This is a genomic window from Serratia sp. AS12, assembly GCF_000214195.1.
GTDB classification, from domain to species: Bacteria; Pseudomonadota; Gammaproteobacteria; order Enterobacterales; family Enterobacteriaceae; genus Serratia; species Serratia plymuthica.
The window spans coordinates 2,975,496-3,030,068 of sequence record NC_015566.1 but is presented as its reverse complement, the minus strand read 5'-3'; the positions used below and the strand labels follow the sequence as shown (position 1 = coordinate 3,030,068).

Annotated in this window: 67 protein-coding genes (2 of these 67 running past the window's edge); 51 read left to right on the top strand and 16 right to left on the bottom strand. The window is 54.0% G+C overall.

The genetic code is table 11. The features are described from left to right. On the bottom strand, positions 1 to 1,555 hold the 5' portion of the coding sequence (gene nhaB / locus SERAS12_RS14180; RefSeq protein ID WP_013813307.1) for a sodium/proton antiporter NhaB. The gene continues 17 nt to the left of window position 1, outside the view; the window shows 1,555 of its 1,572 coding nt (coding positions 1-1,555); the start codon lies at positions 1,553 to 1,555; the stop codon falls past the left edge of the window. Between the two features lie 243 nt (positions 1,556 to 1,798). Between nhaB and fadR the strand changes: the two genes are divergently transcribed. Continuing rightward, positions 1,799 to 2,518 carry a fatty acid metabolism transcriptional regulator FadR gene (fadR, locus tag SERAS12_RS14175; RefSeq protein WP_013813306.1) on the top strand — a complete coding sequence of 240 codons (720 nt, stop codon included), beginning with the start codon at positions 1,799 to 1,801 and terminating at the stop codon, positions 2,516 to 2,518. Between the two features lie 88 nt (positions 2,519 to 2,606). On the opposite strand, the gene SERAS12_RS14170 is transcribed toward fadR, so the two are convergent. From SERAS12_RS14170 to SERAS12_RS14130, 10 genes are all read right to left on the bottom strand, one after another. Beyond that, the gene (locus tag SERAS12_RS14170; RefSeq protein ID WP_013813305.1) at positions 2,607 to 4,142 is read right to left on the bottom strand and encodes a SpoVR family protein; all 1,536 of its coding nucleotides are present in this window, start codon (positions 4,140 to 4,142) and stop codon (positions 2,607 to 2,609) included. 137 nt (positions 4,143 to 4,279) lie between these two features. Further along, positions 4,280 to 5,335: a tyrosine-type recombinase/integrase gene (locus tag SERAS12_RS14165; protein WP_013813304.1), complete on the bottom strand. Its 1,056-nt coding sequence runs from the start codon at positions 5,333 to 5,335 to the stop codon at positions 4,280 to 4,282. After that, a complete protein-coding gene (locus tag SERAS12_RS25680) occupies positions 5,277 to 5,543 on the bottom strand; it encodes an excisionase (protein ID WP_013813303.1) in 267 nt (88 codons plus the stop codon). The genes SERAS12_RS14165 and SERAS12_RS25680 overlap by 59 nt, the downstream gene beginning before the upstream one ends. After that, positions 5,509 to 5,709: a hypothetical protein gene (locus SERAS12_RS26635; RefSeq protein WP_013813302.1), complete on the bottom strand. Its 201-nt coding sequence runs from the start codon at positions 5,707 to 5,709 to the stop codon at positions 5,509 to 5,511. Before SERAS12_RS26635 ends, SERAS12_RS25680 begins: the two co-directional genes overlap by 35 nt. A 49-nt stretch (positions 5,710 to 5,758) precedes the next feature. Next, positions 5,759 to 5,935, bottom strand: a complete 177-nt coding sequence (locus SERAS12_RS26470) for a hypothetical protein (RefSeq protein WP_013813301.1) — start codon at positions 5,933 to 5,935, stop codon at positions 5,759 to 5,761. Positions 5,936 to 5,976: 41 nt separating this feature from the next. Beyond that, the gene (locus SERAS12_RS14150; protein WP_013813300.1) at positions 5,977 to 6,534 is read right to left on the bottom strand and encodes a siphovirus Gp157 family protein; all 558 of its coding nucleotides are present in this window, start codon (positions 6,532 to 6,534) and stop codon (positions 5,977 to 5,979) included. Further along, the gene (locus SERAS12_RS14145; RefSeq protein ID WP_013813299.1) at positions 6,531 to 8,702 is read right to left on the bottom strand and encodes a hypothetical protein; all 2,172 of its coding nucleotides are present in this window, start codon (positions 8,700 to 8,702) and stop codon (positions 6,531 to 6,533) included. The genes SERAS12_RS14150 and SERAS12_RS14145 overlap by 4 nt, the downstream gene beginning before the upstream one ends. A gap of 50 nt (positions 8,703 to 8,752) precedes the next feature. Then, the gene (locus tag SERAS12_RS14140) at positions 8,753 to 9,031 is read right to left on the bottom strand and encodes a hypothetical protein (protein WP_013813298.1); all 279 of its coding nucleotides are present in this window, start codon (positions 9,029 to 9,031) and stop codon (positions 8,753 to 8,755) included. Positions 9,032 to 9,041: 10 nt separating this feature from the next. Then, positions 9,042 to 9,356: a hypothetical protein gene (locus SERAS12_RS14135; protein WP_013813297.1), complete on the bottom strand. Its 315-nt coding sequence runs from the start codon at positions 9,354 to 9,356 to the stop codon at positions 9,042 to 9,044. A 443-nt stretch (positions 9,357 to 9,799) separates the two neighbouring features. Then, the gene (locus tag SERAS12_RS14130) at positions 9,800 to 10,186 is read right to left on the bottom strand and encodes a helix-turn-helix domain-containing protein (RefSeq protein WP_013813295.1); all 387 of its coding nucleotides are present in this window, start codon (positions 10,184 to 10,186) and stop codon (positions 9,800 to 9,802) included. A gap of 80 nt (positions 10,187 to 10,266) precedes the next feature. Here SERAS12_RS14130 and SERAS12_RS14125 point away from each other — a divergent pair, with 80 nt between their 5' ends. The 20 genes from SERAS12_RS14125 to SERAS12_RS14025 all read left to right on the top strand — a co-directional run bounded on the left by SERAS12_RS14125 (position 10,267) and on the right by SERAS12_RS14025 (position 24,266). Further along, positions 10,267 to 10,473 (top strand): Cro/CI family transcriptional regulator, encoded by a 207-nt coding sequence (locus tag SERAS12_RS14125; RefSeq protein ID WP_041416161.1) that lies wholly within the window; start codon positions 10,267 to 10,269, stop codon positions 10,471 to 10,473. Between the two features lie 62 nt (positions 10,474 to 10,535). Beyond that, complete coding sequence (locus SERAS12_RS14120; RefSeq protein WP_013813294.1) at positions 10,536 to 10,988, top strand: toxin YdaT family protein; 453 nt, start codon at positions 10,536 to 10,538, stop codon at positions 10,986 to 10,988. A 26-nt stretch (positions 10,989 to 11,014) separates the two neighbouring features. Next, positions 11,015 to 11,233 (top strand): hypothetical protein, encoded by a 219-nt coding sequence (locus SERAS12_RS14115; protein WP_013813293.1) that lies wholly within the window; start codon positions 11,015 to 11,017, stop codon positions 11,231 to 11,233. Positions 11,234 to 11,235: 2 nt separating this feature from the next. Then, complete coding sequence (locus SERAS12_RS14110) at positions 11,236 to 11,595, top strand: HNH endonuclease (RefSeq protein WP_041416160.1); 360 nt, start codon at positions 11,236 to 11,238, stop codon at positions 11,593 to 11,595. After that, on the top strand, positions 11,592 to 12,398 hold the full coding sequence (locus tag SERAS12_RS14105; RefSeq protein WP_013813292.1) for a hypothetical protein: 807 nt from the start codon (positions 11,592 to 11,594) through the stop codon (positions 12,396 to 12,398). Before SERAS12_RS14110 ends, SERAS12_RS14105 begins: the two co-directional genes overlap by 4 nt. After that, entirely contained in the window at positions 12,395 to 13,768 is a 1,374-nt protein-coding gene (locus SERAS12_RS14100; RefSeq protein WP_013813291.1) for a replicative DNA helicase, read from the top strand. The genes SERAS12_RS14105 and SERAS12_RS14100 overlap by 4 nt, the downstream gene beginning before the upstream one ends. Positions 13,769 to 13,812: 44 nt before the next feature. Continuing rightward, positions 13,813 to 14,235, top strand: a complete 423-nt coding sequence (locus SERAS12_RS14095; RefSeq protein ID WP_013813290.1) for a hypothetical protein — start codon at positions 13,813 to 13,815, stop codon at positions 14,233 to 14,235. Positions 14,236 to 14,238: 3 nt separating this feature from the next. Continuing rightward, complete coding sequence (locus tag SERAS12_RS14090; protein ID WP_013813289.1) at positions 14,239 to 14,484, top strand: hypothetical protein; 246 nt, start codon at positions 14,239 to 14,241, stop codon at positions 14,482 to 14,484. 106 nt (positions 14,485 to 14,590) lie between these two features. Continuing rightward, complete coding sequence (locus SERAS12_RS14085) at positions 14,591 to 15,415, top strand: DNA adenine methylase (RefSeq protein ID WP_013813287.1); 825 nt, start codon at positions 14,591 to 14,593, stop codon at positions 15,413 to 15,415. After that, a complete protein-coding gene (locus SERAS12_RS14080) occupies positions 15,412 to 17,703 on the top strand; it encodes a DNA cytosine methyltransferase (protein ID WP_013813286.1) in 2,292 nt (763 codons plus the stop codon). Before SERAS12_RS14085 ends, SERAS12_RS14080 begins: the two co-directional genes overlap by 4 nt. A gap of 169 nt (positions 17,704 to 17,872) precedes the next feature. Next, positions 17,873 to 18,292 (top strand): DUF2513 domain-containing protein, encoded by a 420-nt coding sequence (locus SERAS12_RS14075; RefSeq protein WP_013813285.1) that lies wholly within the window; start codon positions 17,873 to 17,875, stop codon positions 18,290 to 18,292. A gap of 378 nt (positions 18,293 to 18,670) precedes the next feature. Next, positions 18,671 to 19,264 carry a DUF1367 family protein gene (locus SERAS12_RS14070; RefSeq protein ID WP_013813284.1) on the top strand — a complete coding sequence of 198 codons (594 nt, stop codon included), beginning with the start codon at positions 18,671 to 18,673 and terminating at the stop codon, positions 19,262 to 19,264. Further along, positions 19,261 to 19,548, top strand: a complete 288-nt coding sequence (locus SERAS12_RS25670; protein WP_013813283.1) for a DUF1364 domain-containing protein — start codon at positions 19,261 to 19,263, stop codon at positions 19,546 to 19,548. The genes SERAS12_RS14070 and SERAS12_RS25670 overlap by 4 nt, the downstream gene beginning before the upstream one ends. Continuing rightward, entirely contained in the window at positions 19,545 to 20,045 is a 501-nt protein-coding gene (locus tag SERAS12_RS14060) for an antiterminator Q family protein (RefSeq protein ID WP_013813282.1), read from the top strand. Before SERAS12_RS25670 ends, SERAS12_RS14060 begins: the two co-directional genes overlap by 4 nt. A gap of 155 nt (positions 20,046 to 20,200) precedes the next feature. Then, positions 20,201 to 21,043: a hypothetical protein gene (locus tag SERAS12_RS14055; RefSeq protein WP_013813281.1), complete on the top strand. Its 843-nt coding sequence runs from the start codon at positions 20,201 to 20,203 to the stop codon at positions 21,041 to 21,043. Positions 21,044 to 21,141: 98 nt separating this feature from the next. Then, positions 21,142 to 21,471 carry a phage holin, lambda family gene (locus tag SERAS12_RS14050; protein WP_013813280.1) on the top strand — a complete coding sequence of 110 codons (330 nt, stop codon included), beginning with the start codon at positions 21,142 to 21,144 and terminating at the stop codon, positions 21,469 to 21,471. A gap of 3 nt (positions 21,472 to 21,474) precedes the next feature. Further along, positions 21,475 to 22,113, top strand: a complete 639-nt coding sequence (locus SERAS12_RS14045; protein WP_013813279.1) for a glycoside hydrolase family 19 protein — start codon at positions 21,475 to 21,477, stop codon at positions 22,111 to 22,113. After that, the gene (locus SERAS12_RS14040) at positions 22,095 to 22,499 is read left to right on the top strand and encodes a DUF2570 domain-containing protein (protein WP_013813278.1); all 405 of its coding nucleotides are present in this window, start codon (positions 22,095 to 22,097) and stop codon (positions 22,497 to 22,499) included. Before SERAS12_RS14045 ends, SERAS12_RS14040 begins: the two co-directional genes overlap by 19 nt. Before the next feature lie 250 nt (positions 22,500 to 22,749). Further along, on the top strand, positions 22,750 to 23,115 hold the full coding sequence (locus SERAS12_RS14030) for a hypothetical protein (protein ID WP_239440935.1): 366 nt from the start codon (positions 22,750 to 22,752) through the stop codon (positions 23,113 to 23,115). A gap of 140 nt (positions 23,116 to 23,255) precedes the next feature. Next, positions 23,256 to 24,266 carry a terminase small subunit gene (locus SERAS12_RS14025; RefSeq protein ID WP_013813276.1) on the top strand — a complete coding sequence of 337 codons (1,011 nt, stop codon included), beginning with the start codon at positions 23,256 to 23,258 and terminating at the stop codon, positions 24,264 to 24,266. A 34-nt stretch (positions 24,267 to 24,300) separates the two neighbouring features. Here the strand turns inward: SERAS12_RS14025 and SERAS12_RS25660 are convergent, their stop codons facing one another. Beyond that, positions 24,301 to 24,528 (bottom strand): hypothetical protein, encoded by a 228-nt coding sequence (locus SERAS12_RS25660; protein ID WP_013813275.1) that lies wholly within the window; start codon positions 24,526 to 24,528, stop codon positions 24,301 to 24,303. A 123-nt stretch (positions 24,529 to 24,651) separates the two neighbouring features. Between SERAS12_RS25660 and SERAS12_RS14020 the strand changes: the two genes are divergently transcribed. The 30 genes from SERAS12_RS14020 (at position 24,652) to dadX (ending at position 50,576) form a co-directional block, all read left to right on the top strand. Next, a complete protein-coding gene (locus SERAS12_RS14020; protein WP_013813274.1) occupies positions 24,652 to 26,274 on the top strand; it encodes a hypothetical protein in 1,623 nt (540 codons plus the stop codon). Then, positions 26,274 to 27,740 (top strand): DUF1073 domain-containing protein, encoded by a 1,467-nt coding sequence (locus SERAS12_RS14015; RefSeq protein ID WP_013813273.1) that lies wholly within the window; start codon positions 26,274 to 26,276, stop codon positions 27,738 to 27,740. The genes SERAS12_RS14020 and SERAS12_RS14015 overlap by 1 nt, the downstream gene beginning before the upstream one ends. A 55-nt stretch (positions 27,741 to 27,795) precedes the next feature. After that, positions 27,796 to 28,344 (top strand): phage minor head protein, encoded by a 549-nt coding sequence (locus SERAS12_RS14010; RefSeq protein ID WP_041416155.1) that lies wholly within the window; start codon positions 27,796 to 27,798, stop codon positions 28,342 to 28,344. 50 nt (positions 28,345 to 28,394) lie between these two features. Then, complete coding sequence (locus tag SERAS12_RS14005; protein ID WP_013813271.1) at positions 28,395 to 29,627, top strand: DUF2213 domain-containing protein; 1,233 nt, start codon at positions 28,395 to 28,397, stop codon at positions 29,625 to 29,627. A gap of 4 nt (positions 29,628 to 29,631) precedes the next feature. After that, a complete protein-coding gene (locus SERAS12_RS14000) occupies positions 29,632 to 30,129 on the top strand; it encodes a hypothetical protein (protein ID WP_013813270.1) in 498 nt (165 codons plus the stop codon). A gap of 9 nt (positions 30,130 to 30,138) precedes the next feature. Next, on the top strand, positions 30,139 to 31,080 hold the full coding sequence (locus tag SERAS12_RS13995) for a DUF2184 domain-containing protein (protein WP_013813269.1): 942 nt from the start codon (positions 30,139 to 30,141) through the stop codon (positions 31,078 to 31,080). Positions 31,081 to 31,121: 41 nt separating this feature from the next. Then, positions 31,122 to 31,520: a hypothetical protein gene (locus SERAS12_RS13990; RefSeq protein WP_013813268.1), complete on the top strand. Its 399-nt coding sequence runs from the start codon at positions 31,122 to 31,124 to the stop codon at positions 31,518 to 31,520. After that, complete coding sequence (locus tag SERAS12_RS13985; RefSeq protein ID WP_013813267.1) at positions 31,501 to 31,914, top strand: DUF4054 domain-containing protein; 414 nt, start codon at positions 31,501 to 31,503, stop codon at positions 31,912 to 31,914. The genes SERAS12_RS13990 and SERAS12_RS13985 overlap by 20 nt, the downstream gene beginning before the upstream one ends. Further along, a complete protein-coding gene (locus SERAS12_RS13980) occupies positions 31,911 to 32,417 on the top strand; it encodes a hypothetical protein (protein WP_013813266.1) in 507 nt (168 codons plus the stop codon). Before SERAS12_RS13985 ends, SERAS12_RS13980 begins: the two co-directional genes overlap by 4 nt. A 3-nt stretch (positions 32,418 to 32,420) precedes the next feature. Further along, the gene (locus SERAS12_RS13975; RefSeq protein ID WP_013813265.1) at positions 32,421 to 32,813 is read left to right on the top strand and encodes a hypothetical protein; all 393 of its coding nucleotides are present in this window, start codon (positions 32,421 to 32,423) and stop codon (positions 32,811 to 32,813) included. Between the two features lie 99 nt (positions 32,814 to 32,912). After that, positions 32,913 to 33,353 carry a hypothetical protein gene (locus SERAS12_RS13970; RefSeq protein WP_041416596.1) on the top strand — a complete coding sequence of 147 codons (441 nt, stop codon included), beginning with the start codon at positions 32,913 to 32,915 and terminating at the stop codon, positions 33,351 to 33,353. Between the two features lie 3 nt (positions 33,354 to 33,356). Further along, complete coding sequence (locus SERAS12_RS13965; protein ID WP_013813263.1) at positions 33,357 to 34,838, top strand: DUF3383 domain-containing protein; 1,482 nt, start codon at positions 33,357 to 33,359, stop codon at positions 34,836 to 34,838. An 11-nt stretch (positions 34,839 to 34,849) separates the two neighbouring features. Beyond that, positions 34,850 to 35,290: a DUF3277 family protein gene (locus SERAS12_RS13960; RefSeq protein WP_013813262.1), complete on the top strand. Its 441-nt coding sequence runs from the start codon at positions 34,850 to 34,852 to the stop codon at positions 35,288 to 35,290. A 9-nt stretch (positions 35,291 to 35,299) separates the two neighbouring features. Next, positions 35,300 to 35,728, top strand: a complete 429-nt coding sequence (locus SERAS12_RS13955; protein WP_013813261.1) for a phage tail assembly chaperone — start codon at positions 35,300 to 35,302, stop codon at positions 35,726 to 35,728. An 11-nt stretch (positions 35,729 to 35,739) separates the two neighbouring features. Continuing rightward, positions 35,740 to 35,910, top strand: a complete 171-nt coding sequence (locus SERAS12_RS26630; RefSeq protein WP_239440934.1) for a hypothetical protein — start codon at positions 35,740 to 35,742, stop codon at positions 35,908 to 35,910. Beyond that, positions 35,907 to 37,952, top strand: coding sequence for a lytic transglycosylase domain-containing protein (locus tag SERAS12_RS13950; protein ID WP_013813260.1), 2,046 nt, complete (start codon positions 35,907 to 35,909; stop codon positions 37,950 to 37,952). Before SERAS12_RS26630 ends, SERAS12_RS13950 begins: the two co-directional genes overlap by 4 nt. Beyond that, positions 37,952 to 38,557, top strand: coding sequence for a phage baseplate protein (locus SERAS12_RS13945; RefSeq protein WP_013813259.1), 606 nt, complete (start codon positions 37,952 to 37,954; stop codon positions 38,555 to 38,557). The genes SERAS12_RS13950 and SERAS12_RS13945 overlap by 1 nt, the downstream gene beginning before the upstream one ends. After that, positions 38,554 to 38,859: a hypothetical protein gene (locus tag SERAS12_RS13940; protein ID WP_013813258.1), complete on the top strand. Its 306-nt coding sequence runs from the start codon at positions 38,554 to 38,556 to the stop codon at positions 38,857 to 38,859. Before SERAS12_RS13945 ends, SERAS12_RS13940 begins: the two co-directional genes overlap by 4 nt. 3 nt (positions 38,860 to 38,862) lie before the next feature. Beyond that, positions 38,863 to 39,924, top strand: coding sequence for a hypothetical protein (locus SERAS12_RS13935; protein WP_013813257.1), 1,062 nt, complete (start codon positions 38,863 to 38,865; stop codon positions 39,922 to 39,924). Between the two features lie 10 nt (positions 39,925 to 39,934). Beyond that, positions 39,935 to 40,279 (top strand): hypothetical protein, encoded by a 345-nt coding sequence (locus tag SERAS12_RS13930; protein ID WP_013813256.1) that lies wholly within the window; start codon positions 39,935 to 39,937, stop codon positions 40,277 to 40,279. Positions 40,280 to 40,283: 4 nt separating this feature from the next. After that, positions 40,284 to 40,604: a hypothetical protein gene (locus SERAS12_RS13925; protein ID WP_013813255.1), complete on the top strand. Its 321-nt coding sequence runs from the start codon at positions 40,284 to 40,286 to the stop codon at positions 40,602 to 40,604. 54 nt (positions 40,605 to 40,658) lie between these two features. Further along, a complete protein-coding gene (locus tag SERAS12_RS13920) occupies positions 40,659 to 41,417 on the top strand; it encodes a Gp138 family membrane-puncturing spike protein (protein ID WP_013813254.1) in 759 nt (252 codons plus the stop codon). Continuing rightward, on the top strand, positions 41,414 to 41,764 hold the full coding sequence (locus tag SERAS12_RS13915) for a hypothetical protein (RefSeq protein WP_013813253.1): 351 nt from the start codon (positions 41,414 to 41,416) through the stop codon (positions 41,762 to 41,764). Before SERAS12_RS13920 ends, SERAS12_RS13915 begins: the two co-directional genes overlap by 4 nt. Further along, positions 41,757 to 42,947, top strand: a complete 1,191-nt coding sequence (locus tag SERAS12_RS13910) for a baseplate J/gp47 family protein (protein ID WP_013813252.1) — start codon at positions 41,757 to 41,759, stop codon at positions 42,945 to 42,947. Before SERAS12_RS13915 ends, SERAS12_RS13910 begins: the two co-directional genes overlap by 8 nt. Then, a complete protein-coding gene (locus tag SERAS12_RS13905; RefSeq protein ID WP_013813251.1) occupies positions 42,944 to 43,522 on the top strand; it encodes a DUF2612 domain-containing protein in 579 nt (192 codons plus the stop codon). Before SERAS12_RS13910 ends, SERAS12_RS13905 begins: the two co-directional genes overlap by 4 nt. Then, positions 43,523 to 44,464, top strand: coding sequence for a hypothetical protein (locus tag SERAS12_RS13900; RefSeq protein ID WP_013813250.1), 942 nt, complete (start codon positions 43,523 to 43,525; stop codon positions 44,462 to 44,464). A gap of 31 nt (positions 44,465 to 44,495) precedes the next feature. Further along, on the top strand, positions 44,496 to 46,367 hold the full coding sequence (locus SERAS12_RS13895) for a GDSL-type esterase/lipase family protein (protein ID WP_013813249.1): 1,872 nt from the start codon (positions 44,496 to 44,498) through the stop codon (positions 46,365 to 46,367). Continuing rightward, entirely contained in the window at positions 46,367 to 47,080 is a 714-nt protein-coding gene (locus SERAS12_RS13890; RefSeq protein ID WP_013813248.1) for a hypothetical protein, read from the top strand. The genes SERAS12_RS13895 and SERAS12_RS13890 overlap by 1 nt, the downstream gene beginning before the upstream one ends. A gap of 1,045 nt (positions 47,081 to 48,125) precedes the next feature. Continuing rightward, complete coding sequence (locus SERAS12_RS13885; RefSeq protein WP_013813247.1) at positions 48,126 to 49,430, top strand: D-amino acid dehydrogenase; 1,305 nt, start codon at positions 48,126 to 48,128, stop codon at positions 49,428 to 49,430. Positions 49,431 to 49,502: 72 nt separating this feature from the next. After that, positions 49,503 to 50,576 carry a catabolic alanine racemase DadX gene (gene dadX / locus SERAS12_RS13880; RefSeq protein ID WP_013813246.1) on the top strand — a complete coding sequence of 358 codons (1,074 nt, stop codon included), beginning with the start codon at positions 49,503 to 49,505 and terminating at the stop codon, positions 50,574 to 50,576. Between the two features lie 3 nt (positions 50,577 to 50,579). Here the strand turns inward: dadX and SERAS12_RS13875 are convergent, their stop codons facing one another. The 4 genes from SERAS12_RS13875 to SERAS12_RS13860 form a co-directional block, all read right to left on the bottom strand. Next, complete coding sequence (locus SERAS12_RS13875; RefSeq protein ID WP_013813245.1) at positions 50,580 to 51,773, bottom strand: multidrug effflux MFS transporter; 1,194 nt, start codon at positions 51,771 to 51,773, stop codon at positions 50,580 to 50,582. A gap of 115 nt (positions 51,774 to 51,888) precedes the next feature. Next, a complete protein-coding gene (locus SERAS12_RS13870) occupies positions 51,889 to 52,449 on the bottom strand; it encodes a 3'-5' exonuclease (protein ID WP_013813244.1) in 561 nt (186 codons plus the stop codon). A 63-nt stretch (positions 52,450 to 52,512) separates the two neighbouring features. Then, entirely contained in the window at positions 52,513 to 54,216 is a 1,704-nt protein-coding gene (locus tag SERAS12_RS13865; protein WP_013813243.1) for an ABC transporter permease subunit, read from the bottom strand. A 23-nt stretch (positions 54,217 to 54,239) separates the two neighbouring features. Further along, a protein-coding gene (locus SERAS12_RS13860) for an ABC transporter substrate-binding protein (RefSeq protein ID WP_013813242.1) crosses the window boundary here: on the bottom strand, positions 54,240 to 54,573 show its end. 1,175 nt of this gene lie beyond the right edge of the window; the window shows 334 of its 1,509 coding nt (coding positions 1,176-1,509); the start codon falls outside the window, past its right edge — the gene reads right to left on this strand; it ends in the stop codon at positions 54,240 to 54,242.

Here is a 54,573-nt window from a genome sequence, read left to right as displayed (position 1 = left end):
CGAGTGAAGGCAACGTCAGCCAGTGCCACTGGGTTAGCAAGTCGGTCATCGGCGCCAGAGTAAACTGTACGCACAGCAGCCCAACCAAGGTTAATACCACAGTATAGGGCAAAGCCATCCACACCATTCGTCCATAGGACAAACGCACCAGCGGCGCCAGTGCAGACGTCAGCAGGAACAAGAATGCCGCCTGACCATTCGGCGTGGCGACCGAGGGCAGGTTGGTTCCTGTATTAATGGCGACCGCCAACATTTCGAATTGCTTCAGGGATATTGCTCCGCTGTTGAATGAGGCGCGCGCCTCATTGATGTAAACCGTGCCGACGAAGACGTTGTCGGAGACTGACGACAGCAGGCCGTTAAACAGATAAAACAGCGCCAACTGCGAAGAGGGTTCCGCTTGCAGGACAAACTGGATGATCGGGCTGAACAGATGTTGCTCGATGATCACCGCGACTACGGTGAAAAATACCGTCAACAGGGCGGTAAAGGGCAGCGCTTCCTGGAAAGCCTTGCCGATAGCGTGCTCGTTGGTTACGCCGCACAGGGAGGTAGCGAGAATAATCACCGACAAACCGATCAGGCCCACTTCCGCCAGGTGAAAGGCCAAGGCGATGACCAGCCAAATGCCGATCAGCGCCTGGACCACCAGCTTGGCCTGTTCCTGCTTGCTGCGTCCTGCGGTGGCCTGGCGGTCAAACTCTTTCAGCACCTCGCGCACCCGTTCCGGCAGTTTGGCACCGTAACCGAAAACGCCAAAGCGTTCGAGCAGCATGCAGAGCAGCAGGCCGCAAACCATCACCGGCAAGGTAACCGGAGCCATTCGCAGGAAGAACTCGGCAAACCCCCAGCCGGCGCTTTTAGCGATAATCAGGTTCTGCGGCTCACCCACCATGGTCATTACGCCGCCCAGCGCGGTGCCGACGCCGGCGTGCATCAGCAAGCTGCGCAAGAAGGCGCGGAACTGCTCCAGCGTTTGCTTGTGATCGTCGCTCGCCAGTTCACTGTCGTCACCGACGTCGGTATGGCCATCTGACCGGTTAGACGCCACATTGTGGTAGATCGAGTAAAAACCGGTGGCCACGCTGATCACCACAGCGACTACCGTCAACGCATCCAGGAAGGCGGACAGCAGCGCCGCGGCTAGGCAGAACGCCAGCGAAAGCAGTATCTTAGAGTTAATATTGAGCAGCAACTTGGTAAACACGAACAGCAGTAACTGCTTCATAAAGTAGATGCCGGCTACCATAAAGATTAACAGCAGCAGCACGTCCAGATTATGGGCAATTTCTTCGCCCACGCGAGCGGGGCTAGTCATGCCAATCAGTACCGCTTCAATCGCCAGCAGGCCGCCCGGCAACAGTGGATAACACTTCAGCGCCATCGCCAGGGTGAAGATAAACTCTATCACCAACAGCCAACCGGCGATAAAGGGATCGACGAGGAAGAAAACCAGTGGGTTGACCAGTAAGAAAACGATGAGGGTCAATTTATACCAGCCAGGTGATTGCCCGAGAAAGTTCTTCACCAGAGCACTGCGTAAGCTTGTTTCCATTTTGCGTGACATGTCCTGAAAATAAGGTGTTGCATATTACCCTAACAATGTCGCAGGGGCGGAGACAATAGGGCCTTGCTTTACGAAGAGAAATTTCTCCGAAGCGGTGTTTTTGCACAATTTTTGCCACTTTATGCACACTTTCGTTTAATGTTTTTCGCTCACGCTATGTCATGCTGGCGCGATCTGGTATGATCAGCCGATTACTATTACTGATTATCGTCGCAACGGAACGTCAAAAACATGGTCATAAAGGCGCAGAGTCCTGCCGGTTTCGCGGAAGAATACATTATCGAGAGTATCTGGAATAATCGCTTCCCCCCTGGCTCTATTTTGCCCGCGGAGCGTGAGCTTTCGGAACTGATTGGCGTCACTCGCACCACGTTACGTGAAGTTTTACAACGCCTGGCCCGTGATGGCTGGCTGACCATTCAGCATGGCAAACCCACCAAAGTAAACAATTTCTGGGAAACATCCGGCCTCAATATTCTTGAGACCCTAGCGCGTCTCGATCATAAAAGCGTTCCGCAATTGATCGACAATTTGTTGTCTGTGCGCACCAATATCGCCTCGATCTTTATTCGCGCTGCAGTGCGTAATCATCCGGAGCAGGCTCAGGAAGTGCTGGCGAAAGCGTCCCAAGTGGAAGATCAGGCGGATGCCTTCAACCTGCTGGATTACGAAATTTTCCGCGGCCTGGCGTTTGCTTCCGGCAACCCGATTTACGGCTTGATCTTCAACGGCCTGAAAGGCTTGTATACCCGCGTTGGCCGTTACTATTTCTCCAACCCGGAATCACGCAAGCTGGCACTGGCCTTCTACAGCAAGCTGTCGACTCTGTGCCATGATAAATCCTACGATCAGGTCATGGATTGCGTGCGGAATTACGGTAAAGACAGCGGTGCCATTTGGCAGAGCATGCAAGGCACCATGCCAAGCGATCTGACCGACGCCCGTCGTTAATTCTTCACGTTTGCTGCATGAAGCAAAAGGGGCGTCACTTTCAAGTGGCGCCCCTTTGTTATTATGGAAACTGAGTCATTAAGCAAACTTACAGTGGCGTCGGGCGTGGTGGGCAACGATCCAACAACTCGACGCTGCCGTCTTCGTTCTGTTGTTCGAGAATAATGTCGAAGCCCCACAGGCGATGCAGATGTTTCATCACTTCGCGACGGCTCTTGTCCAGCGGCGCGCGATCTTGCGGGATGTAGCGCAGCGTCAACGAACGATCACCGCGTAAATCCACATTCCAAATCTGAATGTTAGGTTCATGGTTGCTCAGGTTATATTGCGCAGACAGCTCTTGGCGAATCGCCCGGTAACCGGCTTCATCATGAATAGCCGCAATTTCCAGGTAGTTATTGCGATCGTCATCCAACACGGTGAACAGCCGAAAATCACGCATGATCTTGGGTGACAGAAACTGGCTGATAAAGCTCTCATCCTTGAAGTCGCGCATGGCGAAATGCAAAGTTTCCAGCCAGTCTTTACCGGCGATATCTGGGAACCAGTAACGATCTTCTTCCGTCGGCGATTGGCAAATGCGCTTGATGTCCTGGAACATGGCAAAGCCCAGCGCATAAGGGTTGATGCCGTTGTAGTACGGGCTGTTGTAAGGCGGCTGGTACACCACGTTAGTGTGGCTGTGCAGGAATTCCAGCATGAAACGCTCGGTGACCCGGCCTTCGTCGTACAGGTGATTGAGAATGGTATAGTGCCAGAATGTCGCCCAGCCTTCGTTCATCACCTGGGTCTGTTTCTGCGGATAGAAATACTGGCTCACTTTGCGCACGATGCGCAGAACCTCACGCTGCCAAGGCTCAAGCAGTGGCGCATTTTTTTCCATAAAGTAGAGAATGTTTTCCTGAGGTTCGCTCGGATAGCGGCGGGCCTGTTCAGGCGCCTCTTCGCGTTCGACCCGTGGCAGGGTTTTCCACAGCGTATTTACCTGGCTTTGCAGGTACTCCTCACGGCTTTTCTGTCGCGCTTTTTCTTCTATCAGTGAAATTTTCTGCGGCCGTTTGTAACGGTCCACGCCGTAGTTCATCAGCGCATGGCAGGAGTCGAGCAGTTTTTCTACTTCCTCAACGCCGTAACGCTCTTCGCACTGGCTGATGTAATGGCGGGCGAACAGCAGGTAGTCGACGATCGAGCTGGCGTCGGTCCAACTGCGGAACAGGTAATTATTTTTGAAGAAGGAGTTGTGCCCATAGCAGGCATGCGCCATCACCAGGGCCTGCATGGTGATGGTATTTTCTTCCATCAGATAGGCGATGCAGGGGTTGGAGTTGATAACGATTTCATAAGCCAGGCCCTGTTGCCCATGCTTATAGCGCTGCTCGGTTTCAATGAATTTTTTACCGAATGACCAATGGGTATAGTTAATCGGCATGCCCACGCTCGAATAGGCGTCCATCATCTGCTCTGAGGTGATAACCTCGATCTGATGCGGGTAGGTGTCGAGCTTGTAATGTTTGGCTACGCGATCGATGTGCTCCAGATACACCTGCAGCAGCTCGAACGTCCAGTCCGGTCCATCGCTCAGACGCTTATCTTCCTTGACCTTATCATGTGTTGAAGTAGTCATCAGCGCACCCTCGTTATTACGGACCTTGCTCGAACGGCAGACCCTGTATCAATCATAGTTCATGTAATAATAAACCGTTTTAAATCAGTGAAATAAAAACGACAGGTCACAATAAGTCGAAATTCAGTCAAAATCAGTTATACATCAACCCAGTGATTACCGCGATCATCCTGGTATTTTGCCGTCATTTCTGCGGACTTATGACCGAGCAAACGCTGAGCAAAATTCCCCTCTTTCTCTTTCGAGTATAGTCTTGCCGATAGGCTGCGCAACTCATGAAATGACGGTGGTTGTTCCCAGTCCAGGCCTGAGTCTTTGCGAGATTTAGTGAACCCCATCGAGATAGTGCTGGGGGATAGGGCACTGCGCAGGTGGCTGGCCAGCACGTTTTCGCAATCCCCATATGCTGCTTTACAGCACGCCAGAACGTCCTCAAGTTTTAAGTCTGCGGCCTCAAGTTCGAGGCTGACTGGGATCGCCAGCCTTGAGGCTGTTTTTTGTTGAACAACCCACAATTTTCCGTCATGAACATCTGACCATTTCATGCTGCTGATATCGCTGACGCGTTGGCCAGTAATCAATGCTAAGTCCATGCTTAAACCAACCCATGGTGCTTGTTTGTTGGCTGCTTCTCGGATCTTAAAATATTCATCCAGTTTAAGGCGTTCGCGCTGCACCTCTGCTTTTGGGTTACGAGTGGCATCTACAGGGTTTGTTTGAATATGCCCGTCGGCGATGGCCTCCTTAAAAATATCTACGAGTGAGGCGCGTAATGCTTTAGCCCTCATGTTTTTCCCTTGCTTAACGTATGCGTTGATAAATTCCGCAATATCTTTTGTGGTGATGACGTTGATTTCAACGTTAGCGAATCCGTTTGTTATGGCTCGGATCCTGTTGCGGTAGTCTTCGAGGGTTTTTTCTTTTAAACCTCGAGCCGTGATAATTTCATCATAACGAGCCAGCCAATCATGGAACGTCACACACGCCTTGCCGTTGATCCTATCTACCAAACGAGACGCTGAGTCCATCAGTTGCAGGTTGGCTTCAATCGCCTGGTTTATCGCGTCCCGCTTTATCCGGCCTAACCCGTACTCTTTTCCCGTTCGTGGGTCGCGGTAGCAGTAATAGCCGCCGTTACGAGCGTACAGGTTTGGTGGCAGGTCGCGCCTTGCGTGGTTTCGGTTCCGGGCCATTGGTGATTCTCGTCAGTAACGTTTTGATCGGGGCGCGCTGATTCTGCGGGTCAATTTTGACCGCCCGTTCATCAAAAAGGTATTCGCGGCCATCCAGTTCGGGGGCGGGGTAGATCTTCCCGGCCCGTATCCATCGGCGCACAGTTTCATGGCTACGCGGACGTGGGAGCCGGTTATTCCACTCCCCCAGGGTCAATTTGTTGGGCATGGTCTTTCCTCGGTTTCATTAGTTGGGCTATAGCGTCGTCGGTCATACGACAAGCCCGGGTTATATCGTCATCGCTGAGCGTCTTTTTCCTGACGCTGGCGGATAGCCGGCCGATCTTGATATCGAAATCAGAGAGTAGGCGGGCGCCTGGTTGCCATCGTTGCATTGCTGTTCCTCGTTGTGTGGTTTCCAGCAATGCTAACGATGACGAGGTGTTATTTCTGATTAGGCGGAATTGGTTTTTTAAACGCTTCCTTTTCTCGCGTTAGCCGTACACTCTGCGGAAAGTGAAAAGCCAGTTCGCCACGGCTTTCGGCCTCAATGATCCCTGTAGTCCCGTCGGGGAAAGTCACGTGAATGGCGTCGCCTTTGGCCAGGTACATTCTCAGCATGGTGAATCCTCAGTATTAGCCCCGCTGCCGGGGCCGGTTGATTACCGCACCTGCAGCGAACGCTCACCGATCTCGATGTGCGCGCCGGGTACCGGGTTGAGTAATTCCGCCGGTGGTTCTTCGCCGCGAGCGAGGATTTCCGCCGCCGCCGCTTCCGCCTCTTCAATTCGTGCCTTAATGGCCTTTTTGTCGGGCGTCACGGTGGTGGAAACATTCACCAATTCATCAGGCAGCAGGCTTTCGTTATCAATCTCCACACTGGCGACACCTTTGCGCGCAGTAAAAGTGTTGATCGTGGTCTTAATGGTATCCTGCCCACTTGCCAGCAAGCAGCTCAACACGTACTTACGGATCGACTTGGCGCGGTTGTCGAAAGACTTTTTACGATCGGTCAGGCGTTTAATTTCCTCTCCGACAGTGTTACCCAAACCCTCCAAATTTCGCACGTGCACAAAAGCGGCATCCAGCTTGTCACCCAGAGCGCCTTCGATACCTTCAAGCGTGTCGGCGATCATTTCCGGCGTTAGGTCGTCGGATGTTTCAATCAGCTGCTGAAACTTGGCGTAATCAGCGGCTAATGCAATGGCGTTTACGCTCATGATGCTTTCTCCTCGTTGGACAGGGTGGCAACGCGTTCATCTTTCAGTGCGGTCAGGCGGCGCAGTCGGCCAGCCAGGTATTGGACGTGTTCTTTATCACCCTTGGCGTCCGCAGCCTTGCGGTGCGCTTCAATTTCGCGGGCGATCGAGGTGTGAATCTTGTTTGCTTCGTTGACAGTTACCGCGCCTTTGAGCGTTTCCGCGACCTTGGTCATGTGCTCATCCAGCTCTTCACGCATGCGGGTCACGCCTTCGGCTTTTTCACTGGCATTCTTGAGTGCGAATTCCGCTTCGTTCTCTTGGCGATACGTCAGATCGTCATACAGGCCAAGGAACACGTCGGCGGAGAAGCCAAGCTGTGAGAGGGCTTTTTTGGTGGCATCAGTGAGGGATTTTTTCGGCGCTTCGCCGTCGCTGATCGGCCCATTCTTGCTCTTGTAAACGTATGGCGTGCAGCCGTAAGCGAACACTTCGCCAGTCTTACCTTCGTGCTTGTACCAGAGTCGGATTTTTGCCGTGTGGTTTACTTCGGACAGATAGCCGCCAGCACCATTTGGAATAATCTCTTGAATAAAGCTTCCGTCCTGCTGCTTCACCGAACGCATGATCGGGGCGCCGTCGTCGAAGCGTTCTTCGATAATTTCTACCCCCCAGCCGGTGCCCTGCGGACCGAATACCTTCGTGGCCTGCATCACCATGTAGATGCCATTGATCGAGGTACCGCCGCCGTTATTGCTGAAAGCCTTGGTAAACTTGGCATCGGTTTTATAAACACGATTCCAAATCCTAAGATTGTCCCGATCCTCTGCGGGCTGTTCGGCGATTGTCTGTTCAACCTGTGCGGCACGCTGTTGGAAATCGTCGGCTTTAAGCTGATTTACCAGCGCTTCGGCGCGGTCGGCGTTCTCTTCTGCCTGCTGCAGCTGGGAGGATTTTTCCTCTGGCGCATTGGCATAGACGCTGTAACCCATCTGATCCAGCTGCTGTTTGGCTTCCTGCGCTGTCGAATCGGTAACTTGCGGCTGGGTTACTTCCTGTTTTTCACCATGATTTGAGGCGTTAGCCGTTGCTGGCGCTGGGTTTTCCTGACGTGCATCAGCGCCGGTCAAGCCGTCAATCGAGAAGCGGCCGCCGCCGAGGTTTTCTACCTCGACACTTTTCGTGGTTTGCTGGCCATAGTTCGCCAACTCAGCGCATGCCGGATGGCCAGCAAGACGCGTTTTCACAAAGTGCAGGCGCTCTTCGTCGTTATTTACCAATTTGAGATTTTTCAGTCCCTCGGAAACGATCGCGTGTCGGGTATCAGTTTCAACATTCAAAATGCCGATGATCACCCGTAGAGATTTATCCCAGGCACGCCAGACTGAATCACGTGACGCGATGATCTCTTTTGCGTTCTTCACGTCTGTCGCCTTGGCTGCGGCAGGGTTAACGCCCATGATCGATAAAGCTGTATGCATGCTGAGGGTGTTGTAATCCGGCACGCCCCCAGTATTTTCGGTGCTGGTGCTGGTGCTGGTGCTGGTGCTGGTGCTGGTGCTGGCCAGCGTCAGGTTTTCCCGTTCGCCTGGCTTATCTACCCACGCCTGAGCAAAGGCAGTTGTGTCAGCCTGTGATGGCATAGTCTCGCCAGCGCACTGGAAGAGGGCTGAGATCAATCGACTAACGGCCTCAGGGGACATAGCACCGACGGCGGTCACAGATACAAGCCCATCGATCACCGCACGCATGCCGGTATCGTCTGGTGTTTCATCGTCGTTAATGAAATCGACCGCCATCGACAGCTGGCTGTTATCGATCTCAGCGTCGCCATACATCACCACTGCGGTGATCCGGACGTTGGCAGGCTGTGACATTAAATCTACTGGCCCAGCCGGGAATTCTGGCTCAGGCTCTTTCGGTGTCCACTTGCTGCCGTCGAAAACGTTCTCTGCAGCGAACTGTTCATCGAACTGGCCAACGGCTGGACGTGGGTTGCCAGTTTGATCTTCAACGGTCTTCGGGTTGAAGAAGTTGTCACCGCCCTCGGGGTAGGCTTCGAACAGCTTCCCTAACGCGATGCTTTCGGCTGCTCGTTTGCTTGGAGCCTCCAGCGCGATAACCAGCGCCACAGCGCCGTTTGTCAGAGCCTTTTTCTTTGGCTCAAAAAGTGAAATGTAGATAGGCATTATTGGTCTTTCCTCTGTGAAAATCGGCGCTGGTCAGGCGCCGGGGTGGGTTAAAACTTCTCGCGTGCAACGGCCTTCACGTTGTCGCAATACCAGCTGTACAGCTCATTCTGGCGAAGGCGCAGAGTGTCAGGCGTCGCCATCATTACGGCCATCAGCAGGCGGTCGCGGGTGTCGGCGGCAGTGCCGTCGATATGGGTGAACACCTCGATCGCCTCGTCGGAATAACCGTGTGTCGCAGCAGCTTCGAACTGGTCACGCTGTTCGGCTGCGTCATGGCGTTGCCACAGCGCCAGTTCAGCGCTCAGGTTGTGTGTTTCGATATCCATGACCGCGCCCTCAGAATGGGATTTCGTGGGCGTCGATAGGGCAGTGCTCAATGCATAGCAACTGCTGTACCTGATCATCGATCTCGGCGATACGCTTATAGGCCGCGTCAGTCAGTCGGACTTTTTCCAACTGCAGCGCTTCAACCTGTTTGCCGATGATGTCGATCGGTTCTGGCTGGTTAACATCGATATGGATTTGGCGAGTTTCCAGCAACACGTACCCACGGAAAGAGGACATATCAGCGGTGGTGACCGTGATGCCTTCACCGTTTGGGAAGGTGTTTGCATGGATAAACAGCGTGACGGGTATCTGTAGTGCTTTCATAGCGACTCCTGATATAATCGGAGCTGATCGACAGCTCATTGGGTTGTTGGTCTTTCCTCGATACAGGGTTGGTCCCCTGTATCACTCCCGGTTGCTTTGGTCGGCATCCGGGGTAAAAGAACCCACTTCGGTGGGTTTTTTTACGTCTGGTGGTTGCCGGTCTTTCCCGGTTGTCAGGCTGGTCATGCCGTTGGTCTTTCCTCGATTTGCTTTGTAAAAAATTGCCCCAAGGTTCGGGGCCAAATTTCACACAGCAATGGTCATTCAATTCTTTGCCGCGTATCGCCCGGCTGGCGGAACATTCTGAACAACTGCTGCAGGGTTAGTGCGCTGTTGATGGGAGTAATTTAGATAATTCTAACTTTATCGTCAATGAAAAATTAGATAAAACGAACAAAAAGGGTAATAAAAAACCCAACGCCATGAAAATGTTGGGTTAATTTTTATTTAGACTTGCGGGCCTGAAGCAACTCTTCAAACAGTCTGTTAAGTCCATCAACCTTATCCCGAAGAGAGGCAAGGTGGGATTCCTTCTCGGATTCAGGTAGAGACTTGAACAAATCGAGCAATTCATTTTCGCGCTCGTCGAGTTGACGCGGCAACTCCGTTGGCTCACCTGGTTGCTGATTTTCATCACCATAAAGAATCCATGTAGGAGAGCACTGTAGCGCCTTACTGAGGGCGAATAGGTTCTTCCCGCCAGGCTCACTGTCACCAGTTTCCCATTGTGAAATTGTGACGTGAGCAACCTGCACGTTCTTAGCAAGAGCGCGCTGGGTTAGTTTCAGTTCTTTTCTTCGCGCTCGAATGCGCTCGCCGGGTAATGTCATAGTTAGATTATTCTAAATTTTCTTGACTTCGTTATCTTGAACATCTAATTTGTTAGACAAATCTAACAAGAGGTGTCCGTATGTATACCGCAGATGCAATCGCATTTTTCAAAACAAAAGCGGGGCTGGCTGCTGCTGCTGGCGTAAAAAAACCAACTGTTTACGCATGGGGTGAGCTTGTTCCAGAAGGCCGAGCCGCTCGCCTTGATCGCATTACCAACGGTGCCTTGAAATATGATCCAGCGTTGTATCAGAACCGCGATGGAATCAACAAGGGTGCAGCTTAACAACCAACCCCACCGAAATCTGATTAAGTGAAATCGGTTTTCGAAGCGACAGGAGACGCGAAGTGGAACACATCGAAAAACTGAAAAATGAAATTACAGCCTGGGCGGCGGAGAGTGGTCAGGAACATGTGGCCATCGAGATCAGCCGCGCGTGGTTCCAGATCGGAGCTGACGGCGGCCGCGTGCGGCTTTACCCGATTGAAGATTCAGCCGGTACCGCTGATTGGCGTGCGATTAACACCAACCGGCAGGCGATTTTTCGCCACATGCGCAGCGACTCGAAAGCCGCCAGGGCAAAGGTGCAGGAACTGGCCGACGCGATGATCGCAGCCATGCCAGCAGAAAGGCGCGCACGATTGGATGGGCCCACGCCGCAATATTTGCTGTCAGTGGCCATTCGAGAATTTGCCGCGGCAATTATCGCAATTTTGCTTGGTGCCTGTGACACACCACAACGAATAGCCGGCGCATTAAGCGCCCTGCAGGAAACTCAGCGCCTGACCAGCGCCGCGTAAAAACGCTGTATCGAGGAAAGACCAATATGCAAACCGATCACATCACATATCGGAACGGCTGGCGCCTGAATGGCATGCCTGCTGACGCCGCAGATATCAAACCGATTTTCGAAGATCGCCAGGCTGCCGCACATGCAGTTTGGGAACAATACGAGCAGGGCAAGGCCGCGCTGCGTGATGAAAACTTATCGCCGGAGCAGTACCAGGACGCGTGCCGCCAGCTTGCAGATGGGCTGGGGATCTAATCATGACTACAAAATATTCCGCCATCAAAAAATCGAATGTTATGGCAAAAACCTCGGGGAAATGTGCCTATTGCGGTGTGTCTCTTAGTGGTGAGTCGCTAACAATCGATCATGTACTCCCAAAAAATCGCGGTGGTGACAACAGCGTATCGAACCTCCTTGCGAGCTGCCGTCCATGCAATACGGCTAAGGGAGCGAAGACCATGGAGCAATGGCGCCGTTTCTATGCAGTCAAATCAGTTACAGGTAAAACTATTTTTGGGCAGGAGCAAGTTGATTATTTATTCAAAAATGGGCTTTTCCCTGCGATTGGGGCCAGTGAGTCATTCCAGTTTTATTTCCAAACTGGGGGTGACCAGTGAGCCGCTTACTGATCAATGAAAATCCCTTGCAAGTATTGCCGACGCTGGCATGTGCAATTGGCCTTAACGAGGCCATAGTTTTGCAGCAGATCCATTATTGGATGAATATCTCTCAGAATTTTCACGACGGGCGTCGTTGGGTCTATAACAGCGTCCCGAGCTGGCAAGCACAATTCCCGTTTTGGAGTGGGTCAACTGTTAAACGTGCGTTGGCCAACTTAGAGAAATTGCAGATGGTCCATACTGCAAATTACAACAGTGATTCATGGGATAAAACAAAGTGGTATTCCGTTAATTATGAAGTGCTTGCAGCGATGGAATCAACCAAATATCCAGTGGACGATCGATTGGGTCAGATTGACCCTATCGAAGGTGCCAAGATGAGCCAAGGAGCGGGTCAAAATGACCTTACCCCTCGGGTCAAAATGACCTCATCTCCTACAGAGAATACAACAGAGACTACTACAGAGAATCCCCCTAACCCCCAAGAGGGGGATGACGCTGACGCGTCGGGTAAGCCTCCAAAAATTAAATATCAGGACGTGGCTGACGCCTACAACGAAATCCTCGGTGAACGTCTGCCGAAAGTGCAGGAGCTGAACGAAAAGCGCAAACGCCAAATCAAGCGCCTGCTGGGCGAGCTACATGAGCCAACCCTCGACGCGGTGAAGGCCTATTTCGAAACTTTCAGTGATGCTGCTGGGCCGTTTTACTTTGGCGACAACAATCGCAGCTGGCGTGCTGGGTTCGATTACCTGCTCCGCTCTGATGTGCTGGTGAAAACCCGAGAGGGGGCGCTATGACCCCGCAGGAGATGGAAGCCACTGTGCTGAGCGGCCTGCTGGTTGGCGGTGCCACCCCTGATGCACTGGACGTGATTGCCACCATGCCGGAAGAGGCATTCAGCATCCGTTTTCACCGCGAAACCTACAAAGAAATCAAAAAACAGGCGCTGACCCACGGTGTGATCGACGTCGTGCTGATCGGCGAATCGCTCGGCGGCGATAGCTTGGCATCTTTGGTAGAAATTAGCCGCATGCCCGGCACGCTGGCCAACCTGAAAGGCTTTGCGAGTCTGGCCACCAAAGGGTGGCGTAGCCGTCAGATGGCCGCATTGCTGCAGGAAGGTGCAGACGGTATCCGCAGCGCCAGAAACCAAGAGCAACGCGACACGGTGATCCAGGCGTCAGTAACCAAGCTGATCGAAATGACCGCCGACACGGGCGGGGTGGTGCCGGTGCATCTTGGCGAACTGCTGGGCGGCTACATGGATTTAATGGATCGCCGCATGAAGGGCGATGCCGAAATGCGCAACCTGTACAGCGGTATCGACGAGTTGGACGCCATCACCGGCGGATGGAACCCGCAGGATCTTATTGTGGTTGCTGGCCGTCCGGGCATGGGTAAAACCGAATTCGCGTTGAAGGTGATCGAGGGTGCCACGCGCAGCGGCGGTGGGGCGTTGATATTCAGCATGGAAATGGCTGCATTGCAGATGGTTGAGCGTTCAGTCGCGGGTGCCGGAAACCTGTCCGTCTCGAAGCTTCGCAAACCCGAATCACTGTGCGATGAAGATTGGGGCCGGATCCACTCGGCGCTCGAGGTACTGAACAACCGTGATATTTGGATTGTTGACGCCACAGACCTGACCGTTGACCAGATCCGCGCCATCACAGAAACCCATAAACGCCGCTATCCGCATCTGAGCGTGGTTATGGTCGATTACCTTGGCCTGATTGCCAAGCCAAAGGCAGAGCGTAATGACCTGGCCATGGGGCACATTTCCCGCAGCTTGAAAACCATGGCCATGCGCAGCAAAACGCCGGTGCTGGCACTGAGCCAGTTATCGCGAAAAGTTGATGACCGTCCAGTAACCGCCAGGCGTCCAACGATGTCAGACCTGAGTGAGTCAGGAAAAGTTGAGCAGGACGCCGACAGCATCGTTTTGCTGTACCGCGATGGTGTTTACAACCCGAACGGGCCAGCCGCACGCTTTGCGGAAATCATCGTAGGTAAAAACCGATTCGGGCCGGGCGGCACGATTTACCAGGAATTTAAAAATGGCCACTTCATCGCTGTCGATCAAGTGGTGGCGCAAGAATCCAGCCGTATGCAACAGGAGGCACAACAACCAAAACCGAAAGAACGACGTTACTCGAGCAAACCGTTTTAACCAGCGCCTGACCAGCGCTTGAACAAACAAACGAGGAAAGACCAATGACCAGTATCAACGAAATGATCCGCGATAAGCGTTTTGTTATGGATGACGGCTGTGACCACGGCCCGGCCATCATGGACAGAATCAACCAGGCAGCTCGCGCACGCTGTCGCGCCCCATACTGCCCACCGCCAAAACCCCAGCGCGTAGCTAAGCCAGTCGCTGAAATGGGGCCAATCGTCAAAATCGGTGACCGTATCAGTTATGGCCGCCGGGTAATGACTGGCGTCTACGAGCTGCAGCGCCTTGGACGCTCCCCCGAAATCATCGCCCTGATGCTCCGCATGCCCCTCGATCGAGTGGAGCACATCCTGAAGCCTCTAACGGCTGTACGCCGCGAGATACAGCAAAGGGTGCTCACAGCATCACTTCCGTCAGAAAAAGACGTCATGCGCCGTTTGGCTGCCGAATCGAGGGCATAAACGATGGCCGGGCAATCGGATTATCTTCCGCCCGGCCTGCCATTCAATCGAGGCCAGTGGCCGCAGGAATGCCGCGATTTAGAGCAGTACGACCTGCGCGCCAGCGGCCTGATCCGTGACCTGTACGCACGGAAGATCACCCGCACAAAGGTGCTGGTGGCGATTGAAGAAGCGCCGGAGCGGTACCGGGAACATTTCAAAGCGCGCCTGAATTACTGGCGCGAACGCAGAGAGGGGAAGGGGCAATGACAAAATTAAAAAGCTGGGTGGTGTGCAATCCGTTAAGGGCGCTGTTCTGGTCGCTCGTGATTTTCTGGGCAGCAGTTGCGGCTACCGTCGCTTTGGCGGTGTTGGTATGACCGAAATCAAATCACCGGCACTACGCTATCACGGTGCCAAGTTTCGCCTGGCGCCGTGGATTATCGAGCATCTGCCAGAGCACACCTGTTATGTGGAGCCTTTCGGCGGAGCTGCTGGCGTTCTGTTGCGAAAAAAACGGAGCTATTCAGAGGTATATAACGATCTCGATGGAGAGGTCGTGAACTTGTTCAAGGTGTTGCGCGACCCTACGAATAACGCTCGCTTGCGTACACTTTGCGCCTTGACACCGTACAGCCGCGCTGAATTCAACGCAGCTTACGAGCCAACAGAAAACCCGATCGAGAGAGCACGCCGGATGGTTGTTCGCGCCTGCATGGGTTTTGGTGGGGCCGCCGCTGTTGGGGGGCAGTCTGGGTTCAGAAGTGACAGCAAAAGGAAATATGCAACAGCCTCACACCTTTGGGCTAGTTACCCGGACAACCTGGCCGCCATCGGGCAAAGATTTAGTGGGGTAATTATCGAAAACAAGAACGCTGTTGACGTGATTAAAGCCCACGACTCAGAGACGACAGTGTTTTTTATCGACCCACCGTATCTGCCTGAAACCAGAGTTCAGGGCAATCGTTACTATCGTTTTGAAATGGATGAAACCGAACATCGCTCTCTACTGGATGCAATTTTAGAAGTCAGTGGAATGGTTTTGATTTCTGGCTATGACAGCGAACTTTATAACGAAATGCTTTCTGGGTGGAGGAAAGAGGTGAAAGGGGCACGAATCAGTGCGGGAAGAGGCACAAAAGTTAGAACTGAATGCCTATGGATCAGCCCGAACAGCCGGAAAGCGGGGTGTGTAGCATGAGCATTTGGCCTACAGAAGTTCAGCAGTGCGCATCGTCCGTACTGCCGGTTCATGCGCTGAATGGTGATGAACAGCAGGAAGTCCTACAGCACATTAATCAGATGTTCCTGAACCGCGTCAGTCCGCAGGAAATCCAGAAAACGGCGCATGCCTGGGCGCGCCAGAAACAGATCGTGGATTTTCGCCCCGATGCTGTGGAAAACGGCCTGGTGGTGGTCGGGTTCGCCGGCGGCGGTGGCAGCTGCGAGGGCATCAAGCAGGCGCTGGGTTTTGAACCGCACATCGCGATGAACCACAACCCGGTGGCTATGGCTATGCACGCCGTGAACCACCCGCGAACGTTGCACTACCCGGAAGATATTTTCAGCGTTGATCCGAAAATATCCACTGGCGGTCTGCCGGTGCTGCTGGGCTGGTTCTCGCCAGACTGTCGCCACTTTTCAAAAGCGAAGGGGGGCACGCCAGTCAAGAAAGAGATCCGCGGGCTGGCGTGGGTGGTGCTGCGCTGGGCGCTGGCGGTGCGGCCGCGTTACCTGATGTTGGAAAACGTGGAGGAATTCCGCTCATGGGGACCGCTGAAAGCCGATAAGAAGGGCAATTTATACCCAGACCCGGCGTACACCGGCGCAACTTTCCGCGCGTTCATTGGCATGCTGAGCGATGGCGTTGCGGCAGACTGCCCGGCGCTGGCCGAGGCCTGCGAATTCCTGCAAATTGATATCCACAGCGACGACGCCCGTCGCCTGGTTGCCGGGCTGGGCTACAACGTCGATCACAAAGAGCTGCGAGCCTGCGACTATGGCGCCCCTACTATCCGCAAACGTCTGTTTGTCGTCAGCCGTTGCGATGGCGAAGCTGTTGTATGGCCTGACCCATCCCACGGCGCACCGGAAAGTGCCGATGTGCTGGCGGGCCAACTACAGCCATATCGCACCGCCGCTGAGTGCATAGACTGGTCAATCCCGACGCGCAGTATCATGGGCAGGAAGAAGCCGCTGGCGGACAACACGCTGCGGCGCATCGTTAAAGGGTTGAAACGCTACGTTATCGACTGTCCGGATCCATATATCGTGCAGATCGGGCAGACAGGTTTTGGCGGCGATGGCCGGCAGTACGCAACCGGAACGCCGTTGACCACGGTCACTAGCAAGGCGGAACACCTGCTGATTGAGCCATTCGCTGTGAAATGCAATCACACGTCAAGCCGTACCAAATACGACTGCTTCCGGGGACAGTCCGGCCGCCTGCCGCTGCAGACGGTTACGCAAACCCACGGTTTCGCGGTGGCAGCACCAGTGGTAGTTCGCCAGTTTGGGAATAGCACAGGAAACCGCGCTGATGCGCCTGTAGGCACAATCATGCCAGGCGGTGGCGGCAAAACTCAACTGGCCAGCGCGGTGCTGGTGGGTGCCGGCGGTCCGACCTATTCCGGCAAGCCGCGCAGCATCGCCTCGCCGATGGCAACTATCCCGACCGAGTCCCATACCGCGCTGGCGTCCGCATCGCTGATTCAGATGGGTTATGGCGAGCGGAAAGGGCAGGCGCCGCGCATATTGAATATTCGCGCGCCGCTGGGAACCGTCGTTGCTGGTGGCATCAAGCATGCCGTCGTCGCGGCCAACCTGATCAAGCACTACGGCGGAAACTACACCGGCGCTGGGTTGGGAATGGACGAGCCAGCGCACACGGTGACGCAGGTCGATCACCATGCGCTTTGTACATCGCACCTGGTGCAGCTGCGCGGTACATGCAAAGACGGAAGACCAACGAACGCGCCAGCGCCAACCCTGACAGCCGGCGGCAATCACATTGGCCATGTGACCGCCTATCTGCAGAAATACTATGGCAATGAGAAAGATGGGATAGACGTAGACGCACCGATGCACACGGTGCCAACGCATGACCGGTTCGGGCTTACGGAAGTGAAATGCGAACCAACGCTGATCACCGACGACCAGCGTTATAACGCCTGGTGCTGCGCGCGGCTCATGGACGTATTCAGCGATGAGCCGGATGATAGCAATCTGTTCCCAACACCGCGCCCGCAGTTTATACAGGTCGGCGAATACATGGTGGTCGATATTTGCATGCGGATGCTGGAACCGCGCGAGCTATATAACGCCAACGGCTTCCCGCGCAGCTACATCATCGACAAGGACATCGATGGCACTCGTTGGCCGAAGTCTGAACAGGTGGCGCGTTGTGGTAACTCGGTACCGCCGCCGTTTGCTGAGGCGCTGGTAAGGGCAAACATGCCTGAGTATTGCGTTTGGAAGATGGCTGCGTAACCGAGAGCGAGCTTCTCAAAAATTGCTGTTTTGGGATATAACTTAAAAAAAGCCTCAATAAATTAACTTGTTGAATTAATTTAAAAATAGGTTATATCCCGCAATCAGATTAAAAATTAAGTGCTAAATTTAAGTGGAGTCAAAGAAAAAAATACACAGAGGAAATAGCATGAGAATAAACCAAGAATATATCAAAAATTTGCTGTTGGCTTTTGAGGATAACCCCGGGCCAGAAACCGATATTAATGAACTTGCAGATCAAGGATTTGATTACAACACAGATGAATTTATTTTCCACATTCGGCTTCTTTACGAGCAGGGTATGATTGCTCGGGCTGACGGTGGTAGTGGATTTGGTTTATACGCTCGAGCGGACGATGGGTATTCATGGGGTGAAATGCCACTTCGGTTAACGACTTCGGGTCATGAATTCATTACCAACCTTAGACAAAAGGAGGTTTGGGAAACGGTGAAAACGGAATTCAAAGATGTGGCCAGCATCCAGTCATTGATTGGTATTGCGAAAAGCTTGGCCACAGGTTTTGCCAAGAAAAAAATCAAAGATTTGACGGGATTCGATGCTGACTAAAAAACCTCTCCACTTGGCGGTTTTTTTGTTTGAGGCGTGACACAAAACCAGTGACTGTTTATTTGTACAGTGCTTTGGTTTAATAAACTCGCAGCACACAATAAAGAGACAGTTAATTGATTGATATTAAAGATTTACTTAAATCACTTCCCAGCACCGGACGAATTGTAATTACTTGCGATAACGGCGTCATAGCTGGCACTCGCATCGTTAAGGAAAACGAGCACATAGCATCATTTAACGCGTTGATTGATTTGGCAAAATCCGCCGGTTATTCGATTGTAAGACCCGATGGAAACGCGCTATAATTAATGGGCTGGACTGAACACCCAGCCCATTCAAATTCTGAACAACTGCTGCGCCACCGGAGAACACCCAATGGCGCAGTATTCATATATCAAAACAGCAGGCGATATGCTGGTACCCGCAACCCGGGATGCCAGGGACTTCTTGCGATCCAAAAAGGTCGGTTCCGTTCTTTACGCCGACTTCAAACAGGCACGCAATCCGGCTTTTCACCGCAAGCTTTTCTCGCTTCTGAACCTCGGCTTCGATTACTGGCAGCCCACGGGCGGTGCCATATCTCCGGCAGATAAGGCGCTGGTGAATGGATACGTCAAATTCCTGGCTTACTACGCAGGTAGCGAAGAGGCTTTACAGGCGGCCGTTGATGAATATCTAGCAGATGTCGCAGAGAAACGCGCCGGAAATATCAGCGCCGCAAAATCCTTCGAAGCGTTCCGCGCCTGGGTAACTATTCAGGCCGGTTTCTACGTCGAATTCATCATGCCAGATGGCACCACCCGCAAAGAACCCAAGTCGATCTCGTTCGCGAAGATGGACGATATCGAGTTCGGCGAGTTTTACAAAGCCGTGCTCGATGTGCTCTGGAACTACATCCTATTCCGCACATTCCCCGATCAACAATCCGCAGAAAACGCAGCTGCCCAGCTTATGGGGTATGCATCGTGAGCAAATTAACAAAAGAAGCCCGTGGCCGCGACTGCCAAATACGGATCCCTGGGTTTTGTAATTTCAACCCAGAAACCACCGTATTAACACATTACCGCATGGCGGGAACCTGTGGCACAGGGATTAAGCCCGACGATGTGCAGGCAGCATGGGGATGTAGCGAGTGCCATGATGCCTGCGATGGGCGAACCAAAACCGAATATAGCCGCGAGGAGCTTCGTCTTTTTCACGCCGAAGGAGTTTTTCGCACACAGGCCATTTTGCGCAAGGAGGGCAAGCTATGAATGCTGACGGCCTGAAACTGACGGAAGAACAAGAGGCTTGGCTACATCCTTGGCTGGAGCGGTGGGGCGCATGGGTTTATACAGGGCGACTGGAACGCCGACAGAGCAGTATCATCGCAGAGTACATGGCAACGGTTGAGCCGAGTAATTATCCAGAGCGCCCAATCTGCAACGATGACGACGGTATGCTGATCACCCGCGTTGTGGACAAACTGCATGCCATCGATCGCCGAGCGTTTGGCTTACTGCTGAGCCGTTACGTACATGGCTCATCTGATAGGGCGCTCGCAAACTACTACCATGCTGTAGCAAAGCCCCGGCAGATGGCCCGTCGGTGTGGAGCGCCAGCCTATCGTAAGCCGTCACACCGAACCTGCAGGCGGGAAGTGGTTGAAATACTGTGTGCAGCAGAATATTTGTTGTATCAGCCTTTGCAAGATGCGTTTATCGATCGCGAACAGGAGCGAAAAAAGAAGAAATTGATGCGAACGTGTTGACATCTTTGGTCCAATGGTCCAGTATTTCGATATACGCTGCCATTTATGTATGCGTGACCAGACAAGAACCCGCCACTGAGCGGGTTTTTTGTTACTACATTTAAATTTCTGATTTATGATATTCATCATGCTTTCAAATGAAATGGATGATGGTAATGACAGATGGCGATGTTACTCATGCTGATATAAGCAAAGAGGATTTTTATTTAGCGCTCAGAAGTCTTGATATTGCTGTTAGTGAGGCTAAAGCAGTGAGTCAAGCTGTGGGCGTGCGCTATATGGAAGAAAATGAAGCTTACAAGGCTTGGTCAACATATATATTCATGCGAATTTGCGTAAATGCTGGAATTATGATTGGCAACGTTCCTGGTTCTCGATGGGGAAAAAGAGATTATGAGCTTTGGGATTTGTCGTTGGTAGCGCCCTATGTTAGAGCAATAATCGAAGCAAGGTTGCTATTTTATTATATTTCAAAAAAACCAACTTCAGAAAATGAATGGCGAGCTAAATTGAATGTTATGCATATGAATGATTGCATAAAAAGGCTAGAGTTAATGGCTGATTCTGATGGAGGGGGCGAGTTCTATGAGGAACAAAGAGAACAAATTTCTGAAAGATTAATTAATAATGAATATTTTAATACATTAGATGCTGGAACGCGTAAGCGATGCTTGGCGGGTAAGGCAATGATGCTCCAGACTCGTGATGAAATCTTAAGCGAGTTAGGGGAGGATATTAAAGAATTTAAAGTTTATTTCGATTTCTTGTCACATTATACCCATATATTGCCAATGTCATACTACAGGGCTGAGCCAAATGGTAGAGGGACAGGGTGTTTTAATGATGTGGATTTTGGCTACATTTGGCTTGCTATGAAAGTAGCTACTGAAGCACTTTCTCATTGCACGGATATTATGTGTGAATTATTTCCGGATACGCAAAAGTCCCGGAAAGGTTTGAAGTCGAAATTTAGTCCGAGCCCAAAACAAAGAAAATAAGCAACCCTAAATACCAATCAATCCGAAACCCGCTATGCGGGTTTTTTTATATTTATCACCCGTGAACGGGAGAACCCCGATAGGGGGAGGACATGAAAATGCCTGATAAAAACCCCGACTTATGGGTGCAACTGATCGCATGGCTTGCAGCTCACAAAGAGGGCGGCGGTTATGCGGCTACCGCTGCGCTTATGGCGTTGCTACGAAGCGCCTACGTTGGCCGCGATGGCTGGGCTCGCCGGCTCATCGATGCCGCCATGTGCGCATTAGCCGCCTATTTCATTAAGGACTGCCTGACCGCCATAGGTTGGGATTCCAAGTATGCCTATCTCGGCAGCATGTTTATCGGTTATGCCGGTGTCGACTATTTCGGAAATTTGTTGCGTCGCATCATGAATAACCGTACCGGTTCCCCAACTCAGGAATAATTCATGACAAAAGACCAATTCAAAGAGGCGGCCGGTATTGGCGCCGGACTGGCCGCGCGCTGGTTTCCGCATCTGGAAACAACCTTCACTGAATTCGGAATCACTTCTCCGATGGAACAGGCGATGTTTATCGCTCAGGTGGGGCATGAATCGGCAGGTTTTACCGCTACTGCGGAATCATTCAACTACAGCGTTGATGGCCTGATCGCCACATTCGGCCCCAAATCGAAAGCCAAGCGGCTGACGGCGGAGCAATGCAAAATGCTGGGGCGCCAGCGCGGCGAATCGGTGGTGCCGGTGAATCGCCAGGCGGCGATCGCCAATCTGGTTTACGGCTCCCGCCTGGGTAACAAAGGGCCGAGCGACGGCTGGAAATATCGTGGGCGTGGACTGATACAGATTACAGGGCTGGATAATTACCGAGCCTGCAGCGCCGGCGTCAAAACCGATCTGCTTCTGGTACCCGAACTACTGGAAAGGGACGAATATGCGATGCGCTCCGCAGGCTGGTTCTGGACTTCAAGGAAGTACGGCCAGTACGCAGGCGATGTTGAACGGGTAACGCTACTGATTAACGGCGGAAAGAATGGGCTGGCAGACCGCCAAGAACGATTTGAGCGGGCATGCCTGGCATTCCAATGAATTGGTTCCCACTGCCTAACGGCAAAGCGTTACTGGTGGCCGCAGTTCTCGGGCTGTACACATGGCTCGCCCTCAGCAACCTGGGTTACCGCAAAGATTTAGCACGGGCACAACAGGTAGCGGAAGAGCAGAAAAAGACGCTTGACCGGCAGGCTGGGCTTATTGTCACGCTGCAGACACAGGACGCACAGAACCGTGCGCTGATGGCGGCTCAGCTGCAGCAAGAACAGCAACTACGCCAGCAGCACGATGCCGCTCAGAGGAAATTACGTGATGCACTTAAAAATGACGCCTGCGCTGCTAAGCGGATGCCTGGCGCTGTGCTTGAGCTCCTGCGCCCGGCCAACAGCGCCACCATCGGTGCCGCTGTTCCTTCTTCCCCTTGAATCCGTATTCACCCCATGCGAGCAACCGCAACTGGTCGGCGACACATGGGGTGACGCCGTTAGCTATACGCTGGCACTTCAAACCTCACTGCAAATTTGTGCCGGCAGAATTGCCACGCTGAACGCCTGGCGCTTTAGGTTAGGAAAAAATTAACTTTTCTCAGCGGCGGTGCATATGGAATTTCTTTTGTTTTTTAGATACCGTAACTTGTTGTAATTTTAAACGTCACGACGATTACACAAGGATACGATGGAAATGAAAATCATAGGCATAGATAGTGACAGAAGCAGTACTGATGAAGGGATGGGTGAGCGTTATCTAGAGCTTGATAATCATCCGCCTCGTGATTGGTTGCCGTTCTTCGAACAGACCCATAAGAATTATTTTTCAATGTCTAAAAGACGGGCGAGAATTGAGGGTAACTATCTTGTTGTTAATTGCCCTCTCGTTGAATTGCAAAGTCAAATTAATGCATTGAAAGAGCAGCTCGTTATGGCTACACGGAATTATGAAGAGCATATTCTTCAGGAAAAAATAGTTCTAGATGCGCAAGAAACAGCATTAAAAGAGCAAGAAAAGAAAGCTCAAGATGTCTTTAAGAAGTTAGACTTTTGAGACAAAGCCGCCTCCGGGCGGTTTTTTATTGCCCATCACAGAGCGCCCACCTGGACGCTGCGTAATGCGCAAAGCAAAGTCACCGAATCTACCCGGCTCGCTGTGGGGTAGAGGCTGGTGGCTTTTTTATGGAGAACGCTATGTCAAAACCGGAAGAAAGCGGCCTTGAGCGCGATTACTGTGCCGGCCAGCTCTCTCTCCGTGAGATGGCAGAGATATACGGCATCAGTGAAGGGGCTATCAGGAAGCGCGCCAAAAAGCATGGCTGGGTACGCAGTGAAAAGACTGGTACGCAGGTACGCAAAAACGGTACGCAAAAAGGAAAGGTGTGCACCAGTCCTGAAACCAACACAGAAGTACCCACCCCGGACAATGAAATCATTCCGTATGTCGATTACGGGGATGACGAGGAGCCAGGGTTAGACCCGCACAAATATGGGCTCAACGATATGCAGTGGCGGTTCGTGAATGAGTACCTCATCGACCTGAACAGGACCGCGGCATACAAACGGGCAGGCGGGAAGGGCGAAGGCAACACGGCCTACGTCAGCGCAAGCCGGATGTATAGAAACGCTAAGGTGAGCCGCGCTATCAGCGACGCGCTGGAAGCCCGTGAACGACGGACGCAGATAACCCAAGATGCAGTCCTGAAAATGTGGTGGGATATCGCCACAGCTGACGTAAACCAGATTACAGAATATCGCCGGCTATGCTGCCGCCATTGCTGGGGTTTCGGCTTTCAGTACCAGTGGCGGGATGCCGTGGAGTACGAAGAGGCGGCTGAGAAAGCTAAGACAGCCAAGAAGCCGGCACCTCGAGACAACGGCGGTTATGGGTTCGACGCTACGCTGGATCCGAACCCTGATTGCCCACGATGCAACGGCGCAGGAGAGGGGCGCGCTCATTTCCACGACACTCGTGATCTGAAGGGCGCAGCTCGCCGCCTGTTCGCTGGTATCAAAGAGGGCAAGTTCGGAATTGAGGTAATCACCCGCAATCAGGATGACGCGCTGAAGATGGTTGCGCAGCACCTGGGTATGGTGAAGAACAAGACGGAATTGAGTGGCCCGGACGGTGGCCCTGTTAAAACCGAGAGCGTCAACATGACGACAGAAGAGGCGGCGGAGTTTTATCGTAAAATGATGGGGTAAACAGGGGGTGTTTAACACCCCCGTACATTTGAAATTAGCAGGCACCGTTACAACACACGTTACTTGCCCCACAACAGCAACAGGCTCCGGCAAATGCTGCCCCAGGATTTTTTGATAGTTCAAACGATTTCATATACAGCCCTGAAAATCCTTGTTTTTCCAAAACCTCATTAAACCCTTGCATTAACTCATCAAGAGCCAGGGATACTTTTCTTGCAGTTTCTTCTTCTTCAGGTGTCGGTTTGTAGGTTTCATCAGACATATAGAATCTCCAGATATCGGGATGCAATATTTTCTTTGGTTTAGGCAAATTAAATATAGCTGAAAAAGTGAGCACTTCGGGTTGAGTGAAAATTTACTTTGAAGTCTTTTTAAGGTTGCAATCATGCCAATCCCATTCCCGTTCGACTTCAAAAAACCAGATTACACCCAGGTGTTCGAATGGCGGATGGAGCGCCTACAGCGCATCAGAGCAAACCCGGAATCACTGCCGGCTATTCGTGAGTTCTACCGCACCAACCCGGCCCAGTTCATCATCGACTGGGGGATGACCACTGACCCCCGCAACATCGACTACGGCCTGCCGGTGACCATTCCGTTTCTGCTGTTCCCGAAACAGGAGGAGTGGATCCACTGGATAATGGACCGCCGGGAAAAGATGGAGAACGGCATTACAGAAAAGAGCCGCGAGATGGGGCTCAGTTGGACGGCGATCGGCCTGGCCTGCTCGTTGTGTCTGTTCAACAAAGAAATGGTGATTGGTTTCGGCTCCCGTAAAGAGGAGTACGTGGACAGCACCGGCGACCCGAAGGCGCTGTTCTGGAAGGCACGCAAATTCGTTGAAACGCTGCCGGTAGAGTTTCGCGGCAGCTGGAACGAAAAGAAACACGCTCCTTACATGCGCGTTGAATTCCCCGATACGGGCGCTGTAATCAAGGGCGAGGCTGGCGACAACATCGGGCGCGGTGACCGCACCACGCTTTACCTGGTGGATGAGGCGGCGTTCTTGCAGCGCCCGCTGCTGATTGATGCTGCCCTGTCGCAAACCACGCGCTGCCGCATTGACCTGAGTTCGGTGAACGGCATGGCTAACCCCTTCGCCCAGAAGCGTCACAGCGGGAGAATCCCGGTGTTCACGTTTCATTGGCGCAGTGACCCACGCAAGGATGATGCCTGGTATCGCAAAGAATGCGACAAGATCGATAACCCGGTGGTGGTAGCGCAGGAACTCGACCTCAACTATAGCGCCTCCGCTGAGGGCGTGCTGATCCCGTCAGACTGGGTGCAAGCCGCCGTCGATGCACACATCAAGCTTGGCATACAACCAACCGGTAAACGTCTGGGTGCGATGGACGTGGCTGACGAGGGTAAGGACAAAAACGCATTTTCAACCCGCCACGGTTTCCTGCTGGAGAACGTCCGCGAGTGGTCTGGTGTCGGCAGTGACATTTACCAATCCGTCGAAAAGGTTTTTGGTTACTGCGAGTCCGACAGCGTCGAAGAATTTCGATTCGATGAGGACGGGCTGGGGGCCGGTGTTCGCGGTGACGCACGCGCTATCAACGAACTGCGTAAAGCCGCCCGCCGGCCGTCGATTCTTGCCACCCCATTCCGGGGCAGTGGTGCAGTGTTCGATCCCGATGATGAAGCCGTGCGCGGTGACAACGGGCAGGCGGCGCGATTGAATAAGGATTTCTTTGCCAACGCCAAAGCACAAAGCTGGTGGCGACTGCGCAAGCTGTTCCAAAACACCTATCGTGCAGTGGTCGAGAAGATGCCTTATGACCCTGACGAGATCATCTCCATCAGCAGCAACATGGAGAGCAAAGACAAACTCATTATCGAACTTTCACAGCCGACCTACTCCATTAACGGGGTGGGGAAAATCGTCGTGGATAAACAGCCTGACGGCACCAAGTCACCTAACCTGGCCGACTCGGTGATGATCAGTTACGCGCCAATGAATTCAGCCCTGAATATCTGGGAGCTGCTAGGGAGACAGGCCTGATGGCACGAAATAAAGCAACCACGAAGAGGACGGCGCAGGCGACAGCTGACGGCTACGAAAACTTTGTGGCCCGTGTTGGGATGCAGACCTCTAACCAGCACTCAGCATCAGCCTACAGGCCGAACTTCACCAGCCGCAACCGCATGATGGTTGAATGGTCTTATCGCTCGTCGTGGGTGATTGGTGAAGCGGTGGACGCCATCCCTGATGATATGACCCGCAAGGGCATTCGCATCACGTCAGAAATCGATGCAAAAGACCGCGGCATTATTGAGTCGCAGCTGGACGAGATGCAGATCTGGGATGCACTGAACGATGTGCTGAAATGGTCGCGACTCTACGGCGGCGCGGTCGGCTTCATCATGATAGAGGGGCAGGCACCTTTCACCCCTCTGCGGCTGGAGACGATTGGAGAGGGCAAGTTTAAAGGCATTCTCCCGCTGGACCGTTGGATGATTAACCCGGTGCTGACCCGGCGCATCAAAGAGATGGGGCCAGATCTCGGTAAACCTGAGTTCTACGACGTGGTGACCACAGGCGCGGGAATTCCTGCCTGGCGTATCCATCACAGCCGCCTGATCCGCTTTGACGGCGTGACGCTGCCTTACCAGCAGAAAATCACCGAGAACGAGTGGGGGATGTCGGTTGTAGAGCGCATCTGGGACAGGCTGACAGCTTTCGATAGCGCCACTGTCGGCGCAGCGCAGTTGATCTATAAAGCGCACCTGCGCACTTATAGCGTGGAGAAACTTCGGGAACTCATCGCGCTGGGTGGCCCCGCATTCGAGGCATTGCTGAAAAACATCGACCTGATCCGTCAGTTCCAGAGCAACGAAGGTATGACGCTCATGGATACCAAGGATAAGTTCGAAACTCATCAGTATAGTTTCAGCGGGCTGGATGACGTTATTTCGCAGTTTGCTGAACAGATCAGTGGCGCTGTCGGTATCCCATTGGTGCGCCTGTTCGGACAGTCACCGAAAGGATTCTCAACTGGCGACGCTGACCTTGCCAACTACTACGACCGCGTCAGCTCGTTGCAAGAGCGCCGCCTGCGCCTGCCGTTGCGGAGAGTGCTGGATATCATGCACCGATCTGAGCTTGGCAAGCCATTGCCGGAAGATTTCACCTTTGAGTTCAACCCGCTCTGGCAGATGTCCGACGTTGACCGCTCGACAGTGGCGGTGAACACCGTTACCGCCATCAGCACCGCGCTGGCTGACGGGTTGATGACACCAAAGGCTGCGATGACTGATTTGCGCGAAAACTCTGACGTCACCGGCATCGGCGCATCGATCACCGATGAGGATATTGAAAATGCGCAGTCGCAGTATGAGGAGCCTGAACTTGAAACCGGCCCTGCGCCGGCGTTCAGAAATCCAGTATCAGAAAAGCCTACTGGGGATAGTGAGTCAAATAAATCAGATCGTAACTGGTTCTTACGATGGTTCCCAGACAAGCGCTAACACTGTTTCCGAACACCTTATCGACTATTCGCATGTGCTGAATGACTGGGCGGCAATGGTCGGACAGAAGATGTTCCTGCAGGTGGAGCGTGAAGAGTGGAACCAGTGGAAGTCAGTGTCGCAGCAAATTTCGGAGGGGTTGCGGGATGTGGTCGGCAACACGCCGATCGGCCAGGTGACGCAGGACATTGTCTACCGGCAAATCCAGTTGATGAAATCCCTGCCGCTGGAAGCCGCAGATCGTGTCCGTGAGATACAGCAGCGCGCGATAGAGGCAACCATCAACGGCGAGCGCCCCGACGCGCTGTACGAAATGATTATGCAGTCAGGCAACGTTGCTGCCGGTAGGGCGAAGATGATTGCTCATACCGAAATCGGGCGCGCTACTGGCGCACTCACGCAGGCCCGCGCGCTGTCAGTTGGCTCGGAGGGGTATTGGTGGCGCATCGAGGGGGCCGGTACGCGGCCCTCGCATAAAAAAATGCGGGATAAATTCGTGTACTGGCACAACCCGCCGACGCTGGACGGCATGACTGGCCATGCAGGATGCCTGCCAAACTGCAAATGCTGGTCTGAGGTTCATATACCCGGACCAAGAAAATGACAGGCCGCCGCTGGGCGGTTTTTTTATGCCCGCCATTCAGCAGGTAACCCATGAAATATTTCTTCAATACCCAGTTGGGCGAGACCCGCTATCGAATGGCTGATGGTGGCTTGCTGTGCAAGGACGTGGCTGTCGCCCGAACCGGTACGCAGGTATATGCCGCAGCAGACCTGCCAAATCTGACGCCAAACGCCGCCGGCCAAATCATCGTCACGCGTTCACCTGAGCAGGTATTCAACCCGACGACCCTGGCGTCATTCGAAGGGATGAGCATTACGGTGCTTCACCCGGAAGACGAGGACGGGAACATCCGACTGGTCAATCCGCAGAACTGGAAGGATTTGGCGCACGGCCATCTACAGAACGTTAGGCGCGGTACCGGTGATCAATCCGATTTGATGCTGGCTGACCTCATCGTTAAAGACGAATACGCCATCCAACTGATCGACGACGGTCTGCGGCAGGTTTCGTGTGGCTATGACGCAGAGTACGAACAAACGGCCCCTGGCAAAGCTGACCAGGTGGACATCACAGGAAACCATGTGGCTCTTGTTCCAAAAGGCAGAGCCGGAAATCGTTGTGCAATTGGAGACAGAGACACAATGGCAACTCAAAAGAAAAGCTGGCTACAGCGCCTTCGTTTCGCCGCCAAGACTGGCGACGCGGACACGATGAATGAACTGCTGGACTCAGCGCCGGCAGCCGTAACGGGGGATGAGGGGGATTTGCCGAGCGGCGTAAACCTCAATATCAACCTTTCACCACAGCAGCCTTTGCCGGACAAAGATCCGGAGATGGGCGGTAAAGTTACCGGCGACGGTGAGGACGATATCAAAACCTTGCTGAAAGCCCTGCTGGCGAAACTGGAGGGGACCACCACCGGCGATAACGCCGATGACCCTGAAGACAAAGATAAAAAAGACCCCACCGGCGACGGTGAGGACGATGAGGAAGAAACCACCATCACCGGCGACTCGGCATACCGCGCAGAGGTCATCGTTCCCGGCATCGATCTCAGCCGCAAGATGAAGCCAACCGCCTTTAAGCGCGATGTACTGTCGGCCGCTGAAAAAACTCTGGTGCGCCAAGTGGTGGGTGATGCTGACATCAGCAAACTGCCGAAACAGTCGGTAAATATGGCTTTCAACGCAGTATCTGAAATTGCGAAAGGTCGCAACACCCGCTCTACCACTGGCGACGCAGCGCGCCCAAATCTCGGCACCCCAAAAATTTCCGACTTGAACAAGCAAAACGCCGACTTCTGGTCTAACCGAAAAGGATAAAACAATGACTGCATACCTGTACCGGATGCCTGTGGGCATTGCCGGGGCTATCTCTCGCCCGCAGGATTTAACCGTTGAGCCGGTGATTCTGAAATCCGACAACGCCTTCCCGGCGTATGGCTTGGCGGGCAAGCTCGATACTGATGGCTTTTTCGTGCCGCTGGCTGATGGCGACACCGCCGATAAAGTGAAGGGCATTTATGTGCGGCCTTATCCAACTACCTCACAGCCTGACATGGTGCGTCAAGTTGGCACTGGCAAGAACTTCCCCGGCGACGCAATGAAGCGTGGCTACATGACCGTTAACGTCGGTTCGGACGCCAGCACCATCAAGAAGGGGGCACCGGTCTACATCGTCGTTTCACCTGATGCCTCTATCGATGTTCCGTTGGGCGGCTTCATGGCGACGCTGGTTGCCGACAAAACCGTTTTGCTGCCTAACGCAGAATTCACTGGCGCCGGCGATGCCGACGGCAACACCGAAATCTCCTGGAAGATTTAAGGAAAAAGAATGATTACTTTTGATCAGGCAACCGTTGATAGCTCCGGTGCGTTTCTCATCGGTGAGCTGGAACGCCTCGACCAAACGCTGAACTTGCCGCTGGTGGGGTATACCTGGAGCCGCGATATCCAGCTGCGTGAGGATGTCTCTATCGCCGACGATATCTCGAGCTGGACAAAGACCAGTTTCGGCGCCGCTGGTACGGGTGCAAACCCGAACGGTAAAAACTGGATCGGTAAAGACTCTACCGCCATCGCTGGCGTGAATGTCGATATCGGTAAAGACGGCAACCCACTGAACCTGTGGGGCATGGAATTGGGCTGGACCGTTATTGAACTGAAAGCAGCGCTGCAGGTTGGCCGCCCTATCGATACCCAGAAATATGAGGGTATGCAGCTCAAGTGGCAGATGGACAACGATGAGCAAGTGTATATCGGTGATGCGGCTTTAGGCCTTAAGGGGCTGTTCAACCTCGTCGGCGTGAACCTGAACAACGCACCGAAGACCTGGGCGGTGTCAACCAACGACGAGATTCTGGACAGCGTGAACAGCATTCTGGCTGCTTCCTGGTCGGCGTCGGGTTATTCCGTCGTGCCGTCCGATCTGCGTATCCCGCCGGAGCAATATTCCCTGCTGGCGAGCCGTAAGGTTTCTGAAGCAGGTAACCAGTCGCTGCTGACCTATCTGGCCGTGAACACCATCGCGTTCCACCAAAACGGCGTGCCGCTGGAGATCAAGGCGGTTAAATGGCTGAAGGGGCGCGGGGTGGGTGGCAAAGACCGCATGACGGCCTACACCAACGACAAGAAATATGTCCGCTACCCTCTGGTTCCGCTGCAGAGCGTGCCGATCCAGTACCGCGGCCTTTACCAGATTGCCACCTACTACGCCAAGCTTGGTGCGGTTGAGCCGGTGTACAAAGAAACCCTGTCCTATGTGGACGGCATCTGATAACCAGATCGGCCCCTTCGGGGGCCTGAAGGATTCCGAAAATGACAAAAGAAAAGCTGGTTTCGATCCACGTTCACACTCCTTTCAAGCTCACTCACGCGGATAATTCGGTGCAGGAGTTCGGCAAGGGGCGCCACAATGTTCCCGAGGCCGTGGCCACTCACTGGTTTGTCGAAGCGCACACCGAAGCGCTGGGCGACTATACCCAACCGAATATCGACGAAGTCGGCGCGCAACGCATCACTGAGTTGGAAGCCAAGGTAACCGAACTGCAGAGGCTTCTGGAATTGGAACAGGACAAGGTGGCAGAGCAGACTGAGCAGTTGCAGGCAGCCGCCGCCGGGCTGGTTGAGCGTAATGATCAGATCTCTGAACTGAATGCTCAGGTGGCAGAGTTGACTGCAAGACTGGAGAAAACCAATGGAGCAGCCAAGAAATAATTCACTGCCCACGCCTGCAGACTTTCGCCGAGACTTCCCGCAATTCGCTGATACTGTCGCCTACCCAGAGGTGCAGATTCAGTTTCGCCTTAACCTGGCGGACATCCTGCTGAGTGAGAAAATTACTGGCCCCAAGATTTTCCCGTACCTGGTGGAGTTGTTCGTGGCCCATTACATGGCGCTCTTTGCTCAGGATAAGCGTTCAGCGGCGGTCGGTGGTTCAGGCGGCTCGGCCAGCGGCGTTCAGACATCAAAATCAGTGGATAAGGTCAGCGTGAGTTATGACACGAGCTCAACCCTCAACCCCGATGCTGGTTTCTGGAACAACACGCGCTACGGTGCAGAGTTCTGGCAGTTGATCACGATGTTCGGTGCCGGCGGGCGGCAGCTATGAAAAGCGGGCTTAAGGTCAGGAAGGATAACGCCGAATCGGCTCTCTCGTCTTTGCGCTCACTTTCAAAAATGGATGTGCTGGTGGGCATACCAGAGGCCAACGCCACGCGCGAGGATGGGGAAGCCCTGAACAACGCGGAGATCGGTTATCTGCAGTCTGCCGGTGCCACGGTGCAGCTCGGCGGCCAAACCGTCACGCTGCCGCCGCGACCGTTTTTGGACATGGGTATCGAGGACACCAAACCGCGAACCACCGAGCACCTGAAGGCGGCGGCCGTGGCTGCCCTGAACGGTAATGCGGATGCTGCGCAGCGGGAACTTGAAAGCGCAGGCCAGATTGCGAGGGACGGCGCCAAGGCGGTCATTGGTGCTGGCGATCGTCTTCACCCCCTCTCAGATATGACGAAGGGCAACCGCCGCGCCCAGGGCATTCCAGGCGATAAGCCGCTCTACGCCCACGGCTACCTGCTGCGCTCAATAACTTACGTGGTAAGGAGTAAATAAATAATGCCGCTACTCGACGTTACTGAGGTGCTGCTGGATCCGGATTTTGCTGACCTATCGCTGATTTGCCGCCGGCAGGTACAGACGACGGACGACGACAACTTCCCGGTGAACACCCAGCAAGAAATCCCGTTCTCTGGTGTGGTGACCGTTGATCGGTCACTGGAAGCAAGGCGCATGGCCGCCGGCCAGAACATCAACGGGGCCATTCTTATTGTGACGCAATTCAGGCTCACCCAGGGACGCAAGAGTGCGGCCGATGGCCCTAACCTTGATGCCGACCTTGTCGTGTATAACGGCGGACTGTACCGGGTGACATTCGTAGACCCCTATACCCGCTATGGCGCCGGGTTTGTCCAGGCCCACTGCGAGCTGGTGGGGCAAGAAGGGGGTTAAGTGAACGACAGCACAACACCCGGGTATCTCACCCCCACAGGTGGCGGCCCTGCATACGATGAGGAACTGGAGCGACTGCTTAGCCGCTGGATCCGCGGGCTGACGGGGTTGGATAAAAACGTGGTCTATCCGCGTTGGACCGACCCGCAAATCCAGATACCAAAGAATGGCACTACCTGGTGCGCATTCGGCATCACCAGTGTGCCTGACGATGCCTACCCGGCATATGTCCAGGGCGAAGAAAGCGCCGAGCAGTGGTCGCATGAAACCATCGAAATTCTGTGTTGCTTCTACGGCCCGCAAGGGATGACAGTCGCAACGCAATTCCGTAATGGGCTGTTCGTCTCTCAGAACAATGACGAGCTGCAGGCCGTCAACCTGACCCTGTTGGACTGCGGGCGGATCCTGAACCTTCCAGAGTTAATCAACAATCAGTGGGTGCGCCGGTACGACATCGCCGTGCGCCTGCGCCGCAAAGTCATTCGCCAATACGGCATCAAGTCGCTGGTGGATGCATCTGTTAAATTCTTCGGAGAATAATTTATGGCTCAGCAGGGGTTACCTGTTCGAAACGTCGTCGGCGTCTCGATTAATATGACCTTGCGCGCTGCGCAGGCTCGAAATTTTGGTTCATTGCTGATTATCGGTGCTTCACCGGTGATCGACGCCAGCGAGCGGATGCGCGCCTATTCTGGCATTGCCGGTGTGCAAACAGATTTCGGTATTTTATCGCCGGAAGCTAAAGCAGCGCAGGTGTACTACTGGCAGCGTCCGCAGCCCATCGACTTATATGTCGGCCGCTGGGTGAAGGAGGATACGGCCGCAGTGTTGCGCGGCGCAATCCTGACCACTGCGCAGCAGGTGATGACCAACTTCACCGCGGTGACCGATGGCGCGATGAAAATCAGCGTTGACGGTACGGTTAAAACGGTTTCCGGCGTGGACCTGTCAGCGGAAACCAATCTGAATGGCGTAGCCGCCCGCGTGGCGGAAAAACTGACTGCGGCAACCGTGATTTGGGACGCGAATAACGCGCGCTTTGTGGTTGCATCGAAAACCACCGGTGAGGCGTCTGCGGTTGGATTCGCAACACCTAACGCCACAGGCACCGATATTTCCGCGCTAATGGGAATTCTTGAAGGCACCGGCGCGAAAATTATCGCCCGACAGCCGGCGGAAACCATCGAGCAATGCGTGGCGAAATTTATCGATTTATCTTCAAAATGGTACGGGCTATATATCGCCGAAACGATTTCTGATGATGACGTGATGGCAGTTGCCGAGCAGATCCAATCTGACAGCGTTTCCCGTATCTATGCCCACACCACGCAGAACACCGCGGTGCTGGATGCTGACAACAACACGGACATTGCCAGCCGTCTGAAAGCCGCGTTCCTTGGCACCACATGCGTACAGTATTCCAGCCAAAGCCCGTACGCTGCCGTGTCAATTCTTGGACGTGCCTTTACCGTTAATTTTGCCGGCTGGCGCACTACGATCACCATCAAATTCAAACAGCAACCCGGCATCGTCGCCGAAACTCTGACGCAGACCCAGGCACTGACGCTGCAGGCGAAAAACTGCAACGTGTTCGTCAACTACGACAACGACACGGCGATCCTGCAGGAAGGGGTGATGTGTAACGCCGACTTCTTCGACGAACGACACGGCCTCGACTGGCTGCAGAACTACGTCCAGACCAACTACTACAACCGTCTCTACACCAGTCCGACGAAAGTCCCGCAGACCGACGAGGGTATCACTGATCTGCTAACCAACGTCGAGGCTTCGCTGGCGCAGGGGGCAGAAAATGGCCTGATAGCTCCGGGCGTATGGGGTGGGGAAAGCTTTGGCGCGCTGAATACCGGCGACACCCTGACCAAGGGCTATTACGCCTACTCACCGCCGATCGCACAACAGGCGCAGGCAGAGCGTGAGGCACGAAAAGCGCCGGTGATGCAGGTCGGGATCAAGCTGGCCGGCGCCGTACATTTTGGCGACGTCATCATCAACGTTAACCGCTAAGGAGCCGGTAAATGCCAACTTATAGCTTTTTGGATGTGTCCGGCAATCTTACTGGAGTAGGCGGTTCGATTGACCTCGGCAACGGTGCTGCGACCTCCGACGAGGGGATCACGGTCGCCATGTCGGAAAACAAGAACACCATGACTACCGGGGCCGATGGTGAGGGGATGCACAGCTTGCATGCGAGCAAATCCGGCACGATCACCGTGAACCTGCTCAAAACCAGCCCGACGAACGCGAAATTATCCGTGATGTATAACGCCCAGTCGCTTTCGTCGGAGACATGGGGGAACAACGTTATCGTGATCCGCAACAAATCCAGTAATGACGTCACTACCGCGCGCGGTGTGGCATTCCAGAAGCAGCCAGATTGGCAGAATGCCAAGGACGGGAACACCGTCGCCTGGGTGTTCGATTGCATCAAGATCGACCAACTGCTCGGCACGTTTTAAGGGGTAATCATGGAATTTGAAATTAAAGGCCTGAAGTATCGCGCGGCCAAGTTAAGTGTTTTTGAACAGTTGAAAGTTTCCCGCAAGCTGCTTCCGCTGCTGTCTGGGCTGTTGGGCGAAATCAAAGTTCTACGCCAATTGAAATCCGGCCAAATCACGATTGAAGAGGCACTAAAAGTGGCGCTGCCGGTGATCGCCAACACGCTGTCCGACCTCAGCGACGAGGACAGTAACGCGATTATTCATCCCTGCCTGGCGGTGGTGTCGCGTGAGACGGGTAAAAGCTACACCGCAATTTTCACCAGTAGCCAGTTGATGTTCGATGACATCGATTTGATGGACATGCTGCAGATCGTTGCCCGGGTGGTTGGGAATTCGCTGGGAAATTTTTTGCCCGCACTCCCCGACAGCGAGACGGACGTCCCGGCACCGGTTTAACGCTGGATGTGTTGCCAGGCGGAGAGGATTACATTCTCCGCCCGGTTGATGCTGGATTGTGCAGCTTTGAGGCGCTCAAGGATGGGCGCATCGACCTTTTCGACATTGCGCTGATGAACGATTACCTGGACATGAAGGCGGATAACGAGGCCCGGATCGCCAGGTGGAGAGAGGACCAATGAACGCTGAAACCATCAAGGATTTTCTGATTTCGCTGGGCTTCGAAATCGACTCTGCCGGTGAGCGGAAATTCTCGGCTGTCGTCGCCGGCGTCACCGCGAACGTGCTCAAAATGGGCGCCGCAGTGGAAGGGGCGGCGCTGACGATTGTCGGATTTACCACGCAAATCGCGAGCGGGCTGGATAAGGTCTATTTTGCCTCCCAGCGTACCGGCGCGTCGGTTGCCGGCATCCGCGCCCTGGGTTATGCCGCGTCACAAACTGGATCGGATGCGGCGGCCGCGCAGGGTTCGCTCGAGAGTCTTGCCCGCTTTATCCGCAACAATCCGGGGGCCGAAGGTTTCCTGAACCGCCTGGGCGTGCAGACGCGCGGCGCGAACGGACAGATGCGCGACACCGCCGCCATTTTTACCGGTGTCGGCGATAAGCTGCGCAGCATGCCGTATTACCGTGCAAACCAGTACGCGCAGATGCTGGGCATTGACGAAAATACACTGCTCTCCATGCGTCGCGGTATCAACGGTTTCACTGCTGATTACCAGAGTATGCTCAAGGCCACCGGACTGAACGCCGACCGCGCAGCGCAGCAATCCAATAAATTCATGACCTCAATGCGTAGCCTTACTGCGCTGCTGGGCATGGCAAAAGACAAAATCGGTTCTGATCTCGCCGGAGGCCTGAGCGGTTCGCTGGATAACCTTCGCAAGCGGATCATGGACAACTTCCCGAAGATAGAGGGCTTCATCACCAAAACAGTGAAGGGGGTTCTCTGGCTGGCTGAGGTGTTCGGGCGAATGCTTTATCGTGGCTACCAAGCGATCGATAAGGTGATCGAGTGGTGGGAAAGTCTGGATTCTGGCTCTCGGAAACTGATCGGCGTGTTTGGTGCGCTGCTGTTGGCGTGGCGAATTCTGAACAGCGCATTCCTGATGTCCCCTATCGGGATGATAACCGCGTTGATCGTCGGTATTGGCCTGCTGTGGGACGATTACCAGACGTGGAAAGAGGGCGGAAAAAGCCTCATCGACTGGGCCAAATGGGAGCCGGCAATTACCCAGGCGAAAGCGGCCATGATTTGGCTACGAGACAAGCTGCTCGATCTGAAAGATGGCGTCGGTGGCTGGAAGACTGCGCTGGAGATTTTGGCAGGATACATGGCTGTTACATGGGCTGCCAAAATGATTAAGGCGGTCACAGGGGTAAGCAAAGCTTTCGGTGGGCTATTTAAATTCTCTGGGAAAATTATCGCTGTTGGCCTGGCTATAGAGCTTTTCAACAAGGTCAATGAAATACAAAAGGCGGCAGAAAAGGCGGGGGTATCGCCAGGCGAATACCTCGTTAAAAAGATGCAGAGCCAGCGTGAAACTGACCAGCCACTACTGACGTTCGACGATATTGGTAACTGGTTAAAGGGGACGTTACACGCGGGTAATGAGGGACTATTTCAATCCGGGGGCCTGATCGGACGTTCATCAGGCCGGGTGAGTCGTCCTCAGGCCACAAAAGCTGGCGCAGCGCTGCTGGGGTGGCTACAGCCTAAATTGACGCAGCTCGAGGCAATGTACAACCTGCCAGCGGGGCTGCTGCGCAGCGTCGCGCTGACCGAGTCGGGTGGTAATCAGTTCGCAGTTTCTGGCGCTGGCGCAAAAGGAATGTTCCAGTTTATGCCCGGAACTGCAAAGGACATGGGGCTGCGTGGAAATGACGTTTTCGACCCGGCCAAGTCTGCTGATGCTGCCGCGCGTTATCTCGGCATGCTGTTGCGCATGAATGGCGGCGACCTTGAAAAAACGCTGGCATCCTATAACTGGGGGATCGGCAACGTTCAGAAGCATGGCATGGGGCTAATGCCGGAGGAGACGCGGAACTACATCCCGAAAGTGCTCAGCAACATGCCTGGCTCTGGCGGCGCCACTGTGCAGCAGGAAACTAACATCCACATACACGGTGTCAGCGACCCAGCACGCGCCGGGATGGAGGTTGCTGACCGTCAGACCGGTGTTAACTCTCGTTTGACCCAGCAACTTTATGCGAGGCCGCAATAATGGATATTCTCTCCGTTCTGTTTTCACAGCAGACCCGGAAGATCGGCGCCATTGTTCCCAGCGTCACGATTTCGGAAAAGCACAGCGACACGCTGGAAATAACTGAACACCCGATTGAGGATGGCGCGCCGGTCAGCGACCACGCCTACAAGCGCCCCCCAGAAGTCACTATGGAATTAGGTTTTGCCGGCGGTGGCTCGTTATTAGATGGGGTGGACACCACGCAGATGTTTAACCTCAATAGTGGGTTGTCCCTTGGAACCAGTCCACGTGAGGTTTATCAGCAGTTGGTGGCGTTGCAGGAAAGCCGAATTCCTTTTGATGTCACCACCGGTAAGCGCCAGTACCAGAACATGCTGATCAAGTCGCTGGACGTCACCACCGACAAAATCAGCGAGAACGTGCTGATGTGCTCGCTTACGCTGCGAAACGTCATTATTTCCCGAACACAAAGCGTCACAGTAGCGGACAAGGCAAATATGGCTGACGGGGTGAGCACGTCAGCCGTACAGAACTCTGGCACAAAATCAGCAAAACCCATTAACGAAAGCCTGCTCTCACAGGGGCAGCGGGGGATTTTGGCGCTACTGGGAGGGGGCGGATGAATATTCAGGAAGTACCGCTTACACCGGATAATCAGCAATTCGGGATCGCGTTGGGTGGACAGCAGATGAACATGCGGCTCTCCTGGCGCGATGAGGCTGGGTGGATCCTCGACTTACTGGACAGTGCCGGCGCAGAACTGGTGAACGGAATTCCGCTAATGCCTGGTGCCAACCTGCTGGCGCAGCATGCGCACCTGGGGTTCACCGGTGCGCTGATCGTCATGGTTGACAACAATGAACCGGAATTGCCGACGAAAACCAACCTCGGGATCGGTAGCCACCTATATTTTGTACAGGAGTAGGCAATGAGCCAGAACTGGATGCGTCATTTTGAGCTGCAGCTGCTAGACCAGCAGGGCAGCGGCATCAGCTTGTCAGATTTTAAAGTCACGTTTCGTATTGAGTGGGCAGACACGAAGTGGCCACGCGTCGCCAACGTTAAAATTTACAACCTTTCGCCGGATACCCAGAACCGTATTCTCGGCAGCGAGTTTTCCAAAATCCGGATGATTGCCGGCTATGACGGTATTGCGCCTGATGCCGACGCCAGTCAGGTCGGCGTGGCGCGCCAGGTAGACCCGGCGAAATCAGGTCAGCGGGACGGCCAAAACTTCGGGCTGATTTTTGAAGGTGATCTCCGCTTCACGATCACTGGCAAAGACAACCCGACGGATTCCTGGGTGCTGATTCAAGCTGTGGGCGATCATGAGGCGTTTCTCTATGCGACGGTAAACACCACGCTCGCCGCCGGCTACACGGTGGCTGACATGCACAGCGCGGCGCTGAAAAGCTTTAGCGCCTACGGCATCACTCAGGGGATCACCGGTACTTTCCCCGACACGGTTTTCCCCCGTGGACTGTCGTTGTTCCAATCCGCACGCGACGTTATGGACTCGGTCGCCGGCATGTGCAAGGCCACCTGGCAACTGATCGACGGGCAGCTGCAGATGGTCAACGAGAACAAATACATTTACGAGGCCATCTTGCTGAATAGCAATACCGGCCTGATCGGCATGCCACAGCAGACGATGGGGGCTGGCGTTAACGTGCGTTGCCTGATTAACCCGAACATTCGCATCAACGGCCTGATCCAGCTTGACCAGGCATCGGTTTACCGTGCCTCGCTTTCAGATAGTGAAGTTGCCCAGTCCGGCGGCCGTATCAGTGAAACCGACCAAAATGGAAACCGGGTTGTCGCTGGTAGCCTGCAGCAGCCGGCCAGCGTTGCGACGGATGGCGTGTATATCGTGAAAGCTATCGACTATACTGGCGACACACGGGGCCAGGCGTGGTACATGGATTTAATGTGCTTTGCGCGAGGTTCAGCTGACATGCTTAGCAATTCGGCGCTTTCAAGACAGTCATAAGGTGGGGGATGTGAAAAGGATAATTCTGTGTTTGTTCGCAGCTGCATTTTCAATAAATGCCACAGCAGATGTGCGATGTGGGGATTTTTTATTAACACCAAGCAATGATGGCTTTATGCACATTAACGGTGTGCGCCCTGAAAGTCAGAAGGTCACATATTTGACAAATCCGCCAAATGACGACAACACCAAATTTGAATGGCGAGTCGCCACAAACCAGCCGGGCAAATGGCTAGGTATGGAGTACATCAAACGCGATGGTAAAAAGCGTTTTCTTAACGTGCAACTTCTTCAAGCTAGCATGGACGCGCCACGCCAGTACGCGACCTATGATTGCGTAAAAGTTAAAGGATGATTTCATGAAGGGACTTTTGGCCTCACTAATTTTGATTTCTTCAGTTGCTTCAGCCGGTACGTTAAGTGATTTCTTTGCCAATCATCCGGATCTGGATGCAAATCTGCCTGTGCACACGGCCATATCAAAGGCGTCACGATTCGAGGCGGCAGGATTTGCAAGGCGTGAGGGCGGTGATGAAAAAGAGTTAATGAACACCAAGGGCGATCAATTTGCAATCCTTGGGTTTAGAAGAGTGAAAATGTCTTGCTCTTATCCAGAATCCGCCCAAATGAGCGGGTTAAGCGACGACGATTGTAAGCTGGTTCTCAGCAAAAAAATCTAACTCGTTTCACTCTATCTAAACCCGCTTCGGCGGGTTTTTTTATGGGGAAAATTCATGCCCGTATCACTCCAATCACAGATCGGCGACCAGCAGCAGGCCGACCAGGCGCTGGCTGACGCCATCAGCGCACAAATGCGCGTATCAATTCCAGGCATCATCCAATCCTTTGACGCTGACGCGGTGACCTGCGTAGTGCTGCCAGCGGTGAAAGGCTACGAGCCGGAGAGCGCCGGCGGCGGTAACTCAGCCAGTCTGCCGCTGTTGGTTGATGTGCCAGTCATTTTCCCTCGCGGCGGGGGCGTCACGCTCACGTTTCCGGTTAAGTCGGGTGACGAATGCCTCATCGTGTTTGCCGACCGTAGCATCGATTTCTGGTGGCAAAACGGCGGCGTGCAGGAGTCGGGGACCGAGCGTATGCACGATCTATCCGATGCCTTCGCTATCGTCGGGCCGCAGTCGCAGGCGCAGAAAATCAGTGGCGTCAGCACCAGTGCCGCGCAGCTGCGCACCGACGACGGGGGCGCATTTATCGAACTCGACCCGGGCAGCCACGCGGTTACCATCATCACATCGGGGAAATTAACCGCCAGCGCGCAGGGCGGTACCGAGATCAACTCCCCCGAGATCGTGCTGAACGGCAACGTGACGATTAACGGCAATCTGTCGCAGGGCATGGGAGACGGCGGCGGCACGGCAACAATGCTGGGACCGGTGAACGTGACCAACGACGTCAGCGCCGGCGGCATCAGCCTGCAGACGCACAAACACGGCGGCGTAGAAACTGGCGGTGGCCAGACGGGAGGTCCGCAGTGAGATATCGCAAAGAAGACAAGAACGGCGATTACAGCTTCGGGCGCGGCGAGGGTGATTTCTTCATCAACACGCCCGAGGCGGTGGGGATGGCGGTGATTAGCCGCCTGCAATTGCGCACCGGAGAATGGTTCCTCGACAAAACCGCCGGCACCGACTGGACGCAAATACTCGGCAAATACACATCGGGCCTCTACGACATTGTGATCCGTGAGCGAATTCTCGGCACGCCGAACGTAACGGAGATCGTCGAGTACCAGAGCCGGCGGGATGTAGAAACCCGCGATTTGCTTGTCACCGCCACCCTAAACACCGCATACGGACAAACCTCGGTAACAGCCTATGTATGAAGACATCATTGATGCAATGCTGCCAAAAATAACGGCGGCAGGGATGAGTGCACCCGATTTCCAGAGCATCCTCACCGGATGGCAGACGATTTTTCGCGGTATCTATGGCGATGATATTTACATTGAACCGGACAGCAAAGACGGCGCACTCCTGTCGCTGATCGCGTACGCCATGCATGGCGGCAACAATGCGGTGATCTCCACCTGGAACGCATTTAGCCCGGCGACCGGCACGGGCGCGGGGTTGGCGAGCAACGTCAAAATTAACGGAATCAGCCGTAAGGCGCCGTCAAATTCCACTGTTGACGTGAGGCTAATCGGCCAGGTTGGCACGGTCATCAGAAATGCCTCGGTTCGGGACAGCGCCGGAAACCTCTGGGATTTACCGGCAGAGGTGGAGCTCGATATTCATGGACAGGCGGTGGTAACCGCGACGGCGCAGAAGGCGGGCGCCATCACTGCGCTGCCCGGAGATGTTTCGCAAATCGCTACACCGACGCGCGGCTGGCAGTCTGTCACGAACCCTGAAGCGGCCACCTCCGGCAAACCGGTGGAAACTGACGCCGAACTGCGCCAGCGGCAAGCGCTCAGCGTCGCGTTACCGTCCCGAACCGTCATGGAGGGGCTGATAGGCGCCATTGCCAACATCACCGGCGTGACGCGCTATAAGGGCTACGACAACGACACCTCGGAAACCGACATCAACGGCGTGCCGGCGCATGCTGTTGCGATGGTTGTGGACGGCGGCGACGCTGAAGAAATAGCAAACATCATCGCTGTGAAAAAGTCACCAGGCGCGCCGACATTCGGCACCACGAACGTGACTGTCAAGGATGTCTACGGCGTAGACAAAACCATCCACTTTTTCCGGCCGACTAAAGTCCCGATCTACGCCGCTATAAAAATTAAGGTACTCCCAGGCTACACCAGCGACATCGGCGAGGATATCAAAGCGGCGGTGGCCGACTACATCAACACGCTGTATATCGGCGACACGGTCTATTTCTCGCGACTCTATGTACCGGCCAATCTCGGTAACACGGCGAGCGGGAAAACCTACGACCTGATGACTGTCAGCATTGGCAAAGACGCGGTCACGATGAGCGAGGCCAATATCCCGATCCTGTTTAACGAATCAGCGACCTGTTCGCCGGAGAATATCGCAATTATCACGGTGGCATGATGACGAACAAATACACCTCAAAAATCCCTGCATATAACAGCCAGTTTCCCAAATATTTTGACACCGTTAATGCCACTACTGAGGCGTTCTCGCGCCAGCAAGACAGCACGCGCGCCATCGCACCAGCATTTGATCTTGATGACGCCGTCGGCGTGCAGCTTGATGTGATTGGCCTATGGGTGGGGCGCGGGCGCCGCATACGTGCGCCGGCAGTGAACCATTATTTTTCGTTCGATGATCCAGAGCTGGGTTTCAATCTGGGCTCGTGGAAAGGTCGCTATGACACGGGCGATGCGTATATAGACCTGGATGACGACACATATCGAACGGTGCTGCGAGCAAAAATTGGCGCAAATAACTGGGATGGAACAGTCGAAACGCTGCCGGCCATCCTGTCCGCCATCTATCCCGACGGCGGTATTGCAATCTCGTTTACCGACAACCTGGACATGAGCATGACAATTACCGCCCGTGGCGCAGCCATACCGGCAATTACCAAAGAAATTATTAGACAAGGTTATCTCTCGATCAAACCGATGGGGATCACCGTCAATTACGAAGTAGTGGAGGGATAAATGGCGAAGAATGACTTTAAGCCGTTTGCAACTGGTGAGTTTTCAAACGTTCTTTCTCAAGCGGATTATGAGGTGCTCCCCGCTGTTGGCGCTGGGTTTAATACTGGTATTGCGAGAAGCGAGGAGCTTAATAAAGTATGGCGCCAATCTTCAGTGATGGCTGCAGTTATCGGTAACTTTATTGCTGAGCAATCTGGTGATGATGTGCTCGACGATGGCAATTTAGCAAATTTAAAACTTTCGTTGGAAAAAGCGATTCGCCAGTTTTTAACTAATTCGGCTGTGGATGACAGATACGTACTAAAAACAACAAAGGTAAACGGAAAACCGCTAGGCGGTGATATTTCATTATCCGCTTCTGATGTCGGAGCCTACAGCAAAGTTGAATCAAATCAGAATTTTTTTCCGTACACCGGAGGAACAATCACTGGCCCGATTAATACGCGCGGTGATATTGGAACTCAAGGAGGCGCATTCATCATTCGCAATGTTGACGGTGTACAGGTAGGTTCAATCACAGCAGATAATGCTGGAAATATCACAATCACGTCGAATGTGTCAGGCAGAACCTTTGGGTTGGGATTGGGTGGGAATTTCGGCACATCTACCGGCGTGGAGATTTACGAATCAGGACAGCGTGTTTACAGTCCTAATAATCGACCTGATGAATTACACGTTGATGGTGATAATTGGTGGTCGCGGGATTCAAGCGGGAAAATTACACAGGGTGGCATTGTTAACCGCAGCGCAAATTCAAATCCAGTCAGTTTCCCTCTACCATTCCCAAACAAGGTCCTCAGCATTCAATTAACACTGAGAGAGGTAACCAGTAGCGGAGGCTCAACGGATAATATTATTGCGCAGGGTGAAAATAATTCAGGGTTCAATGTATGGATGAATTCAAACGAATTATCAGCATACTGGATGGCTGTTGGCTATTAAATATCCACAATAATTAATCAGAGAATAAATCATGTCTAATAATGGTTTGCCAGTCACTGACGTGGTAGGGGTTTCTGTTACACTCGGGCAGCGCCGCACTGCCGGCGCATCTTCTGGAGATGCATACGCAGAGGCCGCCCAAGGCAGTGCTATTTCTGCAGCTGGGTCTGCATCAGCGGCTAAACAAGCTGAATTGGGGGCCGTAGAGGCAGCTCAGGGAATTAATGAAAAAGCAGAGCAGGTATCTATCGACGCTGATAGGGCAGAAACTGCCGCCGAGAACGCCCAGAACATCGCGGACGCCAATACCTACTATGTCACCTCAGAAGACCCTGATGGGACGATCGCCGGTTTAGCGGGCACACCTGATGGTAAGTCATTTCGTGTTGCCATTCAGGATGCAACGTTGTCTGTCGTTGCCTTCAATTACTACCTAAATAAAGGCGGTGTCGCGGAGTTCATCACCTCATATCCCAATAAGCGATATCTCGACATGGTAAGTGCGTTGGCTACATCTACCGATACGCGAACGCAAGGGTTACGGATGGAAAGCGAGTCTGTCTATCCAGGGGAATGGTTAACAGAGGATGGCGACGGACTTTTATTTTTTGGTTTTGATGGCACGACTAATGTGCCAGGAGGCGTTGTGACTAAAAGCGTAGAGACAAAAAAGATTACTGCGGTATCAGAACCTGACGATCTTTATCCTCTCGCTGAACTGACACTGGATGATGATGTTCTCTTTGCTACAGATCCCACTACCGGGCGCAAGATTTACATGGGGGAACCGTTGCATAACCATCGAGGCCCACTCGCTGGCGATTGTTTTGTAATTGGTGATTCGCTTGCTGCTTATGGCGTTGCTTGGTCAGAGGATAATAATACGGGCGAAAACCGTGCTCCATGCCTTAATGATAAAGGATTTTATACCTGGGCCATGATGCAGTCTCTTGGGCGAATCAGGGTTACAGGTATCTCAGCAACGGGTGGTTATACGGTGAGTGAAGTTTGGGCAAGTCACTTATTCAATGCGATAGCAGCGAAGCCCACTTTTTGCCCTGTAATGTGTGGTCGTAATGACATCTTACAGGGTATTGATCTTGATGAAGTCACAATACCCGCATTTGAGATGATATTCCTTCAGCTCCGCTGGGCGGGAATCATTCCTGTTGTGTGCACGATGGCAGCACAGGCGAACGGGAGTGATGACGGTCGCCGCACGAATGAGCATAAACTCAATAATTGGCTGCGTGCGTATGCACGGAGGTATCGGCTTCCATTAGTTGATTTTCATCGGTACACCGTTGATCCAACAACCGGTAGTTGGTTGCCTGGCTACAACCGTGATGCTTCACACCCCACAGGTGAAGGTGCCAAAGCAATGGGCAAGGCAATGGTCGATGGGTTGTTGCAGTGGACCGCTACTACATTTCCCCCAAGGGCTGACGAACAAATCGCTGCTGGCCTGACTGCTAACCTTCTGGCTAACCCATTATTCCTGAATAACGACGGTACGAACCCAACGGACTGGACAATAACAACGGTCGGTACTGCATCGATCAGCCAAGACCCAGCGGTAAAAGGAAATGTATGGAATTTATCTAACCATGCAGCCTCTCTTGTGGTAACTGCTGTGCCAGGGAAACGTTATCAATTTGGCGTTTTAATGAAAACTGCCGGGAGTAATTTATTTGAATGCTATGCATTGTCAGGCGGTGGCAGCTCGACAACTCATCTGGCCGGTGTCCGTAAGTGGGGCACACCAACAGATGGTTGGGTTTATTTCTGTTATGAGTTTGTAGTTCCGGAGTCTGTACCAACTATCACCTTAAAAGTTAATGCTGCGGCGTCGCAATGCTCAATTGCTGAAATAAATCTTATTGAAATTACGGAGATTGAATAATGAGAACTTATGTTCCTATACGCGGCATTCCAGGCTTGCCAAAAATAAACCCAGCAGCTGGATTACTGAGCGATACCATGATGGTGGGTTATAAGATGCTCAGTAATGAAGATTTCAGTGGTAACGGTCATCACTTTTCATACGCCGGTAGTTTTAACGAGCAGGGTGCGGTTCTGGCAAATGATGTGAATCATATAATCACCACCCCGGTATTCGAAGAAAATGAGATGACATTAATCATCTGTGAGAATATTCCAATGAGTAACCCGGTGGCATCGATTATGAGTAACTTAAAAATTGATGCATCTCCGTGGCAAGGAGTAAGGCTGACTAAATCTGCTGGTGCTGGTAAGATGACGGGGCAATTTGATATAGCAAAAACGGGCAATGCTTTAACGTCCGCAACATTGCAAATTGATAACGGCTGGATGCTGAAAGCTTACACATGGAATGGTTCGAACCTCCGAATCATTCAGCGTGCTGGCGGGTTTACTGATCAAGCGTTACCGAGCCGTGTTAAAGGAACGGTTAACCCGTTTCGGTTTAATGGCATACCGGCAAACATCGGCGGAGGAACTATAACTGGTGGTGTAGTGTCAGGGACTCTTGGCCCAGTGGTGATGTACAACGAATATATGGATGTTAACAAAGCCGTCAATTATATGGGATTGATTGCACAAATGATGGCGAGTCGAGGTGTGCCAGGGCTTTAGGGATTGGGCGGAGCTATCTCCGCCTTCTCCAGTCCCATTCGGCATGTGCCCAGATAGCAAGCATCACGCAACTTGAGATGAACATGACATCAGGCCAGCGCGTGAAGCTAGTGATAATGGAAGTAGCGGAAATCAGAGCTGCGATCCGTGTCAGCGTTTTGATGGGCATTATAAGGCCAAGACAAGGGGATTAATCAGATATGTTGAGGCTGTATCAAAAATTGTTCAAATTGGTTTCGTAGATCAATTATCTCGTATCGATCGTTGAAATCGATCGCAATTCGAATTATTTACCTGCGCTATTAATAATCAATTTTTTCCCGATGACGGGGGATGGTCATGGAGTAATGGTCGCAGGGGTGGGATGATCGGGATGGACCCCGGCTATTTAACTTGCGTATTTATTGCATGAAAAACAGGTCACTATCTTCTACAAGTCATTGATTAATATGATGCGTAATGTGGTGCTTTGTCTTACTTTGTAGTGTTTTTTTTGAGCTGAATTTATCGTATGTCATTGAATATAAATTGAATTTTTATCTTTTATGATGCTATATCAATCGTAGCTCAAACTACGCATAGGGAATAATGATATAAAGCGTAAAAATTCAACGATCTGCCCGCAACGCCTCCACAACGGTGAGCCGGGGAGATTTTGCCCTGAGTTTTTTCTGCTATGGCAGACTCGACCATCGGTAAAAGGTTATGGTGATAAAAGTCTGCTTTATTGGTTTTTTATTCTGTTTGAAGGTGCGTGTTTCATTTTTATATTCTGTTAAAGGCTTGTTGCGCATCCTGGTTTTTTTTGATGCTATCAACGCTAGCATTGATAGCATATCAGCGGCTGTTGCCCTCTAAAACTGGCCTTGGACGACATCTTATCGCTATTTATAGGTAGGTATTGCAAAAGGCGCGGCCATGAACGATAAATTAATTGTGAATGTTGTCACGTTTGATGACGAAGATGTTGGACGGATTTTTCCACTGAGTTAATTTCCTGTGAGCAGAAGATTATGCTTTTTGGAGCCTTGAGCTGGAGTCAGCGATGCGTGTGGTAATTTTAGGTAGTGGGGTGGTGGGCGTTGCCAGTGCCTGGTATTTGGCGAAGGCCGGTCACGAGGTGACGGTAATCGATCGCCAGCCTGGCCCGGCAATGGAAACCAGCGCGGCGAATGCCGGCCAAATCTCACCGGGCTATGCGGCTCCGTGGGCTGCGCCGGGTGTGCCGTTGAAAGCCATCAAATGGATGTTCCAACGCCATGCACCGTTGGCGGTGCGCCTGGATGGCAGCCGTTTCCAGTTGAGCTGGATGTGGCAAATGCTGAAAAACTGCGATACCTCACACTACATGACCAATAAAGGGCGCATGGTGCGGCTGGCGGAATACAGCCGTGACTGTATCAAGGCGCTGCGTCAGGAAACCGGCATCCAGTATGAAGGGCGTCAGGGCGGCACGCTGCAGCTGTTTCGCACCCCGCAGCAGTTCGAAAGTGCGGCGAAAGACATTGCTGTGCTGGAGGATGCGGGCGTGCCCTATAAACTGCTGGAAGCCCACCAACTGGCAACGGTTGAACCTGCGCTGGCGCAGGTCGCGCACAAGCTGACCGGCGGTCTGCAATTGCCCAATGATGAAACCGGTGACTGCCAGCTGTTTACTCAGCAACTGGCCAAGCTGGCGCAGCAGGCGGGTGTCACCTTCTTGTATAACCGCAGTGTTGATCGTCTGCTGGTCGAGGGCGATCAGATCAGCGGCGTGCAGTGCGGCGCAGAAGTGTTCAAGGCCGACAGCTACGTCGTGGCTTTCGGCTCTTACTCCACCGCGCTGTTGCGCGATCTGGTTTCGATCCCGGTTTATCCGTTGAAAGGCTATTCACTGACCATTCCTATTACGGATGAAGCTGCGGCGCCGTTCTCGACCGTTTTGGATGAAACCTACAAAATCGCCATTACCCGTTTCGACAAACGCATTCGCGTCGGTGGTATGGCGGAAATTGTTGGTTTTAATACCCAGTTGGAGCAGAAACGTCGGGAAACGCTGGAAATGGTGGTACGCGATCTCTACCCTAACGGCGGGCGGATTGAAGAGGCGACTTTCTGGACCGGTCTGCGTCCGATGACGCCGGACGGCACGCCGATTGTCGGCAAGACCTCGCTGAAAAACCTGTTCCTCAATACCGGGCACGGTACTTTGGGCTGGACCATGGCGTGCGGCTCCGGGCAATTGCTTTCCGATCTGATTTCCGGCACCACGCCTGCTATCCCTTCAGACGATCTGGCGGTGGCAAGATACAGCGCCGACTTTCGCAACGAGCACCTCACACCCTTGAACGATGTGCATCCAGCGCGTTAATCCTCTTAATTTATAATGCTGAAGTCACGGGCATTGGCCCATGATTTCAGCCGCCAGTCCGCAGGAGAATCCATGCCTCGCCCGATTACCGCCACGCTGCATCTTTCCGCTTTTGAAAATAACCTGCAGGTGGTTCGCCGTTTTGCCCCCAGCGCCAAAATTTGGTCGGTAGTAAAAGCCAATGCTTATGGCCACGGAATCAAACATGTCTGGCGTAGCCTGGAGCAAACCGACGGTTTCGCCTTGCTGGATCTCACCGAAGCCATTTTACTGCGTGAGTCCGGCTGGCAAGGGCCGATTCTGCTGCTGGAAGGTTTTTTCAAACCGCAAGATTTGGTCCTGCTCGACCGCTATCGTTTAACCACCTCGGTACACAGCGATTGGCAACTGGCAGCGATAGCGGCGGCCAAACTGTCCGCGCCGCTGGATGTTTATTTGAAAGTGAACAGCGGGATGAATCGCCTGGGCTTTTCCCCGGATCGTTTGCACAGCGTTTGGTTGCAAGCCAGGGAGATGGGCAATATCGCCAGCCTGACGTTGATGAGCCACTTTGCTACCGCCGACGGCCCGCAGGGCGTGGCAGAGCAAATGACTATCATTGAGGGTGCGACGGCTGGAATTCCGCTGCCGCGCAGCCTGGCGAATTCCGCCGCCACGTTGTGGCATCCGCAAACCCACGGCAACTGGGTACGGCCAGGCATCGTATTGTATGGGGCATCGCCAAGCGGCCAGTGGCGCGATATTGCCGACACCGGTCTGCGGCCAACCATGACGCTGAGCAGCGAAATCATTGGTATTCAGTCGTTGAAAGGCGGCGATCGAGTGGGTTACGGCTGGCGCTATAGCGCCAGTGCCGCGCAGCGTATCGGCGTGGTAGCCTGCGGTTATGCGGACGGCTATCCCCGCCATGCGCAGACCGGCACGCCGGTCTGGGTAGATGGCGTGTTGACGCGTACGGTGGGTACGGTCTCCATGGATATGCTGGCGGTTGATCTGACGCCTTGTCCACGCGCTGACATTGGTTCGGAAGTGGAACTGTGGGGGCGGCGCCTGCCGGTTGACGATGTCGCCGCAGCCGCAGGCACGCTGGGTTATGAGTTGCTGACGGCGCTGGCCGCGAGAGTGCCAGTCACCGTCGAGGCGTAAGCCTCAGGCAATTTTCTTCAACGGACTTTTAATTTGCTTGCTGCGCTGCCGTGCGTGCAGCGCCAGCAGGCAGCCCGCCAGCATGACCAACGCCAGTGACAGCTTCGGTGGCAACGGCATTGCCATTGCCAACAGGCCCAGCGCTGCACCGCCGGCCATCTGCACGAAGCCCACCAACGCCGAAGCGACGCCGGCTTCATTGGAGTACGGCTCCAGCGCATAGCTGGTTGCCGGGCCCATCACAAACGCCAGACCCGCACAGGCGCTGGCGACCGGCAGCATATACGCCAGCCAGTGGGTTTGCGCCGCGCCGGAAAGCAGGCTAACGCCCATTAACAGCCCAATGCAGCCGATTCCCATCAATACCCCACCGGTCGCCAGGCAAATCGGCCGGCCGACTTTGTGAATAATGCGGTTGGCGAAAAAGCTCACCAGCATGATCCAAAAGCCGTTGGCACCAAATACCAGCGAGAACTGCAGAGGCGTCAGCCCGGCGGTACCCATCAGTACGTTCGGTGCCAGCGAAACATAGGTTAACGCCATCCCCATTGCCCCGGCGTTCACCACGGCGAAGGACAGGAAGTTGCGATCGCTGAGGATGCGCGCATATTGCCGCACCGGCAATCCTTTGACTCTAACGGTATCCGTCGGCCGGGTTTCCGGCAGCCGCAAGGCGATCAGCACCAGCACCGCGAGGGCATAGCAAACCAGGAACCAGAATGGGGCGCGCCAGCCGAAAGCTTCCGCCAGCAACCCGCCGAGCAGCGGCGCCAGCGCAGGAATAATATTCAGCGTGCCGTTGAGAAAACCGTAGGCACGTGCAGCGTCGTCGCCGTTCAGGCGGTCACGTACGCCGCTGAACGCCACTACCGCCGTACAGCACACCGCTACGCCCTGCAGTAGGCGTGAGGCAACAAACACCGCTGGCGTGGTCGCCAGCGCCGCCATTGCCGCGCCGATTATGTAGATAACGATACCGGCCAGCGCTACCGGCTTGCGGCCATAGTTATCCACCAGCGGGCCGGCGATAACCTGCCCAAGACCCAACACCAGAATGAACAGTGAAATGGTGGACTGAATCAGCGCTTCGCTGCTATTAAGGCCAAGTGCGATAGCGGGAATGGTCGGCAGATAGAGATCGATGCCCAGCGGGCCGAGCAGCACCAGGCTAAGAAGCAGAAACAGAAATTTTTGCATAACAAAAACAGCACGTCCTAGTGACAAAGAGAGGTAGAGTAGAGATTCTGGCGCCAAATGGAAAGAGGCAAAGCACAAGCGTTCGACAGTTCGACAGGTGAATTTTCCGGCCCAATTACACGGCGGAGGCTTGGCGATAATAAAGTGCAGAAACCGTATCCGCCACGTAACGTGCCTGGTGTTTGGCGTCGTCCAGCGCCCGATGCGGTGTGCCTTCGAAGGGCCGTTCTTTCTTCGGGTTGAAGCCGTGCAGTTCAGCCAGGGTGATCACCGTTCGTACATCCTGCGTGTCCCAAAACTTCCATGGACAGGGCATTTCCAACTGCTGGAAAGCATGTTCGAGGATCGCGCAATCAAACTCTTTGCCATTCCCCCAGACCTTCACCCTGTCTGTGCTGTTCATATGGATAAAACGGCTCAGGCTGGTCAGTACGCGCTTCAGGCTTTCGGTTCCGGCAAAGGCCAGTTTGCGCGCTTCGTCAGACTGCTTTGCCCACCAGGCCACGGTATCCAGGCTGATGGTTCTGCCAGGCTGATCTTTTTGGCTGCTGACGGCGTTTTCAAATTCCGCGCCGAGCTGGCCGGTCTTGGGATCAAAAAATACGGCGGCAACCACCAGGATCACTGCGCTGGGTTTTATGTCCAGAGTTTCAATGTCTAGCATCAGATGGTGCATTGGCGGCTCTCCGCTGGCTGAGTCATCGTAATATGTTACTACAAACCGGGCGAGGATGCGCAGTCAGCCACGGCGCTGGCCTGCGGCATTCGCCAGTGTTACCGCCAACACTGCCAGCAACACCAGGGCGGCCACCGGGGTCACAACGCCCCAGGGCGCTCGTTCGATATAAGGCATAGCTTCGGCCAGCACCAGCCCCCATTCTGCGCCCGGCGGCGGAGGCCCCAGGCCGAGGAAACCCAGCGCGGCCAGCGCCAGCGCAATACCCGGCAGGCGAAGCATGGCGTGACGAAGCAACGGCGCGACTAACGCCGGCAGCAGGTAGTGCGTCAGCGTACGCAGGCGGCCTATGCCCAATACGGGGAGCATGCGGATATAGGGCTGCATACGCGCCTCCGTCAATAACGAGGCGCAGTGTGCCGCCAACGGCGCCCAACTGACCAACATCACCGCGCATGCTGCGCCGTAGGCTGAAGGACCGGTAATGGCGATGACCAACAGGCCTGCCATGATGGGCGGCGTGGCATTGGCCAGTTCAATCACCCCGCACATCAGGCGCGGCATTAACCCAAATAGCATTCCGAGGATCAGTGAAGCGAAGCTGACGGCCAGCGCCAGCAGGCTGGTGTTCACCGCGCCGTGGGCGACCCGAGCCAGAATGTCCCTGCCGGTGGCGTCGGCGCCAAAGGGTAACGCCAGGCCGGGTGGTTGCAGGCGCATATACAGGGACGAGAACGGATCGCGGATGACCCCGCTCAGTACCAGCAGACACAGCAACAGCGCGGCGATTGCGGCGACAAGATAACTGCCTTTGGCGCTATGCTGGGGTTGTGGCGCATTAGGCAGGGACGCGGCGATGCGGCCCAGCAGAAGATAATGCGCTCCCTGTGCCAGGAAACCGGCGCTGAAGGCGATCATCAGCAGAATCAGGATACCGCACTGCAGCGCAGGCAGATCCTGTGCGATGGCGGCACCTAAGGTCGCCCGACCAAGACCGGGAATGGCAAACAACTTCTCGACGGCAATGGCACCGCCGGTAAGCCCCACCAGCACCAGACCGATCTGAGGCAGCAGGGCGGGCAATGTGCGGCGCAATACCGCCAATAGACGTTGCCTCCGGGAGATACCGGCAAGGCTCCAGGTGATCAACCAGCGTTCAGAGAAGGTTGCGGCCAGCCCGTCGCTGAACAACAGTCCCAGCAATCCTCCCGCGGGCAGGCCCAGCGCCAGCGCAGGCAGAACAACGTGTTGGAGGCTTTGCCAGCCGTAGGGCGGGAACCAGCGCAACCAGACGGCGCCGACAATCAGCAACAGCGCCGCCAGCAAAAATTCCGGCAGGGAGGTCAGTGCCACGGCCAGTACGCCGGCAGGGCGCTGACCATCGCCGCGCATGCCACGCCACAGGGTTGGCAATGCCAACAACAGTGCTACTGACAGCGCTACCGTGAGCGCGCAGGCCATCAGGATCAACGACACTCCGGCGGCTTGCAGCATGCCTTCCAGCACGGGCTGACCCGAGATCCAGGAGTGACCGGCATCCCCCCGCAGCAACCCGGAAAACCATCGGCTAAGCAGCACCAGCGGCCCGTCATCCAGACCGAATCGTTGTCGAATGGCGTTCAGGGCTTCCGGCGTCGCCTCTTGCTCGCTTGAGCGAGCCCGCAGCAGGCTGAGCGCGGGGTCACGGCCGGAAATCCAGGGCATCAGACCAATGAGCAAAATCATTGCCAACAGAGCAAACAGGCGTGAGGCGAGTGGCAATAACATTTTTATCGAGCGCTTTATCACGATCAGGGCTGCCCGGCGGAAATAATGCTGCGCGGTGTCACCAGTCGGCGTTCACGCGGGTCGCGTTCTGCGTGCTGCATGGCGACGGTTTCACCCTGGATAACCCTTTCATGCAACAAGGGGATGGCCGCATGCGTGGCGAGGATGCGGCTCTCCGCCTCGATAATCGCCTGACGTCGCTGCGCGCCGGCCGGTATGGCAGCGGCCTGGGTTAATGCTTCGTCCACTTTGGGGTCACAGAGTTGAGCAATATTGAACGATCCCCGGCAGGCAAAATCGCTGTACATGTAGGCCACCGGATCGCCGGAATCCAACACGGTGGCGCGCGATAAAATG

Excerpts from the sequence above, each read along its gene's own strand:
- SERAS12_RS14110 (WP_041416160.1), top strand. The coding sequence starts at position 11,236 with ATGACTACAAAATATTCCGCCATCAAAAAATCGAATGTTATGGCAAAA.
- SERAS12_RS14055 (WP_013813281.1), top strand. The coding sequence starts at position 20,201 with ATGACAGATGGCGATGTTACTCATGCTGATATAAGCAAAGAGGATTTT.
- SERAS12_RS13995 (WP_013813269.1), top strand. The coding sequence starts at position 30,139 with ATGATTACTTTTGATCAGGCAACCGTTGATAGCTCCGGTGCGTTTCTC.
- SERAS12_RS13900 (WP_013813250.1), top strand. The coding sequence starts at position 43,523 with ATGGCGAAGAATGACTTTAAGCCGTTTGCAACTGGTGAGTTTTCAAAC.
- SERAS12_RS25680 (WP_013813303.1), bottom strand. The coding sequence starts at position 5,543 with ATGCCCAACAAATTGACCCTGGGGGAGTGGAATAACCGGCTCCCACGT.
- SERAS12_RS14115 (WP_013813293.1), top strand. The coding sequence starts at position 11,015 with ATGCAAACCGATCACATCACATATCGGAACGGCTGGCGCCTGAATGGC.
- SERAS12_RS14130 (WP_013813295.1), bottom strand. The coding sequence starts at position 10,186 with ATGACATTACCCGGCGAGCGCATTCGAGCGCGAAGAAAAGAACTGAAA.
- SERAS12_RS14165 (WP_013813304.1), bottom strand. The coding sequence starts at position 5,335 with ATGGCCCGGAACCGAAACCACGCAAGGCGCGACCTGCCACCAAACCTG.
- SERAS12_RS14090 (WP_013813289.1), top strand. The coding sequence starts at position 14,239 with ATGGCCGGGCAATCGGATTATCTTCCGCCCGGCCTGCCATTCAATCGA.
- SERAS12_RS14095 (WP_013813290.1), top strand. The coding sequence starts at position 13,813 with ATGACCAGTATCAACGAAATGATCCGCGATAAGCGTTTTGTTATGGAT.
- SERAS12_RS13965 (WP_013813263.1), top strand. The coding sequence starts at position 33,357 with ATGGCTCAGCAGGGGTTACCTGTTCGAAACGTCGTCGGCGTCTCGATT.
- SERAS12_RS14080 (WP_013813286.1), top strand. The coding sequence starts at position 15,412 with ATGAGCATTTGGCCTACAGAAGTTCAGCAGTGCGCATCGTCCGTACTG.
- SERAS12_RS13955 (WP_013813261.1), top strand. The coding sequence starts at position 35,300 with ATGGAATTTGAAATTAAAGGCCTGAAGTATCGCGCGGCCAAGTTAAGT.
- SERAS12_RS13945 (WP_013813259.1), top strand. The coding sequence starts at position 37,952 with ATGGATATTCTCTCCGTTCTGTTTTCACAGCAGACCCGGAAGATCGGC.
- SERAS12_RS26470 (WP_013813301.1), bottom strand. The coding sequence starts at position 5,935 with ATGCTGAGAATGTACCTGGCCAAAGGCGACGCCATTCACGTGACTTTC.
- SERAS12_RS13975 (WP_013813265.1), top strand. The coding sequence starts at position 32,421 with ATGCCGCTACTCGACGTTACTGAGGTGCTGCTGGATCCGGATTTTGCT.
- SERAS12_RS14170 (WP_013813305.1), bottom strand. The coding sequence starts at position 4,142 with ATGACTACTTCAACACATGATAAGGTCAAGGAAGATAAGCGTCTGAGC.
- SERAS12_RS13905 (WP_013813251.1), top strand. The coding sequence starts at position 42,944 with ATGATGACGAACAAATACACCTCAAAAATCCCTGCATATAACAGCCAG.
- SERAS12_RS13885 (WP_013813247.1), top strand. The coding sequence starts at position 48,126 with ATGCGTGTGGTAATTTTAGGTAGTGGGGTGGTGGGCGTTGCCAGTGCC.
- SERAS12_RS14150 (WP_013813300.1), bottom strand. The coding sequence starts at position 6,534 with ATGAGCGTAAACGCCATTGCATTAGCCGCTGATTACGCCAAGTTTCAG.
- SERAS12_RS13910 (WP_013813252.1), top strand. The coding sequence starts at position 41,757 with ATGTATGAAGACATCATTGATGCAATGCTGCCAAAAATAACGGCGGCA.
- SERAS12_RS13950 (WP_013813260.1), top strand. The coding sequence starts at position 35,907 with ATGAACGCTGAAACCATCAAGGATTTTCTGATTTCGCTGGGCTTCGAA.
- SERAS12_RS13980 (WP_013813266.1), top strand. The coding sequence starts at position 31,911 with ATGAAAAGCGGGCTTAAGGTCAGGAAGGATAACGCCGAATCGGCTCTC.
- SERAS12_RS13985 (WP_013813267.1), top strand. The coding sequence starts at position 31,501 with ATGGAGCAGCCAAGAAATAATTCACTGCCCACGCCTGCAGACTTTCGC.
- SERAS12_RS14020 (WP_013813274.1), top strand. The coding sequence starts at position 24,652 with ATGCCAATCCCATTCCCGTTCGACTTCAAAAAACCAGATTACACCCAG.
- fadR (WP_013813306.1), top strand. The coding sequence starts at position 1,799 with ATGGTCATAAAGGCGCAGAGTCCTGCCGGTTTCGCGGAAGAATACATT.
- SERAS12_RS14125 (WP_041416161.1), top strand. The coding sequence starts at position 10,267 with ATGTATACCGCAGATGCAATCGCATTTTTCAAAACAAAAGCGGGGCTG.
- SERAS12_RS13925 (WP_013813255.1), top strand. The coding sequence starts at position 40,284 with ATGAAGGGACTTTTGGCCTCACTAATTTTGATTTCTTCAGTTGCTTCA.
- SERAS12_RS13870 (WP_013813244.1), bottom strand. The coding sequence starts at position 52,449 with ATGCACCATCTGATGCTAGACATTGAAACTCTGGACATAAAACCCAGC.
- SERAS12_RS13875 (WP_013813245.1), bottom strand. The coding sequence starts at position 51,773 with ATGCAAAAATTTCTGTTTCTGCTTCTTAGCCTGGTGCTGCTCGGCCCG.
- SERAS12_RS14050 (WP_013813280.1), top strand. The coding sequence starts at position 21,142 with ATGCCTGATAAAAACCCCGACTTATGGGTGCAACTGATCGCATGGCTT.
- SERAS12_RS13960 (WP_013813262.1), top strand. The coding sequence starts at position 34,850 with ATGCCAACTTATAGCTTTTTGGATGTGTCCGGCAATCTTACTGGAGTA.
- SERAS12_RS14075 (WP_013813285.1), top strand. The coding sequence starts at position 17,873 with ATGAGAATAAACCAAGAATATATCAAAAATTTGCTGTTGGCTTTTGAG.
- SERAS12_RS14015 (WP_013813273.1), top strand. The coding sequence starts at position 26,274 with ATGGCACGAAATAAAGCAACCACGAAGAGGACGGCGCAGGCGACAGCT.
- SERAS12_RS13920 (WP_013813254.1), top strand. The coding sequence starts at position 40,659 with ATGCCCGTATCACTCCAATCACAGATCGGCGACCAGCAGCAGGCCGAC.
- SERAS12_RS13940 (WP_013813258.1), top strand. The coding sequence starts at position 38,554 with ATGAATATTCAGGAAGTACCGCTTACACCGGATAATCAGCAATTCGGG.
- SERAS12_RS14025 (WP_013813276.1), top strand. The coding sequence starts at position 23,256 with ATGTCAAAACCGGAAGAAAGCGGCCTTGAGCGCGATTACTGTGCCGGC.
- SERAS12_RS13890 (WP_013813248.1), top strand. The coding sequence starts at position 46,367 with ATGAGAACTTATGTTCCTATACGCGGCATTCCAGGCTTGCCAAAAATA.
- SERAS12_RS14010 (WP_041416155.1), top strand. The coding sequence starts at position 27,796 with ATGGTCGGACAGAAGATGTTCCTGCAGGTGGAGCGTGAAGAGTGGAAC.
- SERAS12_RS14085 (WP_013813287.1), top strand. The coding sequence starts at position 14,591 with ATGACCGAAATCAAATCACCGGCACTACGCTATCACGGTGCCAAGTTT.
- SERAS12_RS13895 (WP_013813249.1), top strand. The coding sequence starts at position 44,496 with ATGTCTAATAATGGTTTGCCAGTCACTGACGTGGTAGGGGTTTCTGTT.
- SERAS12_RS14030 (WP_239440935.1), top strand. The coding sequence starts at position 22,750 with ATGGAAATGAAAATCATAGGCATAGATAGTGACAGAAGCAGTACTGAT.
- SERAS12_RS14005 (WP_013813271.1), top strand. The coding sequence starts at position 28,395 with ATGAAATATTTCTTCAATACCCAGTTGGGCGAGACCCGCTATCGAATG.
- SERAS12_RS26635 (WP_013813302.1), bottom strand. The coding sequence starts at position 5,709 with ATGCAACGATGGCAACCAGGCGCCCGCCTACTCTCTGATTTCGATATC.
- SERAS12_RS14045 (WP_013813279.1), top strand. The coding sequence starts at position 21,475 with ATGACAAAAGACCAATTCAAAGAGGCGGCCGGTATTGGCGCCGGACTG.
- SERAS12_RS13990 (WP_013813268.1), top strand. The coding sequence starts at position 31,122 with ATGACAAAAGAAAAGCTGGTTTCGATCCACGTTCACACTCCTTTCAAG.
- SERAS12_RS14040 (WP_013813278.1), top strand. The coding sequence starts at position 22,095 with ATGCCTGGCATTCCAATGAATTGGTTCCCACTGCCTAACGGCAAAGCG.
- SERAS12_RS13935 (WP_013813257.1), top strand. The coding sequence starts at position 38,863 with ATGAGCCAGAACTGGATGCGTCATTTTGAGCTGCAGCTGCTAGACCAG.
- SERAS12_RS14060 (WP_013813282.1), top strand. The coding sequence starts at position 19,545 with ATGAATGCTGACGGCCTGAAACTGACGGAAGAACAAGAGGCTTGGCTA.
- SERAS12_RS25660 (WP_013813275.1), bottom strand. The coding sequence starts at position 24,528 with ATGTCTGATGAAACCTACAAACCGACACCTGAAGAAGAAGAAACTGCA.
- SERAS12_RS14000 (WP_013813270.1), top strand. The coding sequence starts at position 29,632 with ATGACTGCATACCTGTACCGGATGCCTGTGGGCATTGCCGGGGCTATC.
- dadX (WP_013813246.1), top strand. The coding sequence starts at position 49,503 with ATGCCTCGCCCGATTACCGCCACGCTGCATCTTTCCGCTTTTGAAAAT.
- SERAS12_RS13865 (WP_013813243.1), bottom strand. The coding sequence starts at position 54,216 with ATGTTATTGCCACTCGCCTCACGCCTGTTTGCTCTGTTGGCAATGATT.
- SERAS12_RS14140 (WP_013813298.1), bottom strand. The coding sequence starts at position 9,031 with ATGGATATCGAAACACACAACCTGAGCGCTGAACTGGCGCTGTGGCAA.
- SERAS12_RS14135 (WP_013813297.1), bottom strand. The coding sequence starts at position 9,356 with ATGAAAGCACTACAGATACCCGTCACGCTGTTTATCCATGCAAACACC.
- SERAS12_RS14100 (WP_013813291.1), top strand. The coding sequence starts at position 12,395 with ATGACCCCGCAGGAGATGGAAGCCACTGTGCTGAGCGGCCTGCTGGTT.
- SERAS12_RS14070 (WP_013813284.1), top strand. The coding sequence starts at position 18,671 with ATGGCGCAGTATTCATATATCAAAACAGCAGGCGATATGCTGGTACCC.
- SERAS12_RS14145 (WP_013813299.1), bottom strand. The coding sequence starts at position 8,702 with ATGCCTATCTACATTTCACTTTTTGAGCCAAAGAAAAAGGCTCTGACA.